General features: G+C 51.6%; 49 protein-coding genes (2 of these 49 cut by a window edge). 18 read left to right on the forward strand and 31 right to left on the reverse strand.

Annotated features, from left to right (window positions below; translation table 11 throughout):
* Window positions 1-664, reverse strand: partial view of an IMP dehydrogenase gene (guaB, locus tag H8L32_RS01780; RefSeq protein ID WP_186945439.1) — the 5' end (the start) only. Its footprint begins 797 nt before the window's first position; 664 of the gene's 1461 nt are visible here — the first part of the coding sequence; it begins with the start codon at window positions 662-664; its stop codon lies off the left edge, out of view.
* Between the two features lie 104 nt (window positions 665-768).
* Here guaB and H8L32_RS01785 point away from each other — a divergent pair, with 104 nt between their 5' ends.
* A complete protein-coding gene (locus H8L32_RS01785; protein ID WP_186945440.1) occupies window positions 769-1269 on the forward strand; it encodes a DUF4124 domain-containing protein in 501 nt (166 codons plus the stop codon).
* A 50-nt stretch (window positions 1270-1319) separates the two neighbouring features.
* Here H8L32_RS01785 and H8L32_RS01790 read toward each other — a convergent pair whose 3' ends face one another.
* Both H8L32_RS01790 and H8L32_RS01795 read right to left on the reverse strand, forming a co-directional pair.
* On the reverse strand, window positions 1320-1616 hold the full coding sequence (locus H8L32_RS01790) for an RnfH family protein (RefSeq protein WP_186945441.1): 297 nt from the start codon (window positions 1614-1616) through the stop codon (window positions 1320-1322).
* Window positions 1609-2040 carry a type II toxin-antitoxin system RatA family toxin gene (locus H8L32_RS01795; RefSeq protein ID WP_186945730.1) on the reverse strand — a complete coding sequence of 144 codons (432 nt, stop codon included), beginning with the start codon at window positions 2038-2040 and terminating at the stop codon, window positions 1609-1611. Before H8L32_RS01795 ends, H8L32_RS01790 begins: the two co-directional genes overlap by 8 nt.
* Before the next feature lie 111 nt (window positions 2041-2151).
* Here H8L32_RS01795 and smpB point away from each other — a divergent pair, with 111 nt between their 5' ends.
* A complete protein-coding gene (gene smpB, locus H8L32_RS01800) occupies window positions 2152-2601 on the forward strand; it encodes an SsrA-binding protein SmpB (RefSeq protein WP_186945442.1) in 450 nt (149 codons plus the stop codon).
* Window positions 2602-2673: 72 nt separating this feature from the next.
* Here smpB and H8L32_RS01805 read toward each other — a convergent pair whose 3' ends face one another.
* Complete coding sequence (locus H8L32_RS01805) at window positions 2674-3048, reverse strand: hypothetical protein (RefSeq protein WP_186945443.1); 375 nt, start codon at window positions 3046-3048, stop codon at window positions 2674-2676.
* Between the two features lie 257 nt (window positions 3049-3305).
* Here H8L32_RS01805 and ompR point away from each other — a divergent pair, with 257 nt between their 5' ends.
* Together ompR and H8L32_RS01815 are read left to right on the forward strand one after the other, a co-directional pair.
* Complete coding sequence (gene ompR, locus H8L32_RS01810) at window positions 3306-4073, forward strand: osmolarity response regulator transcription factor OmpR (RefSeq protein ID WP_186945444.1); 768 nt, start codon at window positions 3306-3308, stop codon at window positions 4071-4073.
* A gap of 55 nt (window positions 4074-4128) precedes the next feature.
* Entirely contained in the window at window positions 4129-5490 is a 1362-nt protein-coding gene (locus H8L32_RS01815) for an ATP-binding protein (protein ID WP_186945445.1), read from the forward strand.
* A 74-nt stretch (window positions 5491-5564) separates the two neighbouring features.
* Here H8L32_RS01815 and H8L32_RS01820 read toward each other — a convergent pair whose 3' ends face one another.
* Window positions 5565-6908, reverse strand: coding sequence for a cation:dicarboxylate symporter family transporter (locus H8L32_RS01820; protein ID WP_186945446.1), 1344 nt, complete (start codon window positions 6906-6908; stop codon window positions 5565-5567).
* Window positions 6909-6927: 19 nt separating this feature from the next.
* Entirely contained in the window at window positions 6928-8304 is a 1377-nt protein-coding gene (locus tag H8L32_RS01825) for a class-II fumarase/aspartase family protein (protein WP_186945447.1), read from the reverse strand.
* Window positions 8305-8439: 135 nt separating this feature from the next.
* Here H8L32_RS01825 and H8L32_RS01830 point away from each other — a divergent pair, with 135 nt between their 5' ends.
* Entirely contained in the window at window positions 8440-9177 is a 738-nt protein-coding gene (locus H8L32_RS01830) for a GntR family transcriptional regulator (RefSeq protein ID WP_186945448.1), read from the forward strand.
* A 123-nt stretch (window positions 9178-9300) separates the two neighbouring features.
* Here H8L32_RS01830 and H8L32_RS01835 read toward each other — a convergent pair whose 3' ends face one another.
* Window positions 9301-14910 (reverse strand): hypothetical protein, encoded by a 5610-nt coding sequence (locus tag H8L32_RS01835; protein WP_186945449.1) that lies wholly within the window; start codon window positions 14908-14910, stop codon window positions 9301-9303.
* A 203-nt stretch (window positions 14911-15113) separates the two neighbouring features.
* Between H8L32_RS01835 and upp the strand changes: the two genes are divergently transcribed.
* Window positions 15114-15746: a uracil phosphoribosyltransferase gene (gene upp / locus H8L32_RS01840; protein WP_186945450.1), complete on the forward strand. Its 633-nt coding sequence runs from the start codon at window positions 15114-15116 to the stop codon at window positions 15744-15746.
* Between the two features lie 32 nt (window positions 15747-15778).
* Window positions 15779-16945, forward strand: coding sequence for a pyridoxal phosphate-dependent aminotransferase (locus H8L32_RS01845; RefSeq protein WP_186945451.1), 1167 nt, complete (start codon window positions 15779-15781; stop codon window positions 16943-16945).
* A 237-nt stretch (window positions 16946-17182) separates the two neighbouring features.
* On the opposite strand, the gene H8L32_RS01850 is transcribed toward H8L32_RS01845, so the two are convergent.
* From H8L32_RS01850 to H8L32_RS01920, 15 genes are all read right to left on the reverse strand, one after another.
* Window positions 17183-18673: a DUF3999 family protein gene (locus tag H8L32_RS01850; protein WP_186945452.1), complete on the reverse strand. Its 1491-nt coding sequence runs from the start codon at window positions 18671-18673 to the stop codon at window positions 17183-17185.
* A gap of 14 nt (window positions 18674-18687) precedes the next feature.
* The gene (locus H8L32_RS01855) at window positions 18688-22674 is read right to left on the reverse strand and encodes a DUF2339 domain-containing protein (RefSeq protein ID WP_186945453.1); all 3987 of its coding nucleotides are present in this window, start codon (window positions 22672-22674) and stop codon (window positions 18688-18690) included.
* Between the two features lie 369 nt (window positions 22675-23043).
* Window positions 23044-23451 (reverse strand): hypothetical protein, encoded by a 408-nt coding sequence (locus tag H8L32_RS01860; protein ID WP_186945454.1) that lies wholly within the window; start codon window positions 23449-23451, stop codon window positions 23044-23046.
* Window positions 23448-24545, reverse strand: coding sequence for a cell division protein ZapE (gene zapE / locus H8L32_RS01865; protein ID WP_186945455.1), 1098 nt, complete (start codon window positions 24543-24545; stop codon window positions 23448-23450). Before zapE ends, H8L32_RS01860 begins: the two co-directional genes overlap by 4 nt.
* 161 nt (window positions 24546-24706) lie before the next feature.
* On the reverse strand, window positions 24707-26137 hold the full coding sequence (gene lpdA, locus H8L32_RS01870) for a dihydrolipoyl dehydrogenase (protein WP_186945456.1): 1431 nt from the start codon (window positions 26135-26137) through the stop codon (window positions 24707-24709).
* A 70-nt stretch (window positions 26138-26207) separates the two neighbouring features.
* A complete protein-coding gene (locus H8L32_RS01875) occupies window positions 26208-26540 on the reverse strand; it encodes a PspC domain-containing protein (protein ID WP_186945457.1) in 333 nt (110 codons plus the stop codon).
* A gap of 31 nt (window positions 26541-26571) precedes the next feature.
* Window positions 26572-27831 (reverse strand): 2-oxoglutarate dehydrogenase complex dihydrolipoyllysine-residue succinyltransferase, encoded by a 1260-nt coding sequence (odhB, locus tag H8L32_RS01880; RefSeq protein WP_186945458.1) that lies wholly within the window; start codon window positions 27829-27831, stop codon window positions 26572-26574.
* A 61-nt stretch (window positions 27832-27892) separates the two neighbouring features.
* Window positions 27893-30748 carry a 2-oxoglutarate dehydrogenase E1 component gene (locus tag H8L32_RS01885; RefSeq protein ID WP_186945459.1) on the reverse strand — a complete coding sequence of 952 codons (2856 nt, stop codon included), beginning with the start codon at window positions 30746-30748 and terminating at the stop codon, window positions 27893-27895.
* A 348-nt stretch (window positions 30749-31096) separates the two neighbouring features.
* Entirely contained in the window at window positions 31097-32401 is a 1305-nt protein-coding gene (gltA, locus tag H8L32_RS01890) for a citrate synthase (protein WP_186945460.1), read from the reverse strand.
* A gap of 60 nt (window positions 32402-32461) precedes the next feature.
* Window positions 32462-32743, reverse strand: a complete 282-nt coding sequence (locus tag H8L32_RS01895; protein WP_186945461.1) for an FAD assembly factor SdhE — start codon at window positions 32741-32743, stop codon at window positions 32462-32464.
* 107 nt (window positions 32744-32850) lie between these two features.
* Window positions 32851-33561: a succinate dehydrogenase iron-sulfur subunit gene (locus tag H8L32_RS01900; protein ID WP_186945462.1), complete on the reverse strand. Its 711-nt coding sequence runs from the start codon at window positions 33559-33561 to the stop codon at window positions 32851-32853.
* A 12-nt stretch (window positions 33562-33573) separates the two neighbouring features.
* Window positions 33574-35349 carry a succinate dehydrogenase flavoprotein subunit gene (gene sdhA, locus H8L32_RS01905; protein ID WP_186945463.1) on the reverse strand — a complete coding sequence of 592 codons (1776 nt, stop codon included), beginning with the start codon at window positions 35347-35349 and terminating at the stop codon, window positions 33574-33576.
* 2 nt (window positions 35350-35351) lie between these two features.
* Entirely contained in the window at window positions 35352-35720 is a 369-nt protein-coding gene (gene sdhD / locus H8L32_RS01910; protein WP_186945464.1) for a succinate dehydrogenase, hydrophobic membrane anchor protein, read from the reverse strand.
* Window positions 35721-36128, reverse strand: a complete 408-nt coding sequence (gene sdhC / locus H8L32_RS01915; RefSeq protein ID WP_186945465.1) for a succinate dehydrogenase, cytochrome b556 subunit — start codon at window positions 36126-36128, stop codon at window positions 35721-35723.
* Window positions 36129-36342: 214 nt separating this feature from the next.
* A complete protein-coding gene (locus H8L32_RS01920) occupies window positions 36343-37146 on the reverse strand; it encodes a GntR family transcriptional regulator (protein ID WP_186945466.1) in 804 nt (267 codons plus the stop codon).
* Between the two features lie 355 nt (window positions 37147-37501).
* Between H8L32_RS01920 and H8L32_RS01925 the strand changes: the two genes are divergently transcribed.
* From H8L32_RS01925 to H8L32_RS01945, 5 genes are all read left to right on the forward strand, one after another.
* Window positions 37502-38491 (forward strand): malate dehydrogenase, encoded by a 990-nt coding sequence (locus H8L32_RS01925; RefSeq protein ID WP_186945467.1) that lies wholly within the window; start codon window positions 37502-37504, stop codon window positions 38489-38491.
* 63 nt (window positions 38492-38554) lie between these two features.
* The gene (locus tag H8L32_RS01930) at window positions 38555-39526 is read left to right on the forward strand and encodes an HpcH/HpaI aldolase/citrate lyase family protein (RefSeq protein WP_186945468.1); all 972 of its coding nucleotides are present in this window, start codon (window positions 38555-38557) and stop codon (window positions 39524-39526) included.
* A gap of 10 nt (window positions 39527-39536) precedes the next feature.
* The gene (locus H8L32_RS01935; protein ID WP_186945469.1) at window positions 39537-40016 is read left to right on the forward strand and encodes a hypothetical protein; all 480 of its coding nucleotides are present in this window, start codon (window positions 39537-39539) and stop codon (window positions 40014-40016) included.
* A 98-nt stretch (window positions 40017-40114) separates the two neighbouring features.
* Window positions 40115-42850, forward strand: coding sequence for an aconitate hydratase AcnA (gene acnA / locus H8L32_RS01940; protein WP_186945470.1), 2736 nt, complete (start codon window positions 40115-40117; stop codon window positions 42848-42850).
* Window positions 42851-43082: 232 nt separating this feature from the next.
* Window positions 43083-43319 carry a hypothetical protein gene (locus H8L32_RS01945; RefSeq protein ID WP_186945471.1) on the forward strand — a complete coding sequence of 79 codons (237 nt, stop codon included), beginning with the start codon at window positions 43083-43085 and terminating at the stop codon, window positions 43317-43319.
* Between the two features lie 116 nt (window positions 43320-43435).
* Here H8L32_RS01945 and H8L32_RS01950 read toward each other — a convergent pair whose 3' ends face one another.
* A complete protein-coding gene (locus tag H8L32_RS01950; RefSeq protein WP_186945472.1) occupies window positions 43436-44617 on the reverse strand; it encodes a cystathionine beta-lyase in 1182 nt (393 codons plus the stop codon).
* A gap of 461 nt (window positions 44618-45078) precedes the next feature.
* On the opposite strand from H8L32_RS01950, the gene H8L32_RS01955 reads away from it, so the two are divergent.
* Together H8L32_RS01955 and H8L32_RS01960 are read left to right on the forward strand one after the other, a co-directional pair.
* Window positions 45079-45966: a gluzincin family metallopeptidase gene (locus H8L32_RS01955; RefSeq protein WP_186945473.1), complete on the forward strand. Its 888-nt coding sequence runs from the start codon at window positions 45079-45081 to the stop codon at window positions 45964-45966.
* A gap of 132 nt (window positions 45967-46098) precedes the next feature.
* Complete coding sequence (locus H8L32_RS01960) at window positions 46099-46824, forward strand: carbon-nitrogen hydrolase family protein (protein ID WP_186945474.1); 726 nt, start codon at window positions 46099-46101, stop codon at window positions 46822-46824.
* A gap of 48 nt (window positions 46825-46872) precedes the next feature.
* Here the strand turns inward: H8L32_RS01960 and H8L32_RS01965 are convergent, their stop codons facing one another.
* The 5 genes from H8L32_RS01965 to phaC form a co-directional block, all read right to left on the reverse strand.
* Window positions 46873-47334 carry a hypothetical protein gene (locus H8L32_RS01965; protein ID WP_186945475.1) on the reverse strand — a complete coding sequence of 154 codons (462 nt, stop codon included), beginning with the start codon at window positions 47332-47334 and terminating at the stop codon, window positions 46873-46875.
* Window positions 47335-47342: 8 nt separating this feature from the next.
* Window positions 47343-48725 carry a 30S ribosomal protein S12 methylthiotransferase RimO gene (rimO, locus tag H8L32_RS01970; RefSeq protein WP_230412021.1) on the reverse strand — a complete coding sequence of 461 codons (1383 nt, stop codon included), beginning with the start codon at window positions 48723-48725 and terminating at the stop codon, window positions 47343-47345.
* Between the two features lie 167 nt (window positions 48726-48892).
* Entirely contained in the window at window positions 48893-49450 is a 558-nt protein-coding gene (gene phaR / locus H8L32_RS01975) for a polyhydroxyalkanoate synthesis repressor PhaR (protein ID WP_186945476.1), read from the reverse strand.
* 314 nt (window positions 49451-49764) lie between these two features.
* The gene (locus H8L32_RS01980) at window positions 49765-50505 is read right to left on the reverse strand and encodes a 3-ketoacyl-ACP reductase (RefSeq protein WP_186945477.1); all 741 of its coding nucleotides are present in this window, start codon (window positions 50503-50505) and stop codon (window positions 49765-49767) included.
* 45 nt (window positions 50506-50550) lie between these two features.
* Window positions 50551-52275 (reverse strand): class I poly(R)-hydroxyalkanoic acid synthase, encoded by a 1725-nt coding sequence (phaC, locus tag H8L32_RS01985; RefSeq protein WP_186945478.1) that lies wholly within the window; start codon window positions 52273-52275, stop codon window positions 50551-50553.
* Window positions 52276-52432: 157 nt separating this feature from the next.
* Here phaC and H8L32_RS27655 point away from each other — a divergent pair, with 157 nt between their 5' ends.
* Window positions 52433-52738, forward strand: coding sequence for a hypothetical protein (locus tag H8L32_RS27655; protein ID WP_230412022.1), 306 nt, complete (start codon window positions 52433-52435; stop codon window positions 52736-52738).
* A 10-nt stretch (window positions 52739-52748) separates the two neighbouring features.
* Here the strand turns inward: H8L32_RS27655 and pgeF are convergent, their stop codons facing one another.
* Together pgeF and H8L32_RS02000 are read right to left on the reverse strand one after the other, a co-directional pair.
* The gene (gene pgeF / locus H8L32_RS01995; protein ID WP_186945479.1) at window positions 52749-53579 is read right to left on the reverse strand and encodes a peptidoglycan editing factor PgeF; all 831 of its coding nucleotides are present in this window, start codon (window positions 53577-53579) and stop codon (window positions 52749-52751) included.
* Complete coding sequence (locus H8L32_RS02000) at window positions 53576-54526, reverse strand: RluA family pseudouridine synthase (RefSeq protein WP_230412038.1); 951 nt, start codon at window positions 54524-54526, stop codon at window positions 53576-53578. Before H8L32_RS02000 ends, pgeF begins: the two co-directional genes overlap by 4 nt.
* 133 nt (window positions 54527-54659) lie before the next feature.
* On the opposite strand from H8L32_RS02000, the gene H8L32_RS02005 reads away from it, so the two are divergent.
* On the forward strand, window positions 54660-55463 hold the full coding sequence (locus tag H8L32_RS02005) for an outer membrane protein assembly factor BamD (protein WP_186945481.1): 804 nt from the start codon (window positions 54660-54662) through the stop codon (window positions 55461-55463).
* Window positions 55464-55637: 174 nt separating this feature from the next.
* On the opposite strand, the gene yaaA is transcribed toward H8L32_RS02005, so the two are convergent.
* Window positions 55638-56414: a peroxide stress protein YaaA gene (gene yaaA, locus H8L32_RS02010; RefSeq protein ID WP_186945482.1), complete on the reverse strand. Its 777-nt coding sequence runs from the start codon at window positions 56412-56414 to the stop codon at window positions 55638-55640.
* A gap of 21 nt (window positions 56415-56435) precedes the next feature.
* Between yaaA and H8L32_RS02015 the strand changes: the two genes are divergently transcribed.
* Window positions 56436-56918: a putative toxin-antitoxin system toxin component, PIN family gene (locus tag H8L32_RS02015; RefSeq protein ID WP_186945483.1), complete on the forward strand. Its 483-nt coding sequence runs from the start codon at window positions 56436-56438 to the stop codon at window positions 56916-56918.
* A gap of 263 nt (window positions 56919-57181) precedes the next feature.
* On the forward strand, window positions 57182-57671 hold the 5' portion of the coding sequence (locus tag H8L32_RS02020) for a protein phosphatase CheZ (protein WP_186945484.1). It continues 275 nt past the right edge of the window; 490 of the gene's 765 nt are visible here — the first part of the coding sequence; the start codon lies at window positions 57182-57184; its stop codon lies beyond the right edge, outside the window.

The raw sequence follows: 57671 nt of genomic DNA on the forward strand, positions 1-57671 counted from the left end.
CGGCAGCGCCAACACGCAGCTTGCCATGTTCGTCTTTGGAAGCGAAAGGATGTTCTGTTGATTTTTGAATATCTTTTACAGTGATCAGGCCGCGCAGCTCAAATGCATCATTGACAACCAGTACGCGTTCCAGCCTATGTTTGTTCATCAGGCGCTTGGCTTCCGACAGGTCGGCGCCTTCCTTGACGAACACCAGCTTGTCACGCGGTGTCATTTTGGCACGTGCTTCGGCATCCAGCTCTTCTTCAAAGCGCAAATCGCGGTTGGTAATGATACCGACCACGACTTTGCCTTCGACCACCGGAAAACCGCTGATGCCATGCTGCTGGGACAAAGCGATGACGTCACGAATCCTGGTAGTGGGCGGGATGGTGATGGGATCACGCAACACGCCAGATTCAAAACGTTTCACCTTGGCCACTTCGCGAGCCTGTTCTTTGGCAGTCAGGTTCTTGTGGATAATACCGATACCACCTTCCTGTGCCATGGCTATGGCCAGACGCGCTTCCGTGACGGTATCCATCGCAGCTGATACCAGAGGTATATTCAGCTTGATATTGCGCGTCAATTTGGTCGCAAGTGAGGTATCTTTAGGGAGTATGTCCGAATATGCAGGGACGAGTAGCACGTCATCGAACGTGAGTGCTTTTTGAAGTAAACGCATAGCATTTCCTATAGGCGCAAAAGCGAATTATACAGAAAACTTGCGGAATCGTCTTGCTACGTGTAAAACTCTTGAATAATCAAGTGTTTTTAAGAAAGCTGCTTATGTCAATTTCACGCATTGCCCTGCCCCTCGTTCTCGCTCTTGCCTGCGCCGCCGCTCATGCTCAATACGTGTGGCTGGACGAAAAAGGCAACAAACAATTCTCGGATAAACCACCTCCGATTTCAGTGCCAAAGAATAAAATCATCAAAGCACCGAATATGAGCGGCAAGCCAGCACCAACTGCCGATGCAGCGCCTGCGTCTGCTGCCGCGGATGATGCAAGCAAGCTGACAAAGCCGGTGACTACCGCCAGCAAGAATGAAGATTACAACAAGCGCAAAGCCGAACAGGCAGAAAAAGATAAAAAAGCCGAAGATGAAAAGCAGTCTGCTGCTGCCAAGGCCAAAAACTGTGAACGTGCACGTACTTATCAGCAAAACCTGGAATCTGGCGTCCGTGTTGCCAATGTAGACAAGAATGGCGAACGCAATTTTATGGATGACGCCCAGCGCAATCAGGAATTGGCTGACGTCAAGAAAACTTTGGCAGATTGCAAATAAGCCATTAATACGCTGCCAACCGGCTAAATATCAGACTATCAGACGCGGGCTTAAGCCTTCGTCTGTTTTTTCGCCCGGCGACGGCGTGCTTCCATGGGGTCGGCAACCAGAGGGCGGTAAATTTCTACCCTGTCACCTGGATGCAAATGCGCATCCAGGGTCTTTAGTTTGCCAAAAACGCCGACTTTAAAGATGTTGACATCAATTTCAGGATGCAGCTGCATGATGCCGCTTTGCTGTATGACCTGTATCAGGGTAGCCTGGGGATCCACCAGAACATCCAGCAGACTGATTGTGGATGTGCTGGCATAACAGACCTGCACCGCCATACTGGCCTGGTCAGCCATACAAAGCCTCGGCACGGGTGCAGAAAGAATCGACAAAGCTGTTGGCGATCTTGGAAAATACAGGGCCAATCAGGTGTTCCAGCAATTTGCTGGAAAACTCATAATTGAGATCAAATTCGATTTTGCAAGCATCTGCTCTCAGTTCCGTGAACTTCCAGCAACCAGATAATTGCCTGAAAGGCCCTTCGACCAAGTTCATTTGCATCAGATGGGGACGCTGGTTATTGTTTTTCGTTGTAAACTGCTGCTTAATACCATGATAATTAATGGCAAGGGTGGCAACCAGTTCCTGTCCGGTGCGCTCTACGACACGCACCTCACCACACCAGGGCAGGAATTGCGGATATTTTTCGACATCGTCGACCAGGGCAAACATTTGCTCCGCACTGTAAGCCACAAAAACTGTTTTATGCACGACTGCCATCAAGAAGAACCATTTGGTAGAATCACAGGTTCGCATTTTAACCGAGTCATTGCAGGGATCGAAACGCATTCCACTGTTTCTTTGCCCTGAGATCACCTATTTTCATCCTACATGAGCATTGCTGATAATAAAAAAGCATTCCACGATTATTTTATCGAGGAACAATTCGAAGCCGGTGTCGTCCTGCAAGGCTGGGAAGTCAAGGCCATACGCGCAGGCCGTGCGCAGCTGAAAGAAGCGTACGTCATCGTCAAGAATGGCGAAATTTTTCTTTTCGGCGCCCATATTGGCGCCCTGCCGACGGCATCCACCCACATACATCCCGATTCTGTCCGGACACGTAAATTATTGTTAAATGCGGCAGAAATTAACAAGCTGATAGGCAAAGTGGAGCGTTCTGGCTACACCATGGTGCCGCTCAACCTGCATTACAGCAAAGGCTACATCAAATGTCAGATCGGCCTGGCCAAAGGTAAAAAGCAGCACGACAAGCGCGATACCGAGAAAGAAAAAGACTGGCAGCGTGAGCAACAAAAAATCATGAAGCAGAACCGTCGCTAAAATTATTTAGCTGATTTAGATGATTTGGCTGGTTTGATTGAACGGCTGCTGCGGCCGGATTACCTGGCTTGATTAGCGAACGGGGGCATACAGTTCATGCCCTGCGTCCTGTATCTGGCGACGCAAGGCGCGTCGTTCATCGGGGGTCAGGCGATTACCCTTTTGTGCACTGTCGGCGCGGCCACAGGCATGCTCGCCATCACGCTGCGCGTCACTGCAGCTATCGAGTAAACGATTCTGGTTAAGCTGCTTGCTCAACTGGCGTTCACGCTGTTTGTTGAGTAGCTCTTCCTTGCGGGCAAGCTCATCTTTACGCTGCGCATCACCGCCATTAAACCGGTTCCAGAATCCACCGCCATTGTTGGCCCGACCATTGTCCGCCATTGCTCCCGCCGTCAATGACAGCGACAACAGTAAGACAGAAATTTTCAAGTACGGTATATTCATTGCCTAGTTTGCTTACCAAAAGCGATTGCCTAATAATTGAACGACTAAAGAGACAGAAAATTGATACGTAACAGCGACCAGAGAAAAGGTTGGTAATTTTATTCCCAAACTTGCATCTGATGCTAGTCAATTTGTCTGAATTCAGTTTACGATAGCTGCAAGAATTCCGCTGTGGTATTCCGTAAAGTATGTAACAGTTTGTAATCCAGACAAGTATCTGTGTTTGCAAGCCTACTCGATGACAGTACTATATTCACATGAACAATACGACACCCACACCAGACTCCGCAAACACCAACTCCAGTAGCCCAAAAGCAAAAATCCTGGTCGTTGACGACGATCTTCGCTTGCGTGATTTATTGCGCCGCTACCTGACCGAACAAGGCTTCCAGGTTGTCAGCGCAGAGAACGCCCAGGCCATGAATAAACTGTGGATACGTGAGCGTTACGACATGCTGGTGCTAGACCTGATGTTGCCCGGTGAAGATGGTCTGGCCATATGCCGCCGTCTGCGCGGCGCAGGCGACAAGACACCCATCATCATGCTCACCGCCAAGGGCGAGGAAGTGGACCGCATCATCGGCCTGGAGATGGGCGCAGATGATTACCTGCCCAAGCCTTTCAGCCCGCGTGAACTGGTCGCCCGCATCAATGCCGTGCTGCGCCGCAAAACGCCGGATGAACTGCCAGGCGCGCCATCTGAAGGTCCGCAAAGTTTCGCCTTTGGTGATTTTGTGCTGGACCTGGGAACGCGCACCCTGAAAAAACAAAATGAAAACATCGCCCTCACCACTGGTGAGTTTTCGGTATTGAAAGTATTCGCACGCCATGCACGCCAGCCACTGTCACGCGAAAAGCTGATGGAACTGGCCAGGGGACGCGAATATGAAGTCTTTGATCGCAGCCTGGATGTACAGATTTCGCGCCTGCGCAAATTGATAGAACCTGACCCGGGCAATCCCCTCTACATACAGACTGTATGGGGACTGGGCTATGTATTCATACCGGATGGTCAGTCACATTAAGCTACAAATCTCTTTCTCATTTGCCTCTTTACTGTTGTTTTTAAGCCAAAACTGAATGCACTCTTATTTGAACAGCCTGGAGTGGCTTAAGAGCGGATTGTTTTGGCGCACCTTCTTCATGCTGGCGCTGCTTGTCACCGCCAGCATGACGGCGTGGATGACCAATTTTCGCATACTGGAAACCACGCCCAGGGCGCAGCAGATGGCCGCGCAGATTGTTTCCATCGTTACCATTACCCGGGCAGCGCTGACCCACTCTGCACCAGAGAAGCGGCACCAGTTGCTGTCCGACCTGGCCAACAAGGAAGGCGTGCAAATTTATCTGCTGGAAGACAATGACCGCATCGAAGAACCGGATGCCACCAACTTCTTCCTCGAATCCAAGGCCATCATGCTCAGGGGCCTGGGGCCAGACACGCGCTTTGCCAGCAAGCTAAACGGCGTCAGTGGCTTCTGGATCAGCTTTGATATCGATGACGACCATTACTGGTTGCGCCTGGAACAAGAACGGCTGGACCCGCCTATCGGCCTGCAACTGTTCAGTTGGGCGATGGCAACCCTGTTCCTGACGCTGCTGGGTGCGGCTGTCATTTCCAAGCTGATCAATGACCCGCTGTCGCGCCTTAGCAATGCGGCACGCGCCATTGCCAAAGGTAAGCAACCGCCACCCTTGCCACAAAAAGGCCCGAAAGAAATACGCGAAACCAATCAGAGTTTCAACACCATGGTGGAAGATCTGGCCAGGATAGAAGCCGACCGCACCATCATTCTGGCAGGCATTTCGCATGACTTGCGCACGCCGCTGGCACGCATGCAACTGGAAGTTGAAATGGCCAACCTGAGCGCAGAATCCAGACACGGCATGCAATCTGACCTGCAACAAATGGATGCCATCATTGGTCAGTTTCTTGATTATGCCAAACCGCTGGACAAAGTCGAACTGGAAACCATCAATCTAAGCGAGGTCTTGCAGCAGATCATTGATGAAGCCTCGCGCTTTCAATACCTGCGCCTGCGCACCGCCATCACGCCTGATCTGTTCATCAGTGGCAACATGATAGAAGTCCGGCGGCTATTCAATAACCTGATAGAAAACGCCTGCCGCTATGGCAAAACTGCAGGCGCACCGATCACGACACTGGACATCCAGTGCTCACGCAAAAGTAAAGACCGCAAGCACGGTATCCTGATCAGTTTTCGTGACCACGGTGCCGGTGTCGCCGAACAGGATCTGGCACGCCTGCTCAAGCCTTTTACCCGTGGTGATGCTTCACGCAGCCAGGCCAATGGCTCTGGCCTGGGCCTGGCGATTGTTGACCGCATCATCAAACGCCACAGTGGCAAGTTACGCATCTACAACCATCAGGAAGGTGGTTTTGTCATCGTGATTGCCTTACAGGAAGCCAAAGACACCTGAGATATACCCAACATGCAGGCAAGCACATAAGCAGCAAACTGGCTATGTGCCTGACGATGTACTTCTGTTGAAAATCAGTGCGAGGCGGTATTGCGCACATCCTCCGCCAGCAAGGGCCCGTCATTGGCAGCCTCATCTGCCAGCGCGACCAGAGGATGTCGCTCCGGATACAGGTGTTTTTCTGCTGTTGCGGCATCAAAAGTCCCGGACCATTTTGCAACGACAACAGTCGCCACGCTATTGCCTATCGTATTGCAGGTCGCAATCGCCATCGACATGAATCGATATACGCCGAAGATGACTGCCAGCCCCTCTACCGGCAAAATTCCAGTCGATGTCACGGTCGCAGCAAACACCACGAAAGAACCACCGGATACCGTTGCTGCACCCTTGGATGTCAGCAACATCAGCAACAGAATACCGATTTGCTGGTCCAGCGTGATAGGAACACCATATGCATGAGCAATGAACATCACGCCCATGGACATGAAAATGGATGTGCCATCAAGATTGAAGGCATAGCCCGTAGGCAATACCAGGCCAACCGTTTGCTTGGCACAGCCAAGACGTTCAAGCTTGATCAGCAGACGAGGCAAGGCACTTTCTGACGAAGCCGTACCCAGCACAATGAATATCTCGTCCTTGATATAGCGCAGAAAACGCCACAGGCTGAATCCTGCCAGCCTGGCAATGGATCCCAGCACGATCACCAGGAAAAGAATCACGACACCATAAAAACCCAGCACCAACTGCGCCAGCGCAACCAGAACTGCCGTGCCATTGCTGCCGACCGAATAGGCCACAGCGCCGAATGTTCCTATCGGTGCCAGTTTCATTACCAGGTTGATGAAGGAAAACAGCACTTCCGAGATGTAGCCAAGACCTGTATTTACCGCTTCCCGGCGTGTTTCAGGAATCGAAAGTATTCCTATACCGACCAACACGGCCAATACCACCACTTGCAGCAGTTCTCCCTTGGCGAAGGCACCAATAAAATTGTCTGGCACGATATGCATCATGAATGCCAGAAAACTCTGGGGTTCAGCCTTTGCCACTGCTGGCGGCACAGCACCCGAAGCAACCGGGCTCATATGACTGCCCAGCTCCAACAGATTTCCAGCCAACAGCCCTACCATCAGTGCAATGGTCGATACGACTTCGAAATACACAATAGCGCGCCAGCCAACGCGACCAGCACTTTTAATATCACCAGCCGAGGCTATCCCATGGACGATGGTCAGAAAAACCAGTGGTGCAACGCCAGCCTTGATCAGCGACAAAAACATGTCGCCCAGCAGTTTCAATTGCGCGGCAAATTTGGGGAACAGAAAGCCAACCGCAATGCCCAGCACCAGCGACAGCAAGACTTGCATGCCCAGTTTGTGATACCACGGTGTTTTTTTAGAAATAGATGTCATTATGTCTCCTCCTTATTGATCAGGCTTTGATTTCGCCAGATAACCGGATTGCCTGGTCGACCATTTGTGGTGCCAGTCCCAGATAGTTTTCCGGATCGGTCAGGCGGTCTATCGTTGCGCGATCAAAGTGTGCCGTGACTTCTGGCATGGCTGCCAGCGCTTCGGCCAGTGAACCGCCTTTTTCATTTACGGTGCGACAGGCGTCGTAGACGATGTCGTGTGCCTGTTGCCGGCCAATCAAAGGCGCCATCCCCATCATGACCGCTTCCGCCACGATGAGCCCTTTGCTGATACCCAGGTTCAGCTTCATGCGTTCGGTATCGACAATCAGGCCACCAAGGGCAAACTTGGCCTGGTGCAAGGCCCCTGCCGTCAGGATGAAGCTCTCTGGAATCGCTATCCATTCTGCATGCCACGGACCTGTCGCCCGTTCAAAATCCTGCACCATGGCGTCCACCATCAACCCCGCATGTTGACGCACTGCCTTGGAAGCCGCCAACATCAGTTCGCTGGAAATAGGATTGCGCTTTTGTGGCATCGTGCTGCTGGCACCACGTCCTTTGACGAAAGGCTCATACACCTCACCGAATTCTGTCGATGCCATGATCATGATGTCGAGCGCAATCTTGCCCAGTGAGCCAGTAATCAGTGCCAACAGATTGATAGCTTCTGCAAAGCCGTCACGGGCGACATGCCAGGTGGTTGCCGGCACACCGAGCCTGAGTTCTTCTGCCAGAGCACGCTGCACTTCAAACCCCTTGTCGCCCAGCGAAGCCAGTGTTCCGGCAGCCCCGGCAAATTCGACCAGGGCAACCCGTGGACGCAATTCATTCAGCCTTTGCTGATGACGATCGAACATGGCCAGCCAGATCGCTACCTTATAGCCAAATGTGACTGGCAATGCTTGCTGGAGATGCGTGCGTCCGGCCATCGCCGTATCGCGGTGTTTAAGGGCAAGGTCAGCCAGTATCTTGCGCAGCTCGCTGATATCGCCAGCCACCACATCCAGCGCGTCGCGTACTTGCAGAGCCACTGCGGTGTCCATGATGTCTTGCGTGGTTGCCCCCCAATGCACATAGCGCCCGGCATCGCCACACATGGCCACCAGTTGATGCACCAGGGGCAGAATGGGATAGCCGACGATATCGGTCTCATGACGCATGTGTTCAAAGTCGATGCGATCAATGCTTGATTCCCTGGCAATGACAAGCGCTGCGTCCGCCGGGATCACGCCGACACGGGCTTCCGCCTTTGCCAGCGCGACCTCTACGTCGATATAGCGTTGAATCAAGGCGTGGTCAGAAAACAGGGCGCGCATCGTCGCTGTACCGAAGGCGTCGCGAAACAGAATGGAGTCGACAACCGTACTGGCTGCCGGGATAGATGAAATCGACATGGAAAGGCCTCTGATTGAGTTGCAGTATAGAAATGGTCTCGTCCGTGATTTTTATTATGTCCGGACATATTTAATATAATATGTACGGACATATAGTGCAACACGTATTTGCACTTCCACGTCATAATTAGCACCATGAACTCTTTACCTACAAAAACCAATTTCGTTAATATTGCGCAACATCTGACAGAAGGCATTGCCTCTGGACGCTTTCCCGTCGGCACTCTATTGCCTACAGAGATGGAGCTTTGCAACCACTACACCACCAGCCGGCATACCGTACGGGCGGCATTGCATGAATTACAGCAACTGGGACTGGTTTCGCGGAAAAAGAATGTGGGGACACGTGTGGAATCGACACGACCAACCAATGATTTCAGGCCTTCACTGGCGTCGGTTGATGATCTGGTTCAGTTTGGCAGCACTCACGTCCGCAAGCTGCAAGAGATCGTGAGCGAGAAGATGGAAGACGACCTGGCGACAGACCTGCGCTGCAAGGCAGGCAGCACCTGGCTGCGTATTTCCAGCCTGCGCATGGATGGTGCCAACGACCGGCTACCGGTCGGCTGGACAGATGTCTATATTGAACCTGCGTATGCAGAGATAGGTGAAATTGTGCGCCATTCGCCAGGTGTCCTGATCAGCACATTGATAGAAACACGCTATGGACGACGCATAGAACAGATACAACAAGAAATTCGCGCTGTAACCATCAGCGAACCCATTGCGCAGTCTTTGCAGGTAGATGCAGGCTCAACCGCCCTGAAAATTATCCGCTGGTACTATGACGCTGCAGGCGACTTGTTTGAAGTATCGGTATCCATACATCCGGCAGAACGTTTTTCGGTGTCCATGCTACTGAAACGATCATGATCTTTGAAGAGGGAAATCTACCCGGCCACGTCATGGATGCTGACGCACTGGTGCCTTGAATGTGAAAAATCCCGGTCACCCGGGATCTTTTCACTAGTACTCTATCAATTAACGATCTCTGCTTTACATGCGACCAGTCACCATAGCCAATTGGGTAGCCGGCTTGCTTTTTTCTTCAGCCTGCGCCGGTGTTTCGGTTTGTGGTGCACTCAGTTCATAACTCATGTGCATGCCTGGTTCCAGTTTTTGACTTGCTGCCGGAGCGGCTTGTTCAAGGGCAGCAGTCTTTTGCGTCATCGCTTGTGTTACCGCTTTGGCAGCAGTACCAGCGACACCGATATTGCTGAAACCGGCAAACCCGGCAATTCCGACAATTCCGGCACACAGTATCAGGCCAGCGATTACTGATGGACGCAGGCGGAAGCGTTTTTGCACTTCTTCCTGCTGCTGTGCCTGTGCATCATATGCCACGTCAATTGGTGCAGTCGCCAGAATTTGCTCGACTTGCTGACGCCATTCTTCTGACTGGTGTCTATTGTTGAGCAGTTTGCTGATCAATGCCTGTGCCAGTTGTTCTGCCTCTTGATGTTCCGCTTCCAGAGTCTGTTTGGCCAATTCTGCTTCTGCCTGCAATTCATCCTGATGTTGCTGGATCTGCAAAGCATTTTGTTCTTGCCATGCTTTGGCAGATGCCAGTGCCTGGGCGATCAATGCCTGTGCCTGTGCTTCTTCCTGACCACGGGCTTGCAACATGGCTTGCAGCTCATGTTCTGCTGCAACTTGCTGATCCAGTTGTGCCTGCAAGGCTTGCTCTTCTTCCAGGCGTTTTGCCATCGCTATTGCCAGCGCCTGCTCTTTTGCCCGGGTTTGTGCCTGTGCTGTTTCTACCTGACGTTGCAGTTCTGCCTGCAATGTCAGTTGCAATTCAGCTTCCGCTGCCAGTTGTTGTTCCAATTGCGCTTGCAAGGCTTGTTCTTGCTCCAGGCGTGTGGTTTTGGCGGCGGCTAATTCCTGTTCTTTTGCCTGGGTTTGTGCCTGTGCAGCTTCTACCTGACGCTGGAACTCTTCCTGCAATGCTGCTTCGGTGGCCAGTTGTTGTTCCAGTTGTACCTGCAAGGCCTGTTCTTGAGCTACGCGTTCAGCGATGGCCGCTACCAATGCCTGCTCTTGCGCCAGTCTTTGGGCTTCCAGCGATTCAATCTGGCTTTCTTCCAGTAATTTTTCACGCAATGCGGGCAAAATTTCTTCGTCTGTGGCGATTTGTAATGCGGTGGCGGCAGCCAACTCACGTTCCAGCGTCAGTTTTTCTTGTTCGATAGCGTTGGCGATGATCAGTTGCTCAACCCTTTGCGCACTTTGCGCTGCCAGTTCGGCCTCCAGTTGTACACGCTCTTCCGACGCCATCATGATCAGGCGTTCGGCTTCCATTTTGTCTTCGATCAGGCGCAGGGCTTCCTGCTTCAGTTGCAGGCTATCCATTTCCACCTGTTTCTGTTGCTGGATAGCGATAATTTCGCGCTGTTCCAGTGTGGCACGTTGCTGCTCTGCCTGCTGCAATTCAAACAATTCGATGGCACGGGCCTGTGCCAGTTCAGTTGCCTGTTGTTCAGATACGGCCAGTGCATTGGCCAGTTCTGCTGCTTCTTTTTCACTTTGCAATCTGGCCTGAATGGCGACATTCGCATCTTGTTCAGCATTGGCGCGGATTTCGCACAGGCTCAGATATTCCTGTTCCGCCAGTTTGCGTTGTTCAGCTTCTTGCGCTGCTTTTTGTTCTGTTGCCAGTTTTTGCTGAACCAGGCTCAGGGCTTCGAGCTCGCAGGCAGCGCGGTGGTTTTCAGTAACAGTCAGTGCTTCTGCTTCGCGCAATCTGGTTTCTGTTGCTTCTGCGGCCATGCGCTGGGCTTCGGCGTGCTCTACAGAACGGGACAGCAAAACTTGCTCGGCATTGGCAATCCGCAAAGCAGCTTCAAGTGCCTGCTGCTCCTTGGTGGCGCGCGCGGCGGCGGCTTCTGCCAGTTGACGCTCTGTATCGAGCTTGGCTTGCAGGGCAACTTCTGCGATTTCTTCCTGTTCCAGTTTGGCTTGCAATTCGGCGCTGATTTTTTGTTCAGTCGCGATTTTTTCTTGACCGGCGCGGCTCAATTCGAGCAACAGGGCAGATTTTTCTTCCAGTGCAGCGGCAGCCTGACGTTTGATCAGCGCTTCTTCAGCCGATTGTGCCAACCATTGTTTTTCTGTTTCATTGAATTTCTCTGCCAGTTGGCGGGCTTGCGCTTCCGCTACTTTACGTGCTTCTATCAGTTTGCATTGTTCCTGTTCGGCTGCCAGGCGGGCTTGTGCTTCAGTAGCTGCGGCCAGTTCTGCCTGTTGTTTGGCTGTCAGGCTGGCAAGTACGGCTTGCTCGGCATCTGCGCGCAATTGCTGGGTAGCCAGCAGTTCCTGCTCTTGTTGCAGACGTTGCGCCAGTAATTCTGCCACCAGTTTTTGGGCATCTGCATGGGCAGCCAGTTCATGGAACAGGGCTTTTTCTGATGCCAGTGTCGCTTCAGTTGCAACACGGATGATCTGTTCTGCACGGGCACGGGCTTCGGCAAACTGGCGTGCTTCGGTTTCGCTGGCCAGACGGCTTTGCACTTGCTGATGTGCGTCCTGCTCAGCCAGCAGTTTTGCTTCCGTGTTTTCCAGCAAAGACTGATCATCTGCCAGGCGTTGTTGCAATACCTGATCCAGTTCCGCGAGCTTGCGGTTCTTTTCTATCACCAGTTCATGCGCACGGTGCTGGCTGGCGGCATAGGCTTGCGCCTGCACTTGCAATGCCTGTTCAGCCTGCAGTTTGGCATCTGCCACTTCTTTGGCTTCTTGCTCGGCCCTGGCACGAACGCTTGCAGCCTGGGCATGCTGTTGTTCTGCAGTTGCCCTGGCAGTAGCAGCGGCAGTGGTAATTTTTTCCGCTTCCAGCTTTTCTGTGGCAGCCTGTGCTTCTGCCAGTGCAGCTTCTGCCTTTTGTTTTTCCAGCCTGGCTTGCTCTTCCAGTGCCTGCGCCGCCTGTTGCTGGGACTTGGCTTTTTCCTGTTCCAGTTTCGCCAGTTGCGTCGCTGCCTTTACGCGGGCACCGGCTGCGGTGGCAGCCTGTTGCTCTGCCCTCGCCTGTTCATTATTCTGTTCCAGCAGTTTTTTCTCTTCTGCGACCTTGGCTTCCATGGCGGTGCGCAAAGCTTGTTCGGATTGCAGTCTGGCCAGGTGCTGGTCACGCTGTTCTTGTTCTACGACTGCCTTGGCTTGCCACTCTGCTGTCAGGCGTTTTTCTGCTTCCAGTTTTTCCTGTACCAGGGTCAGGGCTTTTTGTTCTGATTCGGCACGCAGCTTCAGTGTCTTGCCCAATTCTTCTGCTTCAACTGCCTTGCTTTGCGCCAGCACAGCTGACTGCTTTTGCAGCTCTGCATGTTCCTGCATCTTTTGCAAACGAATTTGCTCTGCAGCAATCATGGTTTGACGTGCTGCGCGTGCTTCGGCTTCTTGCTGCTGACGGGCATTCAGGACGTTGACGTGTTCACGGTCTGCATGGGCACGGGCAATGACATGTTCTGCTGCCGATTTTTCTGCTTCCAGTTTTTCCTGTGCGGCCCTTGCCGCCTGTTTTTCAGCTTCCAGATGCATTTGCTCGGCACGCGCCATTTCTGTAGCCTGATGGCTTTTCAGCAAAGCAACCTTTGCTGCCTTGCATTGCATTTCTTTTTGCAATTCGGTTTGTTCCAGCTCAGACTTCTCTGCTTCCAGCGTTGCTTCCAGCGCCAGTCTTTCTTCGCGCTCTGCCTGCTCTTTAGCGATGGCGATCGCCATGGCTTCTTCTTCGGTGCGCAGCCTTGCTTCCGCCTCTTGTTCTGCGGCCTGTTCCAGCAGCAGTTTTTCCTGGGTCGCTTTCAGCACTTGCTGCACTGCCTGGGCACGGCGGCGTTCTGCCTGTAATTTTTCTTCCTGAAGTTCCATCGCTTTCACCTCATCATTAGTGCGTTGCTGTTGGACGCGCAGAAACTCGGTCGCATCGTGATTTTTCCTGGCAGCTGCTGCTGCCATTTTTTGCTGCAATTCCACCTGCTCCATGGTTTTTTCCAGGTTCAGTTTTTCTGCAACACATTCTGATTCCTGGGCTACACGACGGGCATGTTCTGCCTGCTCTTGCAGGCGCAGCAGTTCGGCATGTGATTGGTCTGCTCTTGCCAATGCTTCTGTCTCTTCTGTCTTTTTACGCTCAGCATCGAGTTTTTCCTGCAAGGCGGCAGTGGCTTTTTGCTCTGCTTCTACCCGCATTTTTTCAGCCAACATCAATTCTTTGGCTTTTTTGGCTTTTTCTGCCGATGCCAGATTGGCTCTTTTCAAGAGTTCTGCCTGGAAGGCACTGGCGCTCAGGGCTTGTTGCTCAGAGTCTGCCTGTTCACGCGCTTCCTGCACGGCAGCACGTTCTATTTCCACACGTTCTTGTGCCATTTTGGCAGCACGCTGTTCTTCTGCTGCGCGCTGGCGGGCGATTTCTGTCGCTTCTTTTTCTGCCAGACGGCGTTGACGGGCTTCTTCGGACAAGACGGATTCGGCTTCCTGACGGGCACGGGCTTGCAAATCGGCCTGTTGCTCGTTTTCTATACGGCTCATGGCAGTCGATTGCAGATCACGCTCGGCACGAATGCGGGATTCGGTCACCATGCGGATTCTGTCTTCGGCATCGCGTCTCGCTTGCGCGGTGGTTGCGGCGATCATTTCAGCCTGTTCACGACGGGCCGCAGCGATACGCAACTCTTCTTCCGATTGCATGCGCAGTTGTATCGCTTCAGCCGCTCTTTTTTCAGATTCCAGACGGGCATGGGCGATGGCTTCTTGCTCTTGCTCCAATGCAACACGAGTCAGGGCATCTTCGCGGGCACGCACTTCGACCGGAGCGCGATTGATGGCATATTCCAGCGCCATGGCTTCTGCCTGATCACGTTCCTTGCTGACTTGCAGGGATTCGCTACGTACCTTGGCCAGCATTTCTGAGGTTTCGCGGGCTTCTCTTTCCTGTTTTTCACGTTCACGGGCCAGTTCAGTAATGCGTGCATCGGCACGGGCGCGTTCTTCTGCCTGCTGGCGGGCAGACTGGGATGCAGCAAAACGCTCGGCTGCCCAGTTCCTGGCATTCGTGGTTTGTGTTGCCAGTTTTTGTGCTTCGGCATGGGCCTGCGAAGCCAGTTCGGATTCTGCCTTGTATTGTTTCTCGGCCTTTTCCATGGCCTGCTGTTCCATTTTTGTGCGCAGTTCGGACTGTTCACGGGCACGGGATTCCATCTGCGCCCTTTCCTGCAAGTTCCTGGTTTCTTCTGCGGTGGCGGCAATACGTGCCTGACTGGCCGCATTCGATTGGCGCTCTGCCATCAGTTTTGCCTGGGTACCGACAGCGGCTTCCTGCTCCAGTGCGAGTTTGCGCTGCGCAAGTTCGGCGGCTTCGGCTTCGGCCTGTGCCCTGGTTTCTGCCAGTGCCCGGGCCTGGGTTTCTGCTTTCAGTCTGGTTTCGGCTGCAACAGTGGCACGTGCCTCCGCTTCTACCCGCGCAATGGCTTCACGAATACCTTTCACGTCAATGCGGACATTGGACTCGATGGCCTCTTCCGGTGGCAAATAATCGTCTTTACGGTCGCCATGGCGATCGAGGGAGTAGTCTCCCAAAGATAATTTATTTAACAAGGCTTGATTGCTGTCCATTCTGCACTCCTGATTTGATAGTCGTTCGCCGTCATCGCGGGCCCTGCCATGCCGGAACTTCTTATCCTGAATTATCAATGAAGAAAAAACTGACGATGGCCGGAGCAGAAGTAGAAAAACGCCTCAATTCTTGTTTTATCCGTTTCCCTTAAGGCTGGAGGGACGTAAAATAGCGGGTAACCTAACATTGCCGGAGAATTATCTTGAACGAAAACGTTACCGAAATCAGACACCCGCTGGTGCAACACAAATTGTCACTGATGCGCAGCAAAGACACGCCGACAGATAACTTCCGACGCCTGTTGCGTGAAATCAGCCAGATGCTGGCCTATGAGGTAACACGCGACCTGCCTATCGAACTGGTCAAGATAGAAACACCTATCACTACCATTGATGCCCCTACCATCAGCGGCAAGAAGCTGTGCGTGATTTCGGTACTGCGTGCCGGCAACGGTATCCTGGATGGCATGCTGGATTTGCTGCCAAATGCGCGCGTTGGCCATATCGGCCTGTACCGTGACCCGGAAACCCTGGAACCGGTCGAGTATTACTTTAAAGTACCGGAAGACATCGCAGAACGCCTGGTCATCGTGGTTGACCCCATGCTGGCGACCGGCAATTCTGCCGCTGCTGCCATTGCACGCCTGAAGCTGCGTGGTGCGACCAGCATCAAATTCGTCTGTCTGCTGGCCGCCCCCGAAGGCATCAAGGTGATGCAGGCCGCCCATCCGGATGTCGCGATTGTCACTGCATCGATAGATGACTGCCTGAATGAACATGGCTATATCGTTCCTGGCCTGGGTGACGCAGGTGATCGCCTGTTTGGTACCAAGTAACTGACTCTTTCTGTTTTTGACTGTTTTCACTGATGACGACTATTGCCCGCTTCGTTCCCAAATCCAAACTGCCCGAAGTGGGCACCACCATCTTCACCGTGATGTCTGCACTGGCGGCTGAAAAAAAGGCAGTCAATCTGGGCCAGGGCTTTCCTGACTTTGCCTGCGACCCGGCATTGCCGGCAACAGTAGCCGCCGCCATGGCAGCAGACTTTAATCAATACCCGCCAATGACGGGTATGCCGCAGTTGCGCGAACAGATTGCCCGCAAGATTCTGGATGTATACGGGCACGACTATGATGCAAACAGCGAAATCACTGTCACAGCCGGTGCCACCCAGGGTATTTTGACGATATTGCTGGCCAGCGTACATGCCGGTGACGAAGTCATTGTCATCGAACCGGCCTACGACAGCTATGTGCCCTCGATCAGGCTGGCTGGCGGCATTCCGGTTTTTGTCAGCATGGAACTGGATGAAAATGGTTACAGCATCCCCTGGGACAAGGTAAAGGCGGCGATCAGCAGTAAAACCCGCCTCATCATGCTGAATTCACCGCACAACCCGACCGGCAGCGTGCTCAATGCGGACGATATCGCCGCACTGACAGACATCGTGCGCGATACCAATGTTTTGATTGCTTCAGATGAAGTGTATGAACACATGGTATATGACGGGCAGCGTCATGAATCCCTGTCACGCTACCCTGAACTGGCTGCCCGCAGCTATATCATTTCCAGTTTTGGTAAAACTTATCATGTCACGGGCTGGAAGATAGGCTATGTCGCCGCCCCGGCTGCGCTGATGGCAGAATTTCGCAAGGTGCATCAGTACAATGTATTCAGTGTGAATACGCCGATGCAGGTAGGCCTAGCGCAGTACATGGGCAACCCTGCACCCTATCTGGAATTATCGGCGTTCTACCAGAAAAAACGCGACCTGTTTCGTGCCGGCCTGGCAAACAGCAGCTTGCGCCTGCTGCCTTGTGCGGGCACTTATTTCCAAAGCGTCGATTATTCGGCTGTATCGGACATGCCGGAACTGGATTTTGCCCGCTGGCTGACTACCGAAATCGGCGTAGCTGCCATCCCGGTCTCAGCGTTTTATCAGCAGAGCAAGGAATCCGGCATCGTGCGCTTTTGCTTCGCCAAGCAAGACGCCACACTGCAAAATGCCCTGCAACGCTTGCAAAAGCTCTAAAACCTGCTCACGATCATACTGCGCGGGCGCAATCAGAGACCACGCGGGGCTCATGCGCTGCTCAAAATGCTCATGTACTAGTGTACATTCCGCTTTTTGCGCTGCGCTTAGTTACCCTTACCCAGCTGATCCCGTTGACGCGGGCTCGCTACAGACCGTGAACAGGTTCTAAATCAATGCAGAGAAATGGAAACCGGACAAGACAGCTCCATTGTGATCAGGGGCTACGCACTTGTTTTACTTGTCTTGTTGCTTATCATCTGTCATTTCGTCCTTCTTGACAGACATGCTTTTTAGCAGGGACCAGACCATCGCTCCCAAAATCGCAAGGCCAGCAGCCAGTGCTGCCCATAGCCAGGGTTTGTGCTCTTTGGCGGGCGCTGTGGCTACTGTCGGTGCAGATTTTTCAGTTTCAACAAGGATGGGTGGGCTGGCGATTTCTACGCTGGCGTCGTCTGCCTTGATCAATTCAGCTGCTTTCAGGTTTGGCATCAGGGTATGCAAGGGCAAGGCTGCGCCGTCTTTTGCTTCCACACCCCATTCAAGTATGTACGGGCCCTTGCCCCGTGCCAAAAATACCAGGCTGCGCGGCAGACTGGCGATCTGTATTCCAGGTGGTGGCTTACCCAAAGAACTGACCGGGCCTGTAGTCTGCAGTCGCAAGCCTTTATAACTTGCACCATCCAGCAGCAGGTCTGGCGATTTAGCCTCTCCATTTGGCAGACTCAGGCGGTACGCCAGGGTTTCGTTGAGCCAGACCTCACGATCCGTCTGCTGCGCTGTCACCTGTTTATGATGCCGCAATACATGCAAGGGATAGAGTGGATTATGGTGGTGTCGATATGAAACCGTGTTCTGGGCTGGCGGTAGCTGCCCCAGTACGCTCACCGTTGCCAGGGTATTCGGCTCACTCAATTGCAAACGCAAACTATCTATGGGTGTTTTTTCCGGCAGCGGATAATCACAATAGGTATTGCTGCAGGCTTTGGGCTGTATCAGTACACTCCATTGCAAAGGCGGCGGTGTATAGCTTTGCTGCTGGCTATCCACAGTCACACCAAGCAATTCTGGCGCTTGTTCCGCATCACGCCAGCGCAGGCGCAAATAACGTGCAGTTGCATGGTGCAGGCTGATTTCCAGTTTCTGCACCGAGGCATTTTGGTGCTGTAACTGTATGACCTGTTCATCGGCACTGATCAAACGCCAGTTCTTCAAATCATCACTGGCTTCCAGGCTGAAGCCAAACAGGCCATTAACTTGCGCAGCCAGTTCCAGTCTGGTTTGCAGCAATTGCCCCTTGCTTTGGCTGACATCAAGAATCCAGGCGGGGACCGTTTTTTTCCTGTCCGTCTTCCACTCAGACAATTGAGTGAGCGAACCATCCGGATTTTGCCGGAAGCTGCCAGCAGTGTTGACAGTAAGACTTTGTTCGGCCGGCAGCGGAAACAGTGCCACCTTGGTACTACGCAATTCTGCAGTTTCGGTTTCGGTATCGACCCAGGCAAAAGACAGTAAATCCCCTGCCGCATTTCGTACCCGCACATCATGTAAATCTGGGTGCACGCTACCGGGGTAAATACCCACAGGCAAATTCAAGCGATAGTAAGGGCCATTACCCTGAGTAGTAATGACCGTTTGCTGCACACCAACCGTCGCGGCAAAACCTGGCGACATGGGCAACACGGTTAGCAACAGACAACTTGCAAGCAGCACCGCTCTAATCTTCATTGTGCGTCCATTGTTCATATGCGGTCCTGACGGGATTCGGTTTCATCCTCAGAACCAATCACGACAGTTTTTGGTTTGACAGGCACTGGCGCAAAATACCCGACAAGCAGCAGCAGAATACCCACACCGATGAAGGAGACAATGCGATACAGGCCGCCACGATCTGCCAGTTCGATCAGGAACAGTTTCACCACCACCACGCCCAGCAAGCTCGCACCTGCTATCCAGATGCCACGTGACATGCGACGATTGCCAAACAGCATGACCGCCACAGCACACACGGCCCAGGTAATTGATACGGCTGCCTGGCTCAGGCGGGATGCAAACAGGGCATCCGCATCCCAGGCGACACCGGCAAAATGGTGACAGCTACGCAAGACCATGCCCGTCAACAAGGCCAGCGCAGTTGCTGCTGCCACTACGCTGGATATCTGCAAGCCGCCGGTTTTAACCGATGCCGACGGTAAAGCGCGCCACCAGTGCAGCAAGGCCAGCAGCACCAGCCACTGCCCCAGTTCCAGCGGATTCAGCAAGGGCAGGTAAGGCAAGGGGCTGGCATCACCGGCGCTGAAGGCATTGGTCAGCCAGCACCAGCCCAGCAAATACAGCGCAACCGGCGCACAAGCCAGTTCCAGATAGGCGCGACGGTAGGTATTCAGCGGCCAGATGATTGCCAGCACGCGTGAACCGATAAACCAGAAAACCAGGGCAGGCACCAGTATCCAGCCCAGCAAAGGCCAGCTCGACCAGGCATCTGCCAGCGGTTCAAAGCGCAACTGCCCTTCCCTTGCTGCCAACAGCAGGAAGAACCAGAAGCCGACGATATGCGTCAAACTCAGCAGACGCGGCCAGCCTGCCAGCCACACCTGCTGCCATTTCAGCGCCCGTAAATGCCAGGCCAGGGCCAGTGACCACAACAGCCAGCCAAAATGCGCCGATGGCAAATAGGCTGTTTGCGAGCCCCACACACCGATCAAGGCACTGAATATCAACAAAGGCAAAAAGACGATAGCCGCGCCGCCCATGGCAGGCCAGCGCCGCCATTTGGCAAGCGCTATCATCAACACAGAGCTGAGGATGGAAATAGTCACTGCTACCGTCGCAGCAAAGGCCGACTGCCCATTATGTTGCAGCACATCCATGCTTTCAGGGAACCATGCCGACAGCCACCATCCCAGCCCCCAGACAACCGGCAACACGGTTGCCAGCTTGCTGCTACACCAGGGATTCAGCCATATTGCAGCAACAGGACGTGCGGCTATACCATTGGAAGCACTGGCACTGACATTTCCCAGTTCCAGTAAGACTTGGCGCATCCTGGCTGCCTCGGCACGTATGCGATCGGCACTGAACCAGGCAGAGACAGCCAGCGACAAAGGAGTCAGGAAGCCCAGATGAGCAAATGGATTGCCATGATAATAATCTATCTCGATACCATACAATAAAGCAGAAATAACTTGCAGAGTCGCAGCCAGACCAGCCAGCGCTGTATGCGACATGCGCAAGCCTGCCCATAGCAGCAGGCAGGATGTCAGCGGCCAGATCAGTGCAGCCTGATGCAGGTCCAGCGCAAACAACATCGCCAGATGCAACAAGGCACAGCCACTGACCACCGCCAGATTATTTACATACGACCAGGCTGGCGGCTTGCCCTGCTCTTGGGCTTTTTGCCTGGTTTCGCGCATCGCACGTCCGGCGGTAAACAAAATACTGGCCGCAATGATCAGGGCTGCCAGCATGCCATGCCAGCCATCAGCCAGCGCTGCCTTGCTATTGGTGACATTGGCAGCATTGGTAACATTGGCTGCCGTTGCCACGTGCAGCGTGAACAGGAAAGTCACCAGCGCCGTCGCCTGCAAGGCCGCCGCTACCGGTGCAAAGACTTGCAAGCCAAAACGTCGCGCCACTGCCGATACCAGCAAAGCCAACACTGCCAGTGCTGCCGCTGCATACTGCGGCACCAGCAACATCCACGGCAACAGGGCAATTGCCGCCACACCCAGCCAGGGCAGGAATCGGTTTGGTACGTCTTCCCAGCTTGAAACGACCTTGCTGTCGGCACGTCTGTGCAAATTCCAGACCACGAACACGCTGACGGCAAGCAGCACCGGCCCCAGCCATGGCCCCTGCCACAAAGGCCCGGTCAGGTCAGGATTCAGGTAAATGCCATTCAGCAGCTTGTAGCTGGCCCCAGCCAGCACCACATAGGCAAATGCCCGGGCATAGGGTCTTTGCTGACGCAAGCCCAGCCAGTACATGCCTGCCCCCTCTACCGCCCAGGCAGCACCAGTCCAGGTACCTTCCAACCCCAGCGGAATCGCCAGCGTGCCAAAAATGGCCGCCACAATGACATAGGCCTCGGCCAGCAAGGCCAGGCCCTGCTTTTGTCTGGAAAACACAAATCTGGCCAGCAACAGATAAAAGAAGCCCACGGCCAACGCAGAAAATGCGGCGCCGTATTCGGTATGCTTGACCAGTATGTACTGCATGCCGAATGCCGTGACCGGGTTACCAAACACCAGTGCGCTATCGACACGCCCCACCCGCTTCAGGGTTGCCAGTGGTCCTTCCTGGTTTTCTGCCTCCTTCAGCGTGCGTCGCGCAAACAGCAAGCCGATCAGGGCAAACAGAACAAAGAAGAACACCAGGAAAGGCTGCACCAGCCCATATTGACTGTCTGTATAGAACTTGTCTGCCCAGCCCAGCGCCAGGGTAAAGGTACCGACAAAACCGATCAGATTAAGAATGCGCCAGGCATTAAACCAGGCCACCAGGAAAATACCCATATCCAGCACCGCCAGATAGGTAAACAAGCCCAGCGGCCGGTTTTCGCCAGTTGAGGTCAGCACCGGTGTCACGAAACCTTCCAGCGCAGCGACGATGGCCAGCATGGGTGCCTTTTGCAAAACGGCCAGAGCAGCACTCAATACCGACACCGCAAACATGAAGCCAAAGCCTGCTTCCGGGCTTACCAGCGCATGCATTTTCATCGCAGACAGGGTCGTCAGATAAAACACCCCTATCGCCATACCCTGCAATATCAGCGCATAATCGCGCCGCTTGTTACGCAGTAGCCATCCAAGGCTCAACAAAACCACGCCAACCAGCGCTACGCCGGCATAACGCAATTCAACCGGGACCGTGACCCGCTCTGCCGTATAACGCAGCAAGAAAGCCAGGCCCAGGAACAGGATCAGCACACCGGCCTTGACCAGGGTATTGCCACCGAAAATCAGATTGGCAATCGGTGCAGGCAAACTTTCTCGAAAGCTTTTGGGTGGCGGTGGCGGAGGTCGTTTTGCCACCGCAGGCTTGACTGGAGTTGGTGGACCTGATGGCACTGGTGGGACGGATAACACAGGCAGCACAACTGGTGTCGATGCAATTGCTGCCGGCGTGGCAGAAGCTAGCGGCACAGGCATTGCGGGCACTTGTACGTCAGAACTTACCGCAGCCTCACTCTTGTCATTGCTGACTGGCACGGTAGCACTGGCATCTTTGCCGGTGATGGTCGCAGCCATTGCCGGTGCCGGTTCAAATGTCAGGCCGTCGTCGATGGATAAGCTGTCTTCAGCCATAGGTATGGGTGGTGGCACAGCGGCAACTGGCTGCGCTATCGCCATACCGGTATCTGTGGGACGGATGGCTGCCGCTGCAATTGCGGACGCTTTTTCCGGCATTTCCGCAGCAGGCTCGCTGCCTGCCGCAATTGCACCTGATGTACCGGCTTTCAGGCTAGCCAGTTCACGTTCCAGATTTTGCAGGCGATTTTCCATCGCAGCCATTTTCCTGCGCATCTCTGTCAGGGGGTCTTCTGGTTTGGCTTGTCCCGGTTTCGCCTGCGCATTGTCACTTGCGCTCCATGGTTTAGGCGTTTTTGTGCGGGAACTGCTTAGCATCTGGCCGACAAAGCCACCCAATACGGCAAACAGCAGCATGGCGGGGCCAGACCCCGTTGCCACACCGATGATAAAACCGACGATTCCACCGACAAACCACATAGTATTCCCTTAGTTCTTCTGCGCTTTTAGCGCCATCGCCAGACTGTAAGGAAAATTCAAAAAACTTGCAATACTTGCACTTCAGGTGCAATCGTGGTTCCTTGATTTATTTTGCGCATGCAATTGGTGATTTCAATAGCAAAACACCTGAAGAATGGATGCCTGACGGCGACTGGGCATGTAGAAAAAGTGAATGAAATGCATTACAACTACTTACAAAATTCCAGGGCAAATTCATCTGATTTCCCACTGAATTCTCACTGAAGCGGCACTTGCGTGCCTGATGTGCATCAGCCCCGAACATGTCGGGGCTGATTAGATTTCAAGCAACAGGCCGGCTGCGATAAAGCAGCGGGCGTACTCATGGTTTCAAGGTTTTGCCTGCTTTTGCAGCAACTCCTGATCCAGTTGTTCTATGTGCAATTTACGTTGCAGGGCTTTGGCTTCCAGCGAAATTCTTTGCAGGACGACGATATATTGCCGACGCTGCTGCTTGGTATCATCCAGGCAGTCATTCACAAAAAATTTGTTGTGACATGCCTTTTCAGCCTGCTCATACCAACTTTGCAAACGCTGTTGTGCCGCCGTGGCTTCTTTCAGGGCGACATCAGCCGTCGTACCAGTGGTGATACTGCCTGGCGCATATTTTTGATCGAGCGCTGCCGTCAATCCGACAATCGCAGACAATTCATTGCTGTCCGGGACAGCCGCTGCTGGACTGCTCAGTGCCAGCTGGAGCAATACGGCAACACAGATAGTCAGGAAGTTTTTAATCAAGTGATACTCTCCGCAAGTTGGCGCTGATCGGCATCCATGTATTCCTTGGACTGCATCTCTATGATACGTGAAACGGTTCTGTGAAATTCATTCGACAGGGTACCGTTGGTATAAAGTTCCTCGGGTATCACTTCTGCCGACATGATGAGCTTCACTTTGTTATCGTAAAACACGTCGATCAGCCAGGTAAAACGACGCGCCTCGGACGACATGGCGGCCGACATGCGCGGGATGGAAGACAAGATGACCGTATGAAAGCGGCTGGCGATTTCAAGATAATCATTCTGTGACCGTGGTCCGCCACACAGGGTAGCAAAATCAAACCAGATGACACTGCCGGCACGTCGTAGCGATTTCAGGTTACGCCCTTCAATATCAACGCGTGGATCTTCATCATTGGTTTCTGCAATACGGGCAAATGCATCGCGCAAGGAACGGTCGGTTGTAGCGTTCAGCGGCGTCAGGTAAGCCTGCACCTGTTCCATGGCGCGCTTGCGGTAATCATTGCCGGAATCCACATTCAGGACATCCAGTTTTTCTTTCAGCAAGGCAATCGTGGGCAACATACGGTCGCGGTGCAGGCCTTCAGGGTACAGGGTATCTGGCTGGTAATTGGAGGTCATGACAAATGACACGCCATTGTCGAACAGGGCTTTCAACAGGTTGTACAGCAGCATGGCATCGGCAACATCCGACACATGAAATTCGTCAAAACAAATCAGCCGGTATTTCTTGGCGATCCTGCGCGCCACTTCATCCAGGGGGTCGGCGACGCCTTTCATTTCATCCAGCTGGCGATGCACGCCACGCATGAATTCATGGAAATGCAGGCGGGTTTTGCGCACCACTGGAACAACCGAAAAAAAACTGTCCATCAGGAAGGATTTACCACGGCCAACGCCACCCCACATGTAGACGCCACGCGGCACTTCCGGACGGGTGATGAGACGGGTAAATTTATTCGCGCGCTTGCCTTTGTATTCCACCCATTCATCATAGGCAGTCTGCAGGCGGTCTACTGCGCGTCTTTGTGCTTCATCAGCCTGAAAACCACGCTGACTCAATGCATCCTGATAAAACTCTATGACATTCATGAGGGAAAATAGGTCTTTGCTGCATTAGCTGCCATCTGGCAGTCTGGTGAAACTACTATACGCCCGCCCCTGTCAAACCGGGTCCGGGCGCACAGCAGTGCGCTGTCATCAGAGGTGCCGAGGCCATGCCTCTTGCGCCTCTGATGGCAGACGAAGAACGATCAGAAGTTCAATGAACGTTTGTCCACTGCCAGCGCTGCTTCTTTAGTCGCTTCAGACAAAGAAGGATGTGCGTGGCAAATACGGGCGATGTCTTCTGCCGATGCCTTGAATTCCATCGCCACAACAGCTTCAGCGATCAGTTCGGAAGCCATAGGGCCAACAATATGCACACCCAGGATTTCATCTGTCGTTGCATCCGCCAGGAACTTGACCATACCTGAAGTATCACCCAGGGCACGCGCACGGCCATTCGCCATGAATGGGAAAGTACCTGCTTTGTAAGCCACGCCATCAGCCTTCAGTTGCTGCTCGGTACGACCTACCCATGCGATTTCCGGAGATGTGTAGATTACCCAGGGAATGGTATTGAAGTTGACATGACCATGCTGACCGGCGATACGCTCGGCAACAGCAACGCCCTCTTCTTCTGCCTTGTGTGCCAGCATAGGACCACGTACCACGTCGCCCACGGCCCAGACATTCGCCAGATTGGTTTTACAGTCACCATCAACAGCGATGAAACCACGCTCATCGAGTTGCAGGCCAACTGCTTCTGCGTTCAAGCCATTCGTGTTCGGTGTGCGACCAATGGAAATGATGAGCTTGTCGAATACTGCTTTGTGTTCAGCGCCCTTGTCGTCAGTATAGTTGACGGTCACATCGCTACCGCCGTTGACGATTTCGCCAATCTTGACGCCCAGATTGATGGACAAGCCTTGTTTCACAAACAGCTTATGCGCTTCTTTGGCGATCTGCTCATCCACAGCACCGAGGAAAGTCGGCAATGCTTCGAGTACTGTCACTTCTGCACCCAGACGACGCCAGACGCTACCCATTTCCAGGCCGATGACACCAGCACCGATAACACCGAGTTTTTTCGGCACTTCAGCGATACTCAATGCGCCGTCATTCGACAGGATAGTCGCTTCATCAAACGCTGCGCCTGGCAAGGCACGTGCGTTGGAACCAGTAGCCAGGATGATGTGCTTGCCGGTAATGGTTTCTTCTGTCTTGCCAGCAACCTTGATTTCATAACCAGCGGCATCGGCAGCTTTAACAAACGAACCATGGCCGTGGAAGAAAGTCACTTTGTTCTTTTTGAACAGGAACAGGATGCCGTCATTGTTTTGCTTGACGATGGTGTTTTTGCGACCCAGCATCTTGGCGACATCCAGGCCCAGGCCCTGCACCTGAATACCGTGATCAGCAAATGCGTGACCAGCGTGTTCATAATGTTCGGAAGACTGCAACAGCGCCTTGGATGGAATGCAACCTACGTTGGTGCACGTGCCGCCAGGTGCCGGGCCGCCTTTGTCATTGCTCCAGGCGTCGATACAGGCCGTGGAAAACCCCAGTTGTGCAGCACGGATTGCTGCGATATAGCCGCCAGGGCCACCGCCGATAACGACAACGTCAAATTGTTTGCTCATGAAAATATCCTGATAGGTATGGATTGACTAAATCGCGAGATATCGAAAAATAACGTGAAATATCGTGTAGTCACTCTTCTTCCGGCACAAAAATCCAGGCCAGCAAATAAGCGACCACGCCAGCACCGAAATAAAGACTGAAAAAGACAAACATCAAACGCCAGATCCAGGATTCCATCCCGGTAAACTTGCCAAGCCCACCGCAGAGCCCACCCAGCCACTGGTCAGTTTTTGACCGGCGGAATTGATTCAACTGGTCGAAACCCAGATTTTGATGAGGACCGGAAGCAGAAGTGTCGCCAGTAGCCAGCAATCTGGCTTTGGCTTGGGCAAATTCTGCATCAGACAGGGCTCCTGCCTGATGCAGTTCATGCAGACGTTTGATTTCGTCAGCGATATTCACGGAATGATTCTCGCTTTGCTTTGAATCTGAATTACAGATCGAGCAACAGGCGGGCCGGATCTTCCAGCGCGTCTTTCATTGCCACCAGACCCAGAACAGCTTCACGACCGTCAATGATACGATGGTCATAAGACATTGCCAGGTAATTCATAGGACGGATAACGATCTGGCCATTTTCAACCACGGCACGGTCCTTGGTCGCATGTACGCCCAGAATTGCGGATTGTGGTGGGTTGATGATAGGTGTAGACAACATGGAACCAAAAGTACCACCATTCGAGATGGAGAACGTACCACCAGACAGATCGTCCAGGGTCAGTTTACCGTCTTTGGCCTTGGCACCGAATTCGCCGATTTTCTTCTCGATTTCAGCAATCGTCATCTGATCCGTATTGCGCAGAATAGGTACTACCAGACCGCGTGGGGAACCAACTGCGATACCGATGTCGAAGTAACCGTGGTAGACGATGTCATTACCATCAACAGATGCGTTGATGATAGGGTATTTTTTCAACGCAGCAACAGCAGCCTTGACGAAGAAGGACATGAAGCCCAGTTTCACGCCATGTTCTTTTTCAAACTTGTCTTTGTACTTGTTACGCAAGTCCATGACAGGTGCCATGTTGACTTCATTGAAGGTGGTCAGAATCGCGTTGGTGGATTGCGATTGCACCAGACGTTCAGCGATACGTGCACGCAGACGGCTCATCGGTACGCGCTCTTCCGGACGGTCACCCAGGCTGGCGATCGTTGGTGCGGCAACTTGTTGCAGGGCTGGTTTGCCTGCTGCAGGTGCGGCCAGAGGTGCAACAACTGGTGCAGCGGCAGGTTTGGCGGCTACTGCTACCAGTGCATCACCCTTGGTAACGCGACCATCTTTGCCGGAACCGTCAACCTGTGCTGCAGTCAGATTGTTTTCCGACAGGATTTTTGCTGCTGCCGGCATTGCTACGCCAGCAGAAGACTTGGCATCAGCAGCAGGTGCTAATGCAGCAGCGGCAACTGCTACCGGAGCAGCGGATACTTCCATCGGGCTTACTTTTGCAGATGCATCAGTATCCAGAATAGCGATGATTTCACCGGCGACAACAGTGCTGCCATCGCCCTTGATGATTTGTGTAATCACGCCAGCGTCAGGTGCTGGCAGTTCCAGTACAACTTTGTCTGTTTCAACGTCAATCAGGTTTTCGTCACGACCGACAGATTCACCAACTTTTTTATGCCAGGACAACAGGGTTGCTTCTGCGACGGACTCAGATAACTGAGGAACTTTTACTTCGATAATTGCCATTTTTTACTCTCCGATTCGGGTAGCCAGATGCGACATCAGCTTCTGATGTCGCATCGCGTCATTATTTGGTCAGGACAAAGCCTTTGAGTTTGGAAAATGCCGTTTCCAGCAATGCTTTTTGTTGTGCATAGTGCTTGTCGTAGTAACCGACAGCTGGCGATGCACTGGCTGGACGACCTGCATAAGCAAGTTTTTGACCTTCTTCCAGACTTTCAAAAATATTGTGCTGAATCTGGAACCATGGTCCCTGATTTTGCGGCTCATCTTGTGCCCAGACCAATTCCGCCATGTTCGGGAATTTTTTCAGTTCGGCAACAAAGCTCTTGTGCGGGAAAGGATACAACTGTTCAACACGGATAATTGCCGTGTCTGTCTGGCCGCGCTCTTTACGGGAGTTAACCAGGTCGTAATACACTTTGCCTGAGCAGGCGACCACGCGCTTGACTTTTTTCGCATCGATTTTTTCATCCACTTCGCCGATAACGGTGTGGAAGCTGCCTTTGGCCAGGTCGGACAATGGTGAACCTGCATCCTTGTTACGCAACAGGGATTTCGGTGTCATGATGACCAGTGGCTTACGGAACATGCGTATCATCTGACGACGCAACAGATGGAATATCTGCGCTGCTGTCGTTGGCTGAACCACTTGCATATTGTTGTCAGCACACAGTTGCAGGAAGCGTTCAGGACGTGCGGATGAATGTTCCGGACCCTGGCCTTCATAACCATGCGGCAGCATCATGACCAAACCAGATGCACGACCCCATTTCACTTCACCAGAGCTGATGAACTGATCGATAACGACTTGTGCGCCGTTGGCGAAGTCACCGAATTGCGCTTCCCAGATGGTCAGCGTGTTTGGCTCAGCAGTGGAATAGCCGTATTCAAAGCCCAGTACCGCTTCTTCAGACAAGACGGAATCGATAACGGTGAACGGTGCCTGTTTGTCAGAAATATTTTGCAGAGGAATATAAGTGCCTGCATCCCAGCGTTCACGGTTTTGATCATGCAAGACTGCATGGCGATGAACGAAAGTACCGCGACCTGCATCCTGACCTGTCAAACGAATTGCATAACCTGAAGATACCAGGGATGCGTAGGCCAGATGCTCGCCCATACCCCAGTCCAGGTTCATTTCGCCACGACCCATGGTAGCGCGGTCGCCCAGAACTTTTTCTACCAGGCTATGTGGTTTGAAGCCAGCAGGCACAGTAGTAATACGCTCGGCCAGGCGCTTCAGTTCAGTGGACGGCACTGCGGTGTCAGCAGCATCTGTCCATTTGCGGTTGAGGAAAGGAATCCAGTCAACTGCATATTTGTTTTTGAAGTTGGAAATAACCGGATCATGCGTATGCTTGCCTGCATCCATGGCATCACGGTAAGCCTTGATCATCTGATCGCCGCCATCGGCAGGAATGGTACCCTGCGCTGCCAGCTTGTCTGCATACATCTTGCGTGTGCCAGGATGCTGACCAATCTTCTTGTACATCAAAGGCTGAGTCAATGCAGGTGTATCTTGCTCGTTGTGGCCCAGTTTGCGATAACAGATGATGTCGACGACGACATCTTTCTTGAATTCCATACGGTAATCCAGAGCGATCTGGGTCGCCAGAACAACGGCTTCAGGATCATCTGCATTGACGTGCAATACCGGTGCTTCGATCATTTTGACAACGTCGGAGCAATACAGGGTAGAACGGGAATCGCGTGGATCGGAAGTCGTGAAACCGATCTGGTTATTGATGACGATATGCACAGTACCACCTGTACCATAACCGCGCGTTTGCGCCAAGTTCAGTGTTTCCATGACCACGCCCTGCCCTGCAAACGCGGCATCGCCGTGAACCAGGATAGGCAGAACCTGTGAACCATCTTTGTCACCGCGACGGTCCATACGTGCCTTGACAGAACCTTCAACCACAGGGTTGACGATTTCCAGATGGGACGGATTGAACGCCAGGGACAAATGCACCGGGCCGCCTGGAGTGGAAATATCGGACGAGAAGCCCTGATGATATTTAACGTCGCCAGCTGGCAGGTCGTCACCGTGTTTGCCTTCAAATTCGGCAAACAGATCCTGAGGCATTTTACCCAGGGTATTGACCAGTACGTTCAGACGGCCACGGTGGGCCATACCGATAACGATTTCTTCCACACCGCGTTCACCGGCACGCTGGATGGTTTCATCCATGGAAGCAATGAAGCTTTCGCCACCTTCCAGGGAGAAACGCTTCTGACCCACGTATTTGGTGTGCAGATAACGTTCCAGGCCTTCGGCTGCCGTCAGGCGGTCAAGGATGTGTTTTTTCTTTTCCAGGGAAAAGGATGGTGTAGAACGGATGGCTTCGAGTTTTTGTTGCAACCAGCGCTTTTCAGTCGGGTCGCTGATGTACATGAACTCGGCACCGATAGAACGGCAATACGTATCACGCAAGGCATTCAACAGGTCGCGCAATGATGCAGTTTCTGGTCCGAAATAGGTGTTGCTGATGTTGAAATGGATATCCATATCGGCATCAGTAAAGCCATAAAAGCTGGGTTCCAGTTCCGGAATACTTGGACGTTCCTGACGTTGCAGCGGGTCCAGATTGGCCCAGTGACTACCAAGGAAGCGATATGCCGCGATCAGTTGCTGGGCAGCGACGCGTTTGCGTCCCATTTCAGCATCGGCTGTGGCATTGACTGTGCGAATCGGGCCTTGTTTGGCGCGTTCAGCAAAGGAGGCAATGACGGGAGCATGCGCAACGTCGGGCTTGGAAGAGCCATCGACCGCAGGCACATTTTGCATGGCGTCAAAGTATGCGCGCCAATTTTCAGGAACAGAACCGGGATTATTCAGATACGCTTCATACAGTTCTTCTACGTACGGCGCATTGCCGCCGAACAAGTACGAGTTAGCGTTATATTGTTGCATCATCTTGCTCACCTTTCTTCGCGTTTCGCGAGATTAGCGGGTTAATCTAACCTTCCGCGACACGGCCTGACCGGTTAGCGGATTGCACATCAAGTTGTGGGGAAGGGCTTATTCAAACTATCCTCGTGATCCAATCAAAAATCATGCTCTTTTTATATGACTTTTGATTTAATCGCGAAAGTTATATGTAAAAATCACTTTCGTGCCGAAGCATAGCATATTTAATGAAGAAAAAAAAAGCGAGTCGTAAAGACTCGCTTTTTACAACATCAAAGCTGATTAAAAAATTAACTTCCGCATTAACTTTTCTACATTAACTTCTGCATTAATTCCTGAATCAAGCTTTGTTAATCAACGTTTGTCGATAGGTGGCACATCACGCTTGGCGGCACCAACAAACAACTGACGAGGACGGCCAATTTTTTGTTCTGGGTCAGAAATCATTTCTTTCCACTGAGCGATCCAGCCTACTGTACGGGCCAGAGCGAAGATACCGGTGAACAAGGCGGTTGGAATACCCAGTGCGCGCTGTACGATACCAGAGTAGAAGTCAACGTTAGGATACAGCTTGCGGCTGACGAAGTATTCGTCTTCCAGAGCAATTTTTTCCAACGCCATCGCCAACTTGAACAGCGGATCGTCCTGCAGACCCAGTTCTTGCAAGACTTCATAGCAGGTTTCGCGCATCAGTTTGGCACGTGGATCATAGTTTTTATAGACGCGATGACCAAAGCCCATCAGCTTGACGCCAGAATTCTTGTCTTTCACCTGCGCGATGAAGTGAGGAATATTGTCGACGCTGCCGATTTCTTCCAGCATGCTCAATGCCGCTTCGTTTGCACCACCGTGGGCAGGACCCCACAGACAGGCGATACCGGCAGCGATACAGGCAAATGGATTTGCCCCTGAGGAACCCGCCAGACGCACGGTGGACGTGGATGCATTTTGTTCGTGATCAGCGTGCAGGATCAGGATACGATCGAGCGCACGTACCAGTACTTCATTGGTTTTGTATGGTTCACATGGTGTGGAGAACATCATGTGCATGAAATTGGCACTATAGGACAGGTCATTGCGTGGATACACAAACGGCTGGCCGATAGAGTATTTGTAAGCCATCGCAACCAGTGTAGGCATCTTGGCGATCAGACGAATCGCCGACACTTCACGGTGATGCGGATCATTGATGTCCAGTGAGTCATGGTAGAACGATGCCAAAGCACCGACTGTACCTACCAGTACCGACATAGGATGGGCATCACGACGGAAACCACGGAAGAAGAATTGCATCTGCTCATGCACCATGGTGTGATTGGTGACAGTCGCTACAAATTCTTTCTTTTGATCTGCATTTGGCAATTCGCCATTCAACAACAGGTAGCAGGTTTCCAGGAAATCGCCGCCATTCACTGCCAGTTGCTCGATCGGGTAACCGCGATACAGCAATTCACCCTTGTCGCCATCGATGTAGGTGATGGAAGAGTTACAGGCTGCCGTGGACATGAAACCCGGGTCGTACGTGAACATGCCAGTAGCGCCGTACAGTTTACGGATGTCAATCACGTCAGGACCAATAGAGCCCTTGTAGATCGGCATTTCCAGTGCTGGCGAGCCATCAGAGAAAGATAGGGTGGCTTTTGTTTCAGAATTTGTCATGGCTCTTCCTTCAGATAAGAGGTGAGTCGTTAATCAAAAAAACACAAAAATCAAATTGACTTACGCCGTTTGCAGACGTAGCAATAAAGCATGGACATGAGGCAGATCGACCTCGGCTTCTGGCTGCTTTTTAGCCATGATCAGATCCATTAATGTATTGTCCGGCAACTCCATCAGACGACTGAAGGCATCCACTTCTTCATCTGTCAGGGATTCTTCGTGGGCATCCAGAAAACGCGTCAAGATCAAATCGTTTTCCAGCAAACCGCGCCTCGCCCGCCACCGCAGACGTGCCCGCTTGACCGGGTCGCTTTGATGGGATACAGCTTGTGACTCAGACATAATTAATTCTCTTCCATACTGACTATTTCATGCGATTCTCAGGTCGCCCGTAAAAACCGCATGAAATAGCAGCGATGCCCGGAGGCATCGCTTGCAACAACAAAGACTTAGACCGCGCGACGTACCATCAGTTCTTTAATCTTACCGATAGCACGGGTAGGATTCAGACCTTTTGGACAGACATCCACACAATTCATGATCGTGTGGCAACGGAACAGGCGATACGGATCTTCCAGATTATCCAGACGTGCGCCAGTTGCTTCATCACGTGAATCAGCAATGAAGCGATAAGCCTGCAGCAAACCTGCCGGGCCCACGAATTTGTCCGGATTCCACCAGAAAGACGGGCAGGAAGTCGAACAGCAGGCGCACAGGATACATTCATACAGACCATCCAGTTCTTCACGTTCGGCAGGTGACTGCAGACGTTCTTTTTCTGGTGGAATGGAATCATTCATCAGGTAAGGCTTGATCGAATTGTATTGCTTGAAGAATTGCGTCATATCCACGATCAGATCGCGAATCACTGGCAAGCCAGGCAAAGGACGCAAGACGATAGGTTCGCTCAATTCATTCAGGTTGGTGGTACAGGCCAGACCATTCTTGCCATTGATGTTCATGGCGTCAGAACCACACACACCTTCACGGCATGAGCGGCGCAGCGCCAGAGAATCATCCACGTCAGACTTGATACGTTGCAATGCATCCAGCAACATCTTGTCTGTATCTTGCAGCTCGACGGTCAGGTCTTGCATGTAAGGCTTGGCATCCTTGTCCGGATCGTAGCGATAGATTTTAAATTTCAGTGTACGTGCCATATCGGTATCTCTTTAGAATGTACGTGGTTTTGGTTTGAAGGTTTCTACAGTCAGTGGCTTGGTCACGACTGGCTTGTAGTCGAGGCGATTGCCTTCGGAATACCACAAGGTGTGCTTCATCCAGTTAACGTCGTCGCGCTGCTCATAATCGCGGTGTGCATGCGCACCACGGGATTCTTTACGGGCGGCGGCAGATGTAATCGTTGCCTTGGCTGTTTCGATCAGGTTATCCAGTTCCAGTGCTTCTACACGTGCAGTATTGAAGACCTTGGATTTATCTTTGAAAGAAACATGCTTGCGACGCTCATCAAGCTCCATAATTTTCTTGTAGCCTGTTTGCAGCAATTCATCCGTACGGAACACGCCACAATACTGCTGCATGGTGCCACGAATGGCATTGGCAACGTCTTGTACGCGCTCGGAACCGGTACTGGTTTCCAGCTTGGCCAAACGTGACAGTGCCAGATCAGCTGCATCGGCAGGCAAATCTTTATTGCTGCGTTCTTTCAGCTTGCTGGCCACCACGTGATTACCGGCTGCGCGACCAAACACCAGCAAATCGAGCAGAGAATTCGTACCCAGACGGTTTGCGCCATGCACGGATACGCAGGCACACTCGCCGATTGCATACAGACCATTGACGATTTCGCTACCACCGTTTTTAGGTGCCACGACCTGACCATGAATATTGGTCGGGATACCGCCCATTTGATAGTGAATCGTAGGAACGACAGGAATCGGTTCCTTGGTTGCATCAACGTTGGCAAACTTGTGCGCGATTTCCAGAATCGATGGCAAACGCTTTTGAATTGTTTCAGCACCGATGTGACGCAGATCCAGCATGACGTGATCTTTGTTCGGACCACAACCACGGCCTTCCTTGATTTCCTGATCCATGGAGCGGGAAACGAAATCACGTGGCGCCAAATCTTTCAGTGTAGGCGCATAGCGTTCCATGAAGCGTTCGCCCTGGCTATTCACCAGAATACCGCCTTCACCACGCACACCTTCAGTAATCAGGACACCCGCACCGGCAACACCAGTTGGGTGGAACTGCCAGAATTCCATATCTTCCAGCGGCAAGCCCACACGTGCTGCCATACCCATACCGTCACCAGTATTGATAAAGGCATTGGTAGAAGCTTGCCAGATACGGCCAGCACCACCTGTAGCAAAAATAGTGGTCTTGGCTTCCAGCATCATGACTTCGCCGGTTTCCATTTCCAGCGCAACCACGCCAAGGACATCACCATCAGCATCACGGATCAGATCAATCGCCATCCATTCAACAAAGAAATGGGTACGGGCGCGAACGTTACGTTGATACAAAGTATGCAACAAAGCATGACCAGTACGGTCAGCAGCAGCACAGGCGCGCTGTACAGGTTTTTCACCGTAGTTGGCAGTATGACCACCGAATGGACGCTGATAAATCGTGCCGTCAGCATTGCGGTCAAATGGCATACCAAAATGCTCAAGTTCATACACCACTTTTGGTGCTTCACGGCACATGAACTCGATCGCATCCTGGTCGCCCAGATAGTCCGAACCTTTAACGGTATCAAACATATGCCAGAGCCAGCCATCTTCCGACATGTTGCCCAAAGAGGCACCAATACCACCCTGCGCAGCAACGGTGTGCGAACGGGTAGGGAAAACTTTAGACAGTACGGCAACATTCAGGCCAGCCTCAGCCAATTGCAGCGAGGCACGCATGCCGGAACCGCCAGCACCAACGATGACCGCATCAAAACGGCGGCTAGGGATTGTGGATTTAATTGCAGCCACTTTTATACTCTCCACAAAATCTGTGCAGCATAGCCAGCACAAGCAATCAGCCACAGAATAGTGGCAACTTGAAATACCAGACGCACAAATACGCTGTGTGTCACATAATCCATCCAGACATCACGCATACCTACCCAGGCGTGATACAACAGGCAGACGACGACAGAGAATGTCGCCAGTTTGAACCATTGCATGGCAAATATGCCAGCCCATGCTTCGTAAGTGAAATTTTTACCAGTCAAAAACAGACCCAGCAAAATCACAGTGTACAAAGCCATCACGATGGCCGTGACTCGTTGCGCCAGCCAGTCGCGCAAGCCATAACTTGCACCTACGACCAGGCGCTTTGGACCAATATTGTTATTTGCCATTTAAAATACTCCAAACAATTTCAGGCCTGTCAGTGCCGCCAACCCCAGACTGATCACCAGAACGCTGACAGCCGACTGGCGTGCAGATTCCTTATTCAGACCAAAGTGAAGATCCATGAACAAATGACGAATACCAGCACAGAAATGATGCAAGTACGCCCAGACCAGGGCAAGGATGACTAACTTGACAAAGACATGAGATGTAAAGCCCTGCAATTCAGCGAACGTCAATTCTGAAGTGAGGCTTTTATCGAGCAAATACAAAATGAACGGCAACAACAAGAACATCAACATTCCACTCGCACGATGCAAGATGGAAACAAAGCCCGCCAGTGGCAGCCTGTAGCCAGTCGCATCTATCAGGCGCATTACACCAAAGCGCGGTCTGGTTTTTACTACTTCAGACATAAATAATCTCCCCATTAACTAGTCTGTACATAAACCTTGCAATTTTCGCTCATTTTGGTGCATTGCACCAACAAAAATCAGCCCAATTTACAAAATATCGCTATCTTAAACCCAAACCCAACACTCTCGCTGAGCACGGATCAACGCGAAACCAGATAATCCCACTCGAAATTCATCCATCAATGCAGCCACCAACGCAGCAATACGGCCAGCATTAACTCAATTCATTTCGGTAGTGATGATTAACTGTCAGGTACAAACCACGACGCAATTCAACCGGCTTATCACCATACGTGAAAGAAACCCGCTCCACATTGAGCAAAGGCATACCGACATCCACATTCAACAAGGAAGCAACCTGCTCATCCGCACAGACAGCACGGATCTGTTCCGACGCGCGTATCATGTGTGTGCCGAATTCAGTTTCAAACAGGCCATACATCGGCCCTTTGTATTCATTCAGGCGCTCAGCAGTCAAACCCTTGAAGATTGACCCAGGCAACCACAGGTCATCCAGAATGGTAGGCACGCCAGTAAAAGACTGCACCCGGCGGATGAAAACAACAGAATCCCCGGATTTGATGTCCAGCAGACGTGCCACCTCGGCAGGTGCCCGCATGCGCTTGACTTCAATAATTTTATTTTCAGGATAATGCGGCGCACCTTCGTCTGGTGCCAGGCGCAAGAAACGGAACTGTGAGCGCGCCTCATGATGAGTCGCCACAAACGTTCCCTTACCCTGCCGCCGTACCACCAGGTTCTCCGCCGACAACTCATCAATTGCCTTGCGCACCGTCCCCTGACTGACCTTGAAGCGACTGGCCAATTCCATCTCACTGGGGATCAGTTCACCCGGCTTCCACTCACCCGATTGCAGGCTCTGGGTAATCAGGGCTTTTATCTGTTGATATAATGGGCTGAATGTAGGCGAAGCACTCAAGGACGAAGCAGCAACACCAGCACCGGGCGTGACCGGGCTGACAGGCTGATTGCTTGCGATAGGTATGATTGAGTTCATAGACTGCAATTTCAACACAAAACCACCCATCCCGTCCAGAACAAACTATCAAGTAATATGTCTTATATAAGACATAAGATATTCATTGACACTTCAGCCCGCAGCACCTAAACTCTTGGGAAAAATGGCTGGCAGCCTGCCCAATGCATCTCTGCCACACCAGTGCAATATAGTTCGAACGTCCTTAATGTAAAGGAAGAAAAACGGCTTCAGCGCTGATTTTGGCTGACTGGCATGGTTTTCAACGGTATCATTAAGCGTTTTACACAGTGCCCACACTACCGCAGCATTCGCAACACCCCGTGGGCACGGCATTTGATTGAAATTCGTTTTTACACCACTTCGGAGATGCATCATGGCGAAATCCCCTATGCGCGTAGCTGTTACCGGCGCCGCAGGCCAAATCGGCTATTCCCTTCTGTTCCGTATCGCCAATGGCGACATGCTGGGCAAAGACCAGCCAGTGATTCTGCAATTGCTGGAAATTCCTGACGAAAAAGCACAAAAAGCGCTGAAAGGCGTCATGATGGAAATCGATGACTGCGCTTTCCCACTGCTGGCCGGCATGTCCGCCCACAGCGATCCGCTGACAGCATTCAAAGACATCGATGTTGCCCTGCTGGTTGGCGCACGCCCACGCGGCCCAGGCATGGAACGCAAAGACCTGCTGGAAGCCAATGCACAGATTTTCACTGTACAAGGCAAGGCACTGGATGCTGTTGCTTCGCGCAACGTCAAGGTTCTGGTGGTTGGCAATCCAGCCAATACCAATGCTTACATTGCAATGAAATCGGCACCTTCCCTGCCATCCAAAAATTTCACGGCAATGCTGCGCCTGGATCACAACCGTGCCCTGTCCCAAGTGGCAGCCAAGGTTGGCAAGCCAGTTGCTGCAATTGAAAAACTGTGCGTCTGGGGCAATCACTCCCCAACCATGTACGCTGACTATCGCTTCGCAACAGTAGATGGCGCATCTGTCAAAGACCTGATCAATGATCAGGTCTGGAACAAGGATGTGTTCCTGCCTACAGTTGGCAAACGTGGCGCAGCCATCATTGAAGCACGTGGCCTGTCTTCTGCTGCATCCGCAGCAAATGCAGCCATTGACCACGTACGTGACTGGGTTCTGGGCACAAACGGCAAGTGGACCACCATGGGCATCGCTTCGGATGGTTCTTATGACATCCCTGAAGGCACCATGTTCGGCTTCCCTGTAACAACAGAAAACGGCGAATACAAGATTGTTCAAGGTCTGGAAATCGACGAATTCTCCCGTGAACGCATCAACATCACTCTCAAAGAATTGCAAGAAGAGCGTGATGGCGTGAAACACCTGGTAGGTTAATCAAGTCTGAAGCGGTTTGTGGTCACAATCACAAACCGCTTCAATCAAGACGCCATATTCAAGATGCATCCCTCCTCTGTGCTTTTTCAGGATCAGTTGCCACCGGTGTTCTTACCGGTCTGCGATCACTATGCCGGCTCTGAAAAGCTCATGCGCAAGTCCATCGCCTTACAGCAGGAACTTGGCCCCATTTTCGATATCACGCTTGACTGCGAAGACGGAGCAGCCGCCGGCAATGAAAAAGCCCATGCCGGATTGGTCGCCGCTTTGGTTTCAGGCGCAGGTAATCTGTTTCAACGCATAGGCGTGCGCGTGCACGACGTGCATCACCCTGCCTTCGAGCAGGATTTATCCATCATCCTGCCAGCTGCTGCCGCCAAACTGGCCTATGTAGTTTTACCTAAAGTAGATAGTGCAGCCGAGGTGACGTCTGCTCTCAGCCGCATCAATCACCATGCCCGCAAGGCAGATGGTAGCCTGATCCCTGTCCATGTATTAATAGAAACACATGGCGCCCTGGCTGAGGTAAGGCAAATTGCTGCCCTGCCCCAGGTGCAATGTCTGTCATTTGGCCTGATGGATTTTGTATCCGCCCATTATGGCGCCATTCCAGCCAGCGCCATGCGCTCGCCCGGGCAGTTTGAGCATCCACTGGTGTTGCGTGCCAAACTGGAAATAGCTGCGGCCTGTCATCATCATGGAAAAATTGCCTCGCATAATGTGACCACAGAAATCCGGGACAAAGACGTTGTCGCCAGCGATGCGCGCCGTGCCGCCCTGGAATGTGGCTATACCCGCATGTGGAGCATCCATCCGGACCAGATTAAAGCCATAGTCAATGCGCTGACGCCCCCTAACCAGGAAGTCGATGAAGCCGTATCCATCCTCTCATCAGCCAAAGAGCATCAATGGGGACCAATACAATGGCAAGGACAGCTACACGACCGCGCCAGTTACCGCTACTATTGGACAGTTTTAAAGAAGGCCCAGTTTGGGCAAGTTGTATTACCAGAAGCAGCACGAGAATTACTCTAGGGAGACACTCATGAAATTACTTTCTTTTATCAGCCTGGCATTTGCCGCATGCGCCATGCTCACTGCCAACGCCCACGCAGTGGAAGCACCGCACAGCAAAACCAAGGCCAGCGCCAAAACAGCGAAACCGGCTGCGGCCCCGGCCAGCAAAGAAAGCGATGAGCCAGAACCAGACATTCAACAACACAACAGTTTCGAATACAAATGCGAACTGGGTAATTCATTGACGATGTATATCAATCCTGAAGATACCGAACACGTTGCCATGCGCTGGAAAAAACGCCTGTATCGCCTGTCCAAGATAGAAACAACGACAGGTGCCGTACGTTTTGAAAACCGTAAATCAGGCCTGATCTGGATCGGTATTCCCGCCAAAGGCCTGTTGCTCGATTCACTCAAGGGTCAGCAACTGGCCAATGAATGCAAGACAGCAACGCCTGCACTGGCAGAAGTGGACAGCACCAAAGCAGCACCGACACTTATCAAATAGCATTCATAAAATTAGATTCACCAAATAAGATTCATCAAATAAAAAAGTAGTAGCAAGTAAATTTTCTGATCGTTGATTTTTGTAAATAAGGAACAGCCATGAGCCAAAATGCGTACAAAGATGCATTCAAAACCCTGAAAGATTTCAAAATTTCAGACACCAAGAAAGGCAAGTTCTTTTCTTTGCCCGCACTGGAAAAAAATCTCGGTGTAAAAATCTCCCGCCTGCCAGTTTCCATTCGCGTGGTGCTGGAATCGGTATTGCGTAACTGCGACGGCAAAAAAGTTACTGACGAACACGTCAAGCAATTGGCAAACTGGGGCGCTACTGCCGCCCGCACCGATGAAATTCCTTTCGTCGTGTCCCGCGTTGTTCTGCAAGATTTTACCGGCGTACCTTTGCTGGCCGATCTGGCCGCCATGCGTAACGTTGCAGCCAAACAAGGCAAAAATCCAAAGAACATCGAACCGCTGGTTCCAGTGGATCTGGTAGTTGATCACTCAGTACAAATCGATCATTTCCGCGAAAAGAAAGCGCTGGACCTGAACATGAAACTGGAATTCTCGCGCAATAACGAGCGTTATCAGTTCATGAAATGGGGTATGCAGGCATTTGATACTTTTGGCGTGGTTCCTCCAGGCTTTGGTATCGTTCACCAGGTTAACCTGGAATACCTGGCACGCGGTGTACACAAAATCAAGGATGCCAAGAAAAACGAAGTGTACTATCCAGACACACTGGTAGGTACTGATTCCCACACCACCATGATCAACGGTATCGGCGTTGTCGGCTGGGGCGTGGGCGGCATCGAAGCCGAAGCCGGCATGCTGGGTCAACCGGTCTACTTCCTGACACCTGACGTCGTCGGCGTCAACCTGACTGGCGCATTGCGCGAAGGCTGCACTGCAACGGATCTGGTATTGACTATCACAGAATTGCTGCGTAAAGCCAAGGTCGTTGGCAAGTTTGTTGAATTCTTCGGCGAAGGCACACGTTCCCTGTCACTGACAGACCGCGCCACCATCGCCAACATGGCACCGGAATACGGCGCGACCATGGGCTTCTTCCCGGTTGATGAAGCGACCATCGACTACTTCAAAGGCACAGGCCGCACCAAGGCAGAAATCGATGCATTCGAAGGCTATTTCAAAGCCCAGAAAATGTTCGGCATCCCTGCTGCTGGCGACATTGATTACACCACAGAAATCTCTCTGGATCTGTCCACTGTTGCCCCTTCCCTGGCTGGCCCCAAGCGTCCACAGGATCGCATCGAAATCGGTCACGTCAAATCGACATTCGCTGACTTGTTTGCCAAGCCGACATCCGAAAACGGCTTCAACAAAAAAGCTGAAGACCTGGATGCGGTGTACACCAATAGTGATGGCGTCAAAGTCAAAAACGGCGATGTATTGATCGCTGCGATTACATCCTGCACCAACACATCCAATCCTAGCGTCTTGCTGGCAGCTGGCTTGCTGGCCAAGAAAGCCGTAGAAGCTGGCTTGAAAGTAGCACCACACATCAAAACTTCGCTGGCACCTGGTTCGCGCGTTGTGACCAAATACCTGGAAGCAGCAGGCTTGCTGCCTTACCTGGAAAAACTCGGCTTCGGCGTCACTGCTTATGGCTGCACAACCTGTATCGGCAATGCCGGTGACCTGACACCTGCAATGAATGAAGCGATCGTTGCCAACGACATCGTGGCATCAGCCATCCTGTCTGGCAACCGTAACTTTGAAGCACGTATTCACCCGAATATCCGCTCCAACTTCCTGGCATCCCCTCCTTTGGTAGTTGCCTACGCCATCGCTGGCAACATGACCAGAGATCTGATGACAGAGCCAGTTGGCCGCGTCAAAGGCAAGGATATTTTCCTGGGCGACATCTGGCCTACCAGCGCTGAAATCAACAAGCTGATGAAGTTTGCGATGAATTCCAAGACCTTCAAGGAAAACTACGCAGACGTCAAAGGCGCACCAGGCAAGCTGTGGGAAAACATCCAGGGTGTGGCAGAAGGCGAAGTCTACAACTGGCCTACCTCTACCTACATCGCTGAACCACCATTCTTTGCTGATTTCACGATGGAACCAAAAGCAGCGGCGACTGGCATCAGTGGCGCGCGCGCCCTGGGCGTGTTTGGTGATTCCATCACGACAGATCACATCTCGCCAGCCGGTTCGATCAAAGAATCCAGCCCGGCAGGTAAATGGCTGAAAGAAAACGGCGTTCTGAAGGCTGATTTCAATTCCTACGGCTCACGTCGTGGTAACCACGAAATCATGATGCGCGGCACATTCGCCAACGTGCGTATCAAAAACCTGATGATCCCGGCGAAAGAAGATGGTTCCCGCGTTGAAGGCGGCGAAACCCTGTTCCAGCCTACCGGCGAACCTATGGCCATCTACGATGCAGCGATGAAATACATTGCTGACGGCGTACCAACCATGATTTTCGGCGGCGAAGAATACGGCACAGGCTCTTCCCGCGACTGGGCAGCAAAAGGTACGCAATTGCTGGGCGTGAAAGCTGTCATCGCCCGTTCTTTTGAACGTATCCACCGCTCCAACCTGGTCGGCATGGGCGTATTGCCACTGCAATTCCTTGGTAGCGACAGTGTTGACAGTCTGGGCATCACAGGCACTGAATCCTACGACCTGAAAGGCATAGAAGATGAAATCAAGCCACAGCAAGAAGTGACTCTGGTCATCAACCGTGCCAATGGCGACAAACAGGAAGTTAAAGTCCTGTTGCGTATCGATACACCGATCGAAGTTGACTACTACAAACATGGCGGTATTCTGCCATTCGTATTGCGTCAATTGCTGGCCGCTTAATTAGTACAAATCATTAGTACAAATCATTAGTACAAATCATTAGTACACATAAGCGACACAGATAAGTTACATCCATGTGCAGCACATGAATCCCCATCATGGGGATTCAGACAGAAAGGTGAATTTCTTTTGAAATTCACCTTTTTTCTTTGGTGCTGCAGTGATGCAAGAATGATGTAAGCAAGGACATTTAAGCTTGTCGCATCTTACAAGTACAAATCTGGAGACAACTATGTGGAAAATTCTCGTCGGCTTTATTATTTTTGCAGTCGTGGCCCTGTTCATTATTTTCAAGGCAGGTGACAAGGTCGATATGCAAGGTGAAGCGGCCGGCCATAATCCGACAGAAGTCCATTCGGCTTCAGCAAGCGCATCTGAACCAACACCACCGCCTGCACCTGTCGCAGCATCAACGGCATCTGTACCGGCACCTGCATCTGACGCAAGCGCCAGCAGCGCAAGTAAATAATTTATCACAATGGGCCGGCCGCTTGCGGTCTGCCCATTTCCATTTTCATATTCACGTCCCTTTATCAGGCAAGTCCAAGGCAATTCCAGTGCAATTCAGCCGTGGCTACTCAGGCCTCAGGCTATTTGTGCCAATGCCTGCTCAATATCGGCGATCAGATCTGTGCTATCTTCCAACCCTATATTGAAACGCACCAGTATGCCTTTGTGTGACCAGTGCTGACGCATTTGTTCGATGCGATAAGGAACACACAAACTATGCGCCCCACCCCAGCTAAAACCGATCTTGAACAGCTTCAGGCTATCGACAAAACGATCAGTCTGTTGTTCAGTATATTTTTCGTCAAATAAAACCGAGAACAGACCACCTGCACCAGTAAAATCGCGCTGCCAGATTGCATGCCCCGGACTACCCGGCAATGCAGGATGCAATACCGTGCTGATTTCCGGACGGTCTTTCAACCATGCAGCGACCTTGCGCGCACTTTGATCATGCGCCTGGAAACGCAATTGCAGCGTAGGCAAATTACGCAATACCAGATAAACGTCATCCATGCCCACGCCAAAGCCGAGACGCATATGCGCTGTCTGCAAGCGGATATTCAATGCGCGGTCACGGGTAATCACTGCCCCCATCAAGACATCCGAACCACCGCTCTGGTATTTGGTCAGCGCCTGCATGATGATATCGACACCATGTGCAAACGCTGGAAAAGCAATCCCGCCAGACCAGGTATTGTCCAGCGCCACCAATACTCCACGCGCATGGGCAGCCGCACAGATCGCCGGCACGTCCGGTACTTCCATGGAAACTGAGCCGGGTGCCTCGGCCCAGATCAATTTGGTATTGTCGCGAATCAGTGCGGCAATGTCTGCCCCGATCAGCGGGTCATAATAACTGACGCTGACACCGAAACTGCGTGACAGCCAGTCTGCCAGTTCACGGTTCGGGCTATAAACATTGTCAGGGATCAGCACATGGTCACCGCTGGCCAAAAAAGCCATGTTCACCAGCGTAATGGCTGCCAGCCCGCTGGGGGTCAGCAGGCAATGCTTGCCCTGCTCTATGTCAGCCAACCTGGCTTCCAGTGTGAAACTGGTCGGCGTGCCATGCAGTCCATAGGTGTAAGCAGATTTGTCTTGCCAGCTTCTGGAGCGCATGGACGCCACATCCGTGAACAACACGGTGGAAGCATGATGTATCGCGACAGGGAAAGCGCCAAAACCGTCTGGTGCTTCGTAATCGCTATGAATGACACGGGTATTGAATCCGCGTTGAGAGTTTGAATTTTCCGGCATGGCTACTTTTCTTTGATGAAGATATCAAGAGTCGAATAGCAATGTTAACGCAGAACCGGGGCTTTATGCTTCGTGAATACATCTGAACTCATTTCATCAATAGGAATGAGTGCGGGCAACGCGATTCGGGATGTAGCGCAAAGCGCAAGGCTAGCACTTGCAGCTAAGGTTGGTGCTCTGGCAAGCCCACGTATGAAGCAAACGCATCTCGCCCGGAAAATCTGTGCAGTGTGCTTGAAGTATGACACAGCATGAAGACATAGTTTTTCGCACTTTTTTCACGCCTTCACATGTCTTCGCGTGTAAGCTTCTGGTGCTGCATGTCGATCTGTAGCCAAACACTTGCCCGCTTTCGGCCAAGCAACTGCTTACCACTTGCCACTGAACCACTGAGCTAAACGGAAGGTCCGCTATGCCGCGTCATCATACATCGCGTCCAGAAATCGCCTGACGGAATATTAATGGCTAAATTAGAAAAAACAGCTAAATTGAATCATCGGAAATTTATAATTTCAGCAGGCTGCATCATATTTCTACTTGCTATCGGCATTTTATTAAATAAGCCCGTATTTTTAAAATCAGTAATAGCGAAATATAAGTCGACAGATCACTTTATAACTCTGGCGGAAGATTCGCGGATAAGGTACGAAAAAAATGCGCAGGAAGATGCAATTGCATTGAGGGAAATTCTAAATGCCAGTCAACGTAAAGTGGAAGTTGCTCTGAATGCACATTTTGAAAAACCGATAGAAATTTATGTTTGCGCATCTCAGGACACATTCAATGAATACGTATTTTTATCAAAAAATGTCAGGGGGGCTGTGTATTGGGGAAAATTATTTTTATCTCCCGGTGCCTTTGGTCGCGGTGAAGAATCTCTCGCTGAGTTAACTACGCATGAGCTCACGCACTATCTTTTTTATACCCACCTTGGAGAAAAAGCACATATTAACAATATCCCTATTTGGTTCAGGGAGGGAATTGCTGTTTATGTCGCGGATGGCGGTCCGGCTTACACCAAATACAAAGATGTATCTGCATTAATGAGCAGTGAGGAAAAAGAGGCCTACCTGTCTGGAAATATTGACTTTTGGTTTACGAGTGCGAATCCCGCTGATGCTGTTACAAAGAATGGGGCCGCAAACTGGCTTATATACAGAGTTGGCGCATCGTTTGTACATTATATGCACGATTCTCAACCTGAAAATTTCGAAAAACTAATGCAGCTTTTACTATCCGGAACTGAGTTTCCTCAAGCGCTCGAAGTCTCATATGGGAAAAATAGTGAGCTTCTGCGTAAAGAGTTTTCTCAATATCTGGCCAAAAAAGATGTTCTGAAAGAGAGTTAGATTGCGCAAATGAATCTTAACGTCATATCCTGGTGAAACTTATTGGCCCAACCGAAATATCGATTTTCAAAACGCAGGCTGGATTGATCTTCCCCCCTCCCCTTATTAAGACGACGGTAAATCAGTATCTGTATGCAAAAAATCCGCGTAGCCACATTCCAGCGTCAGCCCTTATTCGATGACATTGCGAGCACCCTGGTTCGTCTGCAGGATGATTTGGCCTGGTGTGACAAACAAGGCGTTGAACTGGCTGTATTTCCTGAGTGTTATTTGCAGGGATACACCAGCGATCAGCAAATCATTGCACGTCGGGCCATCGCTGTTGACAGCCCTTCGTTCAATGACATACTGACGAAGTTATCCCCTTTTTCGACCGATGTGATTATTGGTTTTGTTGAGCAAGGTATGGATGGTTTCTATAACTCTGCGGCCCTGATCAGCAAGGGTAAGCTGCGCGGCATTTACGCCAAGAATCACCCGCAAGAACAGGCTTTTTTACCAGGCCGTGACATGCCTGTTTTTCAAAAATCAGGTTTTTTGTTTGGCATCAATATCTGCTTTGACGCAAACTTTCCCGGTTGCGCAAAACGGCTCAGTACACAATCTGCCCGTCTGATCTGTTACCCGCTCAATAATATGCTTGCTGTCGCCACTGCCGACAAATGGCGGCACAAGAGTGTAGAGAATCTGCGCCAGAGAGCCATGGAAACTGCTTGCTGGGTCGTTTCTTCTGACGTTGTAGGTATATCGGATGGCAAGCTTAGCCACGGCTGTACATGCATAGTCAACCCGCAAGGCGACATAGTCGCCCGCGTGACGGAAGGGGTTGAGGGTGTAGTGGTTTTTGACGTAGGATAAAGTGCGTCAATCAGGCCATGATTATGGTCATAGCCCGGGCCCGGTGATTTACTTGACTGGCTTGCCTTGTGGCTGTGCCGTTTTATTTTTCCTGGTTTTTGCAGGCGGGATCAGTTCCAGCACAAAATCCTTGCTGACTTTGCCATCGTCCGATTGCCAGACACCACGTATGACATTGTCCTTCAGTTCACCATCCCACTGACCGGACACATCCGTACCGTCTTCGGATTCTTCCATGCTGAGTTTATTGCCGCTGATTTCACCGGCAAGCAAAATCTTGTTGCCATGATTGCGCTTGCCGCCAGCTACGACATAGTTACCTTCGACGCTATCCCTGTCTTCTGCCTTGGGCTGTATATGCATGGTCACCTTGTCATCACCGAGCTTGCCGCGCAGTTCCACCGGTTTGGCAAACTGCGGATTTGACATAGGCGCAAATGGCTGAGCCTGCACCGGCAAACCCAAGCCACTCATCAATACAAGCGGCAATAGCGCTTTCAACACTGACATGACGCGCATCAAACAGCCTCGCCCCACAAGTCATGCGCATCGGCGGCGGTGATGGTGACATCAACAAATTCACCCACCTTGAGTTTGCGATGTGGTTCAAACGGTGGCTTGACGTAGACAACACCATCAATTTCAGGTGCATCGGCAGAACTGCGGCCAACACCACCACTGCGATCGAGGGAATCAATCAACACGCGCATGGTTTTACCGACCTTGGCCTGCAGGCGCTTTTTGGATATGCCTTCCTGCAATTCCATGACGCGACGACGGCGATCTTCGCGCACTTCATCCGGCAATTGATTGGCGATTTCATTCGCAGTCGCACCTTCGACCGGCGAATAGGCAAAACAACCCAAACGGTCAATCTCGGCTTCTTTCAGGAAATCCAGCAGGTATTCGAATTCTTCTTCGGTCTCACCAGGGAAACCGGCGATGAAGGTTGAACGTATGGTGATCTCCGGGCACATCTCACGCCAGGCTTTGATGCGTTCAATATTTTTCTCACCACTGGCTGGACGCTTCATGCGCTTCAGCACGTCGGGATGGGCATGCTGCAAAGGTACATCCAGATACGGCAGCACATGACCATTGTTCATGAAGGGAATGATCTGATCGACATGCGGGTAAGGATACACATAATGCAACCGCACCCAGGCGTCATGCTGCTTGGCCAACTCACCCAGGGCCTCTACCAGTTGCGTCATATGGGTTTTGACAGGCTTGCCATTCCAGAAGCCCATGCGGAACTTGATATCCACCCCATAGGCGCTGGTATCCTGGGAAATCACCAGCAATTCCTTGACGCCGGCTTTGAACAGGTTTTCTGCTTCCATCATGACATCGGCAATCGGGCGCGATACCAGGTCACCGCGCATGGATGGGATGATGCAAAAACTACAGCGGTGGTTACAACCTTCAGAGATTTTGAGGTAAGCGAAATGCTTGGGCGTCAATTTGACGCCCTGGGGCGGCACTAGATCCATGAACGGCTCGTGCGGCTTAGGCAAATGCTTGTGCACAGCAGCCATGACTTCACCCACTGCATGCGGACCAGTGACTTCCAATACCTTAGGGTGGATGGACTGTATCATGTCCTTGCCGTCGGCATCCTTTTTAGCACCCAGGCAACCGGTCACGATGACTCTGCCATTTTCAGCCAGCGCCTCGCCTATCGCATCCAGGGATTCCTGCACAGCGGCATCAATGAAGCCACAGGTATTGACGATGACCAGATCAGCGCCATCATAGGATTTGGCGGTGTCATAACCTTCGGCACGTAATTGAGTCAGGATTTGTTCGGAATCGACAAGCGCCTTCGGGCAGCCCAGGGACACAAATCCCACCTTGTGGGTAGCAGGCATTTCTTGACGGCGAATTTCTGAGATAGACATAAGCGATAATAAATAGCAAAATAAGAGCAAAAAGGGTACAAAAGCGAATCCGCTATTGTACCCTTTTTTGCCAGCCCAACTTGCCGCATCTGCGATAATTTCCTGAAAAATCAGGGGCTTAAGTCAGAATACGAGCCTGTCAAAGCTGTATTTTATTTATTTCTTATTTACTTTTTATTCACATCTTCCGGATTGAACGGGAAGACATTGAACATATTTTTGGCCTGGCTTTGCATTTGCTCTTGCATTTGCACAAACAGATTCTTGCTCTGTTCTATGTAGTTGCCCATCATGCCCTGCATCATCGGCCCCTGCACATTCATGAACTGGGTCCACATTTCAGGGCTGAAGGGCTTGCCTTCGTAGATGCCTTTTGAGTTTTCTGCCAGCTTGTTCTGGATATCGATAAAAGCCTGGACGTTTTTCTCCAGATAATTACCCATCATCCCCTGCATGGCATGTCCGTAATAACGGATGATCTGCGACAGGACGACGCTGGAAAACATCGGCGTTCCACCCGCTTCTTCTTCCAGAATGATTTGCAACAGAATACTGCGTGTCAAATCTTCGCCGGATTTGGCATCGACCACTGCGAAATCGTCGTTTTCGAGTACGAACTGCTTCACGTCAACCAATGTGATGTAGCTACTGGTCTGGGTGTCGTACAGACGGCGATTCGGGTATTTTTTGATCAGATGCTGTGTTGATTTTTTTGCGCTATTCATTGAAATCTCAGTTAATCACTTCGATATCCAGCCACATCATGTAAGGTTTTTCACAAGCGTGGCGCAGACTAATTCACGCAAACAAGGTCCAGACTGCTAGCAGCCACCAGGTGGCTACTATCCGAAACCATGTTTGTCCCCTTTATTATTGCATCTTTTAAATTGCGACTTGCAAAAGATATGCCCATCGAAATCTTGCGACCTGATGGGCATATTTTACCGCACTGCGGCAGAAAGACGGCAATAAGAGAACTAAAAAGCCAATTTAAAATTGTTTACTCTAAATAATTCCCCATGTCCGGCACGATAGTGCATCAGCCCATGTGCAAGCCACCGTTGATGGAGAAGTCGGAACCAGTGGCATAGCCACCTTCATCCGAAGCGATCCACGCAACGATGGAAGCAATTTCTTCAGGCTCAGCCAGACGTTTGACGGGAATGCCAGCAACAATCTTTTCCAGCACGTCAGGGCGTATGGCCTTGACCATATCGGTACCAACATAACCAGGTGACACGGTATTGACCGTCACTCCCTTGGTCGCTACTTCTTGTGCCAGCGCCATACTGAAGCCATGGATACCAGCCTTGGCCGTCGAATAATTGGTTTGACCAAACTGGCCCTTTTGACCGTTGACGGAAGAAATATTGATGATACGGCCCCAACCACGGTCTACCATGCCTTCAATGACTTGCTTGGTGACATTAAACAGGGAATTCAGATTGGTATCCATGACGGCGTCCCAATCGGCCTTGCTCATCTTGCGGAACTGTCCATCGCGGGTAATGCCGGCATTGTTGACCAGTACATCGATCTCACCAATTTCTGCCTTGACCTTGTCAAAAGCAGCCTTGGTGGATTCCCAGTCAGACACATTGCCTTCCGACGCATGAATATCCAGGCCTTCGGCACGCATATCCGCCAGCCATTTATCTTTACGGGCAGAATTCGGGCCACAACCGGCCACAACGATATAACCTTCTTTACACAGACGACGGCAAATTGGAGTCCCGATACCACCCATACCACCAGTTACATATGCAACACGTTTTGACATACTGTTCTCCTGATTAAAATTTTATATTAATAACAACAAAAACGATCAATCCGCTCTTACTTTGACATAACGTCCCGGTGCCACTTCTATCGCCGGGAAGTCCGGGCTGCCAGGTTTGGCTGGCGCCTTGACCATTTTTCCACCATGCTCTTTAAGGAAATCAGCCCATTCTGGCCACCAGCTACCGGGATGTTCAGTCGCGCCGGCAAACCATTTATCGGCATCCAGACCGGTCTGGGTATTGGTCCAGTAACTTCTTTTCTTTTTCGCCGGAGGGTTGACCACACCGGCAATATGTCCTGACGCGCCCAGCAAAAAGCGATTTCTGCTTTTATGACGTGGATTCAGCAGACTGGTTGATGCGTAAGCTGCCTGCCAGGGAACGATATGATCTTCGCGTGAGCCATAGACAAAGCATGGCGCATCAATCTTGCCCAGATCAACCTTGCTTCCGGCCACGGTCAGTGCGCCAGCCTGTTTGAGTTTGTTTTCCAGGTAGGTATTGCGCAGATACCAGCAAAACATCGGGCCAGGCAAATTAGTGCTGTCGGCATTCCAGTACAAGAGATCAAAGGGAGGCGGTGCCTCGCCCTTGAGATAATTCGACTGTACGTAATTCCAGACCAGATCATTCGCACGCAGTGCAGAAAAGGTGCTGGCCAGGTCGCGCCCGGGCAACAGGCCGCGCTGCCCTATGGTCTGCTCACGCATCTTGACCTGCATTTCATCGACAAACACGTCCAGCACACCAGTTTGCGAGAAATCCAGCAAGGTCGTCAGTAATGTCAGACTGGCAGCCGGATCTTCGCCTCTGTCGGCAAGCACCGACAAGGCAGTGGAAATGATGGTGCCGCCGACGCAAAAACCAAATGCATTGATTTTGTCCTGCTTGCTGATTTCCTGCACCACACTGATAGCCTTGATGGCCCCGTCTTCGATGTAATCATCCCAGGTGACATCTGCCATGCTTTCATCCGGATTAGCCCAGGACACCAGGAATACGGTATGCCCTTGCTCAACCGCATAATGAACGACGGAATTTTCTGGTTGCAGATCGAGGATATAGAATTTATTGATGCAGGGCGGCACCATCAGCAAAGGGCGCTGATGCACAGTTTTGGTAGCTGGCTGGTATTGTATAAGCTGGAATAACTTGTTTTCAAACACCACCGTACCGGCGGATGTGGCCACGTTCTTGCCAACTTCAAAGGCAGATTCGTCTGTCTGTGAAATTCGGCCCTTTTGCATGTCTGCCAGCATCTGACTGATGCCTTTGGCCAGGCTTTCGCCTTTGCTCTCAATGAGCTTGCTCTGGGCTTCGGGATTGGTCACCAGGAAATTGGCGGGTGACATGGCATCAATCATTTGCTGCACTGCAAAACCGATTTTTTGTTTTGTCTTGGCGGGAGCCTGCACAGCCTCTGCCAATGCCATTAAAAACCGTGCATTCAACAGATAAGACGCTGCACTATAAGAATGCATGGCATGGTTATGCCAGTCCGGTGCGGCAAAACGTCGGTCCTTCAAGTCGGGCAATTTGGACACGGAAAAATCTTGCCATAACTGTCCAAGCTCTTGCATGTACTCGCTTTGCAGGCGGGTCATGGTAGCTGGCTCGATCAGTGTACCCAGTTCCTTGAGCATATCCCCGGAGGGCATCTGCATTTGATTCAAAGGCGAGGACGGCAACATCCAGTCCTGCCAAATTTTTTGATTCACTAGCTGTGACATCCAGTCGGAGTACATAGCTTGAGGATCGAAAGTCTTCATGCGTGCCTCCTGTTTTTCGCGTATCGTTTCGAAATAATTTTAAGCTTTCCGTTCTGCCTGCGATGAGTTGCGGTGAATTCAGGTGAGTGTTGCGGAATACTCCCCCCAATCCATACTTGCTTGCCCGGCCCTCCCCTATTTTTGCATTAAGGTTTGTATGTATATCGTCGCCATCGCCTGGATTTACGTCGTTCTCATGATGTCCATAACGGAGCATTCCGTCATCGCCGGCGTCATGACTTTTTTGCTGTACTGCGTTTTTCCTTTAACAATAGTTTTATACCTGATGCGCACACCACAACGCAAGCGTGAGCGACTGGAAAAACAAGCTGCACTGCAAAAACAAAGCACAACAAGCACCAACAATCAGGATATCAGCCTCGCCAATTACACAGATAAGTCCACAGATAATTCCGTGGATAGTCCCGTAGCTAATCCTGTCAATACTGCCAACCCCAACTGATCAAGCAGACTCAATTAGCACTTTCAATCCAGATCAGACTGGCCATGCGACCACTGATGCCATCACGCCGGTAAGAATAAAACTGCTGATTTTCACGCACCGTGCAATGCTCACCACCACTGATGCGTGTCACACCCACATCGTTTAGCAATTTTCTTGCCAATCCATATATATCTGCCAGATATTTATCCTGGCCATTCACTGCCGCCCTGGGCTGGAAATAAAGCCCGGGCTCATCCACCTGCCCGCCCATCTGCGGCATAAAAGCCTGCAATACATCGCTACCCACTTCAAATTCTCCCGGACCGATGGCTGGCCCCAGCCAGGCCAGTATCTCCCCCGCCCCGGCTTCACGCATATTGCGCACGGTATTTTGCAAAACACCATTTGCCAGGCCACGCCAGCCCGCATGGGCAGCAGCAACCACGGTGCCATCCACATCGGTAAACAGCACGGGCAGGCAATCCGCCGTCAATACGGCACACACCAAGCCAGTCTGGGAAGAAAATACGGCATCGGCGCTGACGGCAGCATGCTGCTGATTGCGCAGCATGGCAGCGTCAACCACGATATTGCCATGTACTTGTGATAAGAATATGACATCAGATGGTAATTGTCGGTTTAATTTATCCCGATTTTGTTTGACGGCCAGCAAATCGTCACCAACATGATCACCGAGATTTAATCCGGAATTACCCTCCGCATCGCCATAGGCCCCGCAACTGCTACCGCCCTGACGCAGGGTGGTCATGGCACGCACATGGGCAGGCGCACCCCGCCAGTCCGGCAACAACACCGGAAATGGCAAGTTATGTGCCCATCTTCCTGCATCGCCACTCATGTAAGTTGAATGCCCGCCTGTTTCAACAAATCAACAAAGTCATCTGCCAGACTGACTTCCCATTCGACATGCTTGCCGGTTTTCGGGTGGATCAACCCAAGTTTTCTGGCCTGCAGGGCCTGACGTGGGAAAAACCTTGCCAGATGCTGCTTACCGTACAGGGTATCCCCCACCAGAGGGAAGCCCAGGGATTGCATATGCACACGAATCTGATGGGTACGACCGGTTTCCAATTGGCAAGCCACCAGGCTGACCGGGAATTTCTCCAGCATGCCAGCAGCGATACGCTGGAAATGCGTAACAGCAGGTTTGGCAATGATGCTTTGAGAAACCGCCATTTTGATGCGGTCACGCGGATGCCTGGCCATAGGTGCATCCACGGTGCCGGACAGATTTGGCGTACCCCAGACCAGCGCATTGTATTCACGCTTGACGGTACGGTCTTGCAACTGCCTGACCAGTTCGGTATGGGCAACCAGGGTTTTGGCTACCACCATCAAACCCGATGTATCCTTGTCCAGTCTGTGGACGATACCGGCTCGCGGCACACCCAACAGGGCTGGCCAGCGATACAGCAGGCCATTCAACAGGGTGCCGGACCAGTTTCCGGCCGCCGGGTGTACCACCAGGCCCGCCGGTTTGTTAATGACCAACAAGTGGTCGTCTTCAAAAACCAGGTTCAGCGGGATATCTTCGGGCGCATAAGCGCCTTCATCCGGGGCGGCCTGGGGCTGAATGACGATGCGCTCATCGCCCAGCATGGTCATTTTTCCACGTCCGGGCTTGCCATCGACGCTGACAAAGCCGTTTTCTATCCACTGGGAAATGCGGCTGCGGGAGTATTGTGGAACCAGTTTGGACAAAGTCTTGTCCAAACGCTCACCACAAACGTCCGATGTGAGCTTTAATTCTATATTTTCGGCTGTTGGCGAAAAATCTTCGTCCATTTCGGTGGTATCGTTCAGCTCTTCAAATTCTGTCTCAAGGTCGGAATCTGACAAAATCACTGTAGTAGTTGGTTTCACATTTTTTGCCATCGGCTATAATCCGTAAATTGTTTTCATGCTCACGCACAAATTTATGCACATTAAATCTTTGAAATTGCTTGTTCTGGCTATGGCCGCGTCCTTAAGTTTAAGCGGCTGCGGGGTGTTTGGTGAAAAAGGCGATGAGACCAGAACCTGGTCAGCATCAAAATTATACGCTGAAGCAAAAGACGAAATGTCCAGTGGGGGCTACGAAAAGGCAATTCAGTACTTTGAAAAACTGGAATCGCGCTTTCCTTTTGGTACTTATGCGCAACAGGCTCAAATCGAAACAGCCTATGCTTACTATAAACAGGGTGACCAGGCTCAGGCCCTGGCCGCCGTGGAACGCTTCATCAAACTCCACCCGAATCATAGTCATGTTGACTACATGTACTATTTGCGTGGCGTGATCAACTTCAATGATCAGGTTGGTTTGTTCAATTTCCTTGCCAATCAGGACATTACTGAACGCGATCCGAAAGCATCACGCGACTCTTTCGACGCCTTCAAGCAGTTGGCCATTCAGTTCCCAGACAGCAAATATACGCCTGATGCCATCCTGCGCATGAAATATCTGGTCAATGCCCTGGCCCAGTATGACGTACACGTTGCGCGCTATTACTTGCGCCGTGGCGCCTACCTGGCCGCAGCCAACCGCGCCCAGGCAGCCATCAAGGAATATCCGGATGCACCAGCGATTGAAGAAGCGATGTATATCCTGATTCGCTCCTACGACGCCATGGGTCTGGTTGAGTTGCGCAATGACGCCAATCGTGTATTTACACAAAACTTCCCGAAAAGTGACTTTTTGGCCGGCAAAGGTCGTGGTCGCGATGCATGGTGGAAGTTCTGGTAAGCTGATTTTTTGAGTAAAACAGCCTCTGATAGCCCTTGCGGGCTGTGGAGGCTATTTTATTTACAGACTTATTGCAAGCTAATTGCAAATTCATCAGCTTGTTGGCAAACTATTTTGGCAACCTGGCTAGCAAGCTCAGCTTTATAAGTTCAGCTTCATAAGCTCAGTTGGCGCTCAGTTAGCCACCTGTCGGCGAAACACCCAATTGTTACCTGTAGACTCTTCTTCGCAGTAGGCATAGCCTTCTTCATTGAAGGCCTTGATATCCTGGACGCGTCGTATGCCATGCTGTGCGCAATAGCGGGCCATCAGACCTCGGGCACGTTTGGCATAAAAGGAAATAATCTTGTATTGCCCATTTTTCCAGTCCTGAAACACGGGTGAGATAATATTTACCCCCAGAACCGCAGGTCTGACGACTTTGAAATACTCATCAGACGCCAGATTCAGCAAGGTTTTGGATTTTTGTTGCCGGATTGCCTCATTCAGCAACAGACTGACTTTATCACCCCAGAACGCATACAGATTTTTACCATGCGCATTGGTCAGGGACGTTCCCATTTCCAGCCGATATGGCTGCAATACATCCAAAGGACGCAGCGCGCCATATAGTCCGGACAGGATATACAGACGATTTTGCAAATATTTGACATGGCTGGCTGTCAGACTGTGTACGTCCAGACCTTCGTAGACATCTCCATTAAAAGCAAAAACAGCTTGCCTGGCCTGGCCAGCCACAGGATCACGCTGCCAGTTGGCAAACCTGTCAACGTTGAGTTGCGCCAGCGCCGGGGAAATATCCATCAGCTCGCCCAGTTGTGCGGGAGAATAACGTGAAGCGATGGCAATCAACTCTTCAGCTTCATCCAGAAAATGCGGTGTACTGGAAGTTCTGGTTTTTACACGGCTGTCAAAATCCAGACTTTTGGCTGGCGATATTACAATGAGCATAAATAAATTTCAGATTTCAAAATGACCCACATCATACCTAAGCGCGTCGTGATTGACACCAATGTCTGTCTCGATCTGTTCGTTTTCAAAGATCCCCGCTGGTCGGTTTTACTGTCAGCACTGCAAAATAACGACATCCAGGCTGTCACCAGACATGATTGCAGGGATGAATGGCTGGCCGTATTAAAATACCCTCACCTGCCGGTCGTACCCGAAGAGCTTGAACAAATTACCGGCTGGTTTGATACCTATATTCCATGCGTCACCCCCACAGAGCCATCGACTTACAAGCTACCCGTCTGCACTGACAAGGATGATCAAAAATTTCTGGAAATCGCACGCGATGCGCAAGCGCAAGTATTGATCACCAAGGACAAGGCATTATTGAAGTTGGCAAGGAAAATGAAAAACGCAGGCATGTTCCTTATTCAGACGCCAGAACAATTTTTGCTCAGCTACGTAAAAGAATGTGACAAAACTGCATCGCACCTAACAAAAGCATGACAACTTTTGTTACTCTGGGTTATCCTTCGGTAATGTCCTGCTACTATGATGACACCGAGAAAGAAGTATTGCCAGAGCATAAAAACAAGATCTGAATTGGGCTGATGATTGAACAATTCAGGGAACTTACCGGAGTCCATGCGGAAAATTATCATCTGAATGGCAATGACACTCAGAATCATTTCTGCATACTCTCGCTGACACACCATGATATTTGTGAAAAACGACACAATACTCAATGCGATTATGGAGAATAAAGGACTATGACCGACTCAGCAGATGATCTGGACGCATTGTTTGAAGAAATGGCCAATCAGCGGGTGGAAACAGGTGCTGCACCTACGCCTCCCGGCTCGCCTTCTCCAGCAGAGCAAAGTGCGCAGGCGGCGCAGCAGGACAGCGCCCCCGCCAAATTCAATTTCCACAACACCGATGAAGAAGCAGCCAAGCCCATATTCGACCGGCTTGGCGGGCTGGTCAGAATGCTGCACGACTCCATGCGCGAGCTCGGCTATGACCGTTCGCTGTCGGATGTTGCAGTACAAATCGCTGATGCGCAGGACCGGCTGGAATATGTCGCCTCTCTGACAGAACAGGCTGCCAATAAAGTCTTGAATGCCACCGATCTGGGGCTGCCAGAGCAGGATGAACTGGCTAAGAAAGCCAAGGCCATGGATGCGCGCTGGACTGACCTGTTTGAAGGCAAGCTCAGCGTTGATGAATTCAAATCGCTGGCGACGGACTCCAAAAGCT

Origin of the sequence: Undibacterium hunanense, from assembly GCF_014284335.1 — a bacterium.
Classification (GTDB): Bacteria; Pseudomonadota; Gammaproteobacteria; order Burkholderiales; family Burkholderiaceae_D; genus Undibacterium; species Undibacterium hunanense.

What these genes read in the sequence shown, in the direction of transcription:
- H8L32_RS01785 (WP_186945440.1), top strand. Translation starts at nt 769, where the DNA reads ATGTCAATTTCACGCATTGCCCTGCCCCTCGTTCTCGCTCTTGCCTGC.
- H8L32_RS01790 (WP_186945441.1), bottom strand. Translation starts at nt 1,616, where the DNA reads ATGGCTGACCAGGCCAGTATGGCGGTGCAGGTCTGTTATGCCAGCACA.
- H8L32_RS01795 (WP_186945730.1), bottom strand. Translation starts at nt 2,040, where the DNA reads ATGGCAGTCGTGCATAAAACAGTTTTTGTGGCTTACAGTGCGGAGCAA.
- smpB (WP_186945442.1), top strand. Translation starts at nt 2,152, where the DNA reads ATGAGCATTGCTGATAATAAAAAAGCATTCCACGATTATTTTATCGAG.
- H8L32_RS01805 (WP_186945443.1), bottom strand. Translation starts at nt 3,048, where the DNA reads ATGAATATACCGTACTTGAAAATTTCTGTCTTACTGTTGTCGCTGTCA.
- ompR (WP_186945444.1), top strand. Translation starts at nt 3,306, where the DNA reads ATGAACAATACGACACCCACACCAGACTCCGCAAACACCAACTCCAGT.
- H8L32_RS01815 (WP_186945445.1), top strand. Translation starts at nt 4,129, where the DNA reads ATGCACTCTTATTTGAACAGCCTGGAGTGGCTTAAGAGCGGATTGTTT.
- H8L32_RS01820 (WP_186945446.1), bottom strand. Translation starts at nt 6,908, where the DNA reads ATGACATCTATTTCTAAAAAAACACCGTGGTATCACAAACTGGGCATG.
- H8L32_RS01825 (WP_186945447.1), bottom strand. Translation starts at nt 8,304, where the DNA reads ATGTCGATTTCATCTATCCCGGCAGCCAGTACGGTTGTCGACTCCATT.
- H8L32_RS01830 (WP_186945448.1), top strand. Translation starts at nt 8,440, where the DNA reads ATGAACTCTTTACCTACAAAAACCAATTTCGTTAATATTGCGCAACAT.
- H8L32_RS01835 (WP_186945449.1), bottom strand. Translation starts at nt 14,910, where the DNA reads ATGGACAGCAATCAAGCCTTGTTAAATAAATTATCTTTGGGAGACTAC.
- H8L32_RS01845 (WP_186945451.1), top strand. Translation starts at nt 15,779, where the DNA reads ATGACGACTATTGCCCGCTTCGTTCCCAAATCCAAACTGCCCGAAGTG.
- H8L32_RS01850 (WP_186945452.1), bottom strand. Translation starts at nt 18,673, where the DNA reads ATGAAGATTAGAGCGGTGCTGCTTGCAAGTTGTCTGTTGCTAACCGTG.
- H8L32_RS01855 (WP_186945453.1), bottom strand. Translation starts at nt 22,674, where the DNA reads ATGTGGTTTGTCGGTGGAATCGTCGGTTTTATCATCGGTGTGGCAACG.
- zapE (WP_186945455.1), bottom strand. Translation starts at nt 24,545, where the DNA reads ATGAATGTCATAGAGTTTTATCAGGATGCATTGAGTCAGCGTGGTTTT.
- lpdA (WP_186945456.1), bottom strand. Translation starts at nt 26,137, where the DNA reads ATGAGCAAACAATTTGACGTTGTCGTTATCGGCGGTGGCCCTGGCGGC.
- odhB (WP_186945458.1), bottom strand. Translation starts at nt 27,831, where the DNA reads ATGGCAATTATCGAAGTAAAAGTTCCTCAGTTATCTGAGTCCGTCGCA.
- H8L32_RS01885 (WP_186945459.1), bottom strand. Translation starts at nt 30,748, where the DNA reads ATGATGCAACAATATAACGCTAACTCGTACTTGTTCGGCGGCAATGCG.
- gltA (WP_186945460.1), bottom strand. Translation starts at nt 32,401, where the DNA reads ATGACAAATTCTGAAACAAAAGCCACCCTATCTTTCTCTGATGGCTCG.
- H8L32_RS01895 (WP_186945461.1), bottom strand. Translation starts at nt 32,743, where the DNA reads ATGTCTGAGTCACAAGCTGTATCCCATCAAAGCGACCCGGTCAAGCGG.
- H8L32_RS01900 (WP_186945462.1), bottom strand. Translation starts at nt 33,561, where the DNA reads ATGGCACGTACACTGAAATTTAAAATCTATCGCTACGATCCGGACAAG.
- sdhD (WP_186945464.1), bottom strand. Translation starts at nt 35,720, where the DNA reads ATGGCAAATAACAATATTGGTCCAAAGCGCCTGGTCGTAGGTGCAAGT.
- sdhC (WP_186945465.1), bottom strand. Translation starts at nt 36,128, where the DNA reads ATGTCTGAAGTAGTAAAAACCAGACCGCGCTTTGGTGTAATGCGCCTG.
- H8L32_RS01920 (WP_186945466.1), bottom strand. Translation starts at nt 37,146, where the DNA reads ATGAACTCAATCATACCTATCGCAAGCAATCAGCCTGTCAGCCCGGTC.
- H8L32_RS01925 (WP_186945467.1), top strand. Translation starts at nt 37,502, where the DNA reads ATGGCGAAATCCCCTATGCGCGTAGCTGTTACCGGCGCCGCAGGCCAA.
- H8L32_RS01930 (WP_186945468.1), top strand. Translation starts at nt 38,555, where the DNA reads ATGCATCCCTCCTCTGTGCTTTTTCAGGATCAGTTGCCACCGGTGTTC.
- H8L32_RS01935 (WP_186945469.1), top strand. Translation starts at nt 39,537, where the DNA reads ATGAAATTACTTTCTTTTATCAGCCTGGCATTTGCCGCATGCGCCATG.
- acnA (WP_186945470.1), top strand. Translation starts at nt 40,115, where the DNA reads ATGAGCCAAAATGCGTACAAAGATGCATTCAAAACCCTGAAAGATTTC.
- H8L32_RS01945 (WP_186945471.1), top strand. Translation starts at nt 43,083, where the DNA reads ATGTGGAAAATTCTCGTCGGCTTTATTATTTTTGCAGTCGTGGCCCTG.
- H8L32_RS01950 (WP_186945472.1), bottom strand. Translation starts at nt 44,617, where the DNA reads ATGCCGGAAAATTCAAACTCTCAACGCGGATTCAATACCCGTGTCATT.
- H8L32_RS01955 (WP_186945473.1), top strand. Translation starts at nt 45,079, where the DNA reads ATGGCTAAATTAGAAAAAACAGCTAAATTGAATCATCGGAAATTTATA.
- H8L32_RS01960 (WP_186945474.1), top strand. Translation starts at nt 46,099, where the DNA reads ATGCAAAAAATCCGCGTAGCCACATTCCAGCGTCAGCCCTTATTCGAT.
- H8L32_RS01965 (WP_186945475.1), bottom strand. Translation starts at nt 47,334, where the DNA reads ATGTCAGTGTTGAAAGCGCTATTGCCGCTTGTATTGATGAGTGGCTTG.
- rimO (WP_230412021.1), bottom strand. Translation starts at nt 48,725, where the DNA reads ATGTCTATCTCAGAAATTCGCCGTCAAGAAATGCCTGCTACCCACAAG.
- phaR (WP_186945476.1), bottom strand. Translation starts at nt 49,450, where the DNA reads ATGAATAGCGCAAAAAAATCAACACAGCATCTGATCAAAAAATACCCG.
- H8L32_RS01980 (WP_186945477.1), bottom strand. Translation starts at nt 50,505, where the DNA reads ATGTCAAAACGTGTTGCATATGTAACTGGTGGTATGGGTGGTATCGGG.
- phaC (WP_186945478.1), bottom strand. Translation starts at nt 52,275, where the DNA reads ATGAAGACTTTCGATCCTCAAGCTATGTACTCCGACTGGATGTCACAG.
- H8L32_RS27655 (WP_230412022.1), top strand. Translation starts at nt 52,433, where the DNA reads ATGTATATCGTCGCCATCGCCTGGATTTACGTCGTTCTCATGATGTCC.
- pgeF (WP_186945479.1), bottom strand. Translation starts at nt 53,579, where the DNA reads ATGAGTGGCGATGCAGGAAGATGGGCACATAACTTGCCATTTCCGGTG.
- H8L32_RS02000 (WP_230412038.1), bottom strand. Translation starts at nt 54,526, where the DNA reads ATGGACGAAGATTTTTCGCCAACAGCCGAAAATATAGAATTAAAGCTC.
- H8L32_RS02005 (WP_186945481.1), top strand. Translation starts at nt 54,660, where the DNA reads ATGCACATTAAATCTTTGAAATTGCTTGTTCTGGCTATGGCCGCGTCC.
- yaaA (WP_186945482.1), bottom strand. Translation starts at nt 56,414, where the DNA reads ATGCTCATTGTAATATCGCCAGCCAAAAGTCTGGATTTTGACAGCCGT.
- H8L32_RS02015 (WP_186945483.1), top strand. Translation starts at nt 56,436, where the DNA reads ATGACCCACATCATACCTAAGCGCGTCGTGATTGACACCAATGTCTGT.